Origin of the sequence: Desulfocurvibacter africanus subsp. africanus DSM 2603, assembly GCF_000422545.1 — a bacterium.
Taxonomy (GTDB): Bacteria; Desulfobacterota; Desulfovibrionia; order Desulfovibrionales; family Desulfovibrionaceae; genus Desulfocurvibacter; species Desulfocurvibacter africanus.
Genome location: NZ_AULZ01000020.1, coordinates 1 through 56363, shown reverse-complemented (window position 1 = coordinate 56363; position 56363 = coordinate 1). Strand labels below are relative to the sequence as shown.

The window sequence follows — 56363 nt, the reverse complement described above, 5'->3', positions numbered from 1 at the left end:
TGGAATACTTCTGTCTGGGTTGCGGTGCGCGCTATGGAATCGACCAGCTCCTGTACACTTGCCCCGAGTGCGGCGGCGTATTCCTGCTGGAAGACCTGGACTTCGATAAGCTGCGCGAAACTCCCGGCGAAGGGTGGCGTGAGATATTCGATGCCCGAGCGGGCGAGAAGCGCGCCTTCCTGCGCGGCATCTTCCGCTTTTACGAGATCACGGCTCCGGTGCTCGAATCCGAGGACATCATCTGCCTAGGCGAGGGCAACACGCCTATCGTGGAGGCCAGCCCAGCCCTGCAGCAACGCCTGGGCGGCCAGCGCATGGCCTATAAGAACGACGGCCAAAACCCGAGCGCGTCTTTCAAAGACCGCGGCATGGCCTGCGCCTACAGTTACCTCAAGGCGCTCATCCGCAAGCACAAGTGGGACAGCGTGCTGACCATCTGCGCCTCCACTGGCGACACCTCGGCCGCGGCCGCACTCTACGGCGCGTATGTGGGTGGAGCAATCCGCACTGTGGTGCTGCTGCCCCAGGGTAAGGTCACGCCCCAGCAGCTGGCCCAGCCGCTCGGCAGCGGCGCCGTGGTCATGGAGATTCCCGGCGTATTCGATGACTGCATGAAGGTGGTCGAGCACCTGGCCGACAACTACCGCGTGGCCCTGCTCAACTCCAAGAATGCCTGGCGCATCCTGGGACAGGAATCCTACGCATTCGAGGTTGCTCAGTGGTACGATTGGGACATGGCCGGCAAGTGCGTGTTCGTGCCTATCGGCAATGCCGGTAACGTCACGGCCATCATGGGCGGCTTCCTCAAGCTTCACCGCCTGGGCATTATAAACGAGCTGCCGCGCGTATTCGGCGTACAGTCGCACCATGCCGACCCGGTCTACCGCTATTACAACGAATCCGACCCGACCAAGCGCACATACCAGCCGGTCAAGGTAACGCCTTCGGTTGCTCAGGCAGCCATGATAGGCAATCCGGTTTCCTTTCCACGCGTGAAGCACTTCGTAGACCAGTACACGGCCATCGGCGGCCGGGACGCCTTCCAGGTGCTACAGGTCACTGAACAAGCCATCATGGAAGCCATGCTGCTGGCCAACCGCCATGGCCACATCGCCGACACCCAAGGCGGTGAATGCCTGGCCGGGCTCATGACCGCCATGGACCAGAAGCTCATATCCAAGGACGAACTGGCCGTGCTCGATGCTACGGCACACATGCTCAAGTTCATCGGCTTCCAGGAAATGTATTTCCAGAACACCTTCCCGCCCGAGTACGGCGTATCGCCCGACCCGGCCATGACCAATGCTCCCCTGCCCGTGCTGTCCATGCAGGACAAGCAAAGCCTGACGCCCGAGGAATTCACGCTCAAGGCCGCCGAGACCGTGGCCTCGCGGCTTGGCGTGGAACGCAAGCGCTAGGCCCGGCATGGCCAAAAGAATTCGCGCCGACCAGGCTCTGTACGAGCAGGGCTTGGTTAGTGATCGCGAGAAGGCCACGCGGCTCATCATGGCCGGACAGGTCCTGCTTGAACGCGGCGGCAGGTTCGAACTCGTGGCCAAGCCAGGCCAACAGGTTGCGCTTGACGACGTGCTCGTGCTCAAGGAGGGCGAACGCTTCGTAAGCCGCGGCGGCTATAAGCTGCTTACGGCCATCGAGGAGTTCGAGTTGGACTTCACCGATCTGGTGGTGCTCGATGCCGGGGCGTCCACGGGCGGATTTACGGACTGTGCCCTGCAGCATGGAGCGCGGCGTGTATATGCCGTGGACGTAGGCACGCACCAACTGCACGAAAAGCTGCGCCAAGATCCGCGCGTGGTAAGCCTGGAAGGCGTGAACCTGCGCCATGCGGGGCCGGAATTGATCCCCGAGGCTGTGGATGCCGTGGTTGCCGACGTGTCCTTCATCTCGTTAACCCTCGTGCTTCCGGCCTGCATGCGCTTCCTCAAGCCCGGCGGCCTTGTCGTCGCGCTGGTCAAACCCCAATTCGAGCTTGAGCCCCACGAGATCGGTAAGGGCGTGGTGCGCGATGAGTCCCTGCAGCGCAAAGCCGTGGATAAGATTATTGCCTTCGCCAACCAGGAGTTGGGTCTGAGTCTTTCCGGTGTCGCTCCTTCGCGCATCAAGGGACCGAAAGGCAATCAGGAATACCTGGCCTGCTTCCAAAAGCCTGCCTGAACTCTGAATATCCAACTATTTCGATTGTCTCGGCAATCCGTGAGTGCTAGAGACAGCACCCATGTGGCAAGGCACCTTCTTCAGTCTGCTCTCGGGCATTGCTTTCGGCTTGCTGGGCGTACTGGCCAAGCTTGGCTATGCCCAGAACATGCCCGTGGGCCTCGTGCTCCAATGCCGTTTTCTGTTCGGCGCGGCCTTCATGTTCCTGTTCCTCCTGGGCTGGCGCCGCCGGCTCCTGCGCCTTGACCTGCCCGGCCTGGCCATGGTGGCCGCCATCGGCATGGTGCTCTACTATGCCCAGAGTTCTTTCTTCTTTCACTCAGTGGAGCACATCCCGGTTTCTACCACGGTGCTCATCCTCTACGGCTATCCCGTGACAGTGACGCTCCTCTCGGTTGTCCTGTACAAGCTAAGGTTGACCAGGCTGCTCGTGCTCTCGCTCATCCTCGTCAGCGCCGGCTGCGGCCTTATCTGCTATGACGCCTTCCTGCGCGAACTCAATCCCACAGGTCTGCTTTACGCTTTCGGCGCCTTGGGATGCTTCACGATCTACCTTCTGCTGGTACAAAAGGTCATGCAGGGACGCCATCCACTCTCCGTGAGTTTCTACATGATCCTTTTCACGGGCCTGAGCTTCCTGCTCCTGCAAGGACCCGGCACCCTGGCCTCGTTGCGCATGTCGAACCTGCCCATAGCCCTTGGCCTGGGATTCATCCCGACGGCCTTGGCCATAACTCTGCTCTTCCTGGCCATTGAGCGCATCGGCAGCGCTCACGCCGCCATCTTCTCCTCTTCCGAGCCTGTTGCCGCGTTGGTGGCGGCACACCTCATCCTCGGTGAGCCCATAGTCACGCTACAGGTCATGGGCATGCTGCTGATCCTCGCGGGCGTCATCCTGCCCAATCTGAAGACTGCCGTCATTCTCAGAAGATCAAGAGCAGTCAGCAGGAGCAGCTAGTTGCAAAGGTCGTCTGCACCTAGTCCAAGCATAGCCATCTAGCCGCCTTGGCTATGTTAGCCGCTAAAGGACAGTTCGTCTTAGCCTAACGAATTCACGAATTCCCGCCCCCACTTCCGGCATTGCTCCCGGCCCTCTTCACCTGGTTGCCAGAGCAGCTTGAAGCCGTCGTTGACCAGTTCAAATCCGCCTTCCCGCAGACGCTGCGTGATGAGCTTCACTGACTCACCGCTCCAGCCATAGGAACCAAAGGCCGCCGCCTTCTTCTGCTTGAACTTCATGCCTCGAATTTCTTCAATGATTCCGGCTACAGAGGAGAGTATGCCGTTGTTGATGGTCGAAGAACCCACGAGCACGGCCTTGGAACGGAATACATCCGTAACCATAACGGTGCGGTCGCTCCTGGCTATATTGTACAGCTTCACTTCCGTACTCGGACTGGCGGCGCGAATGCCTTCGGCAATGGCTTCGGCCATGACCCGTGTGGCGTTCCACATGGTATCGTACAGCAACGTGATCTGATCTTCCTGGTAGTCGTCGGCCCATTCCTCATACTTCTCCACGATGTTCATGGGCCTGCTTCGCCAAATGACGCCATGACTCGGGCAGATGAGGTTCAGGGGCACGTTCATGCTCTTGAGTTCGTCGATTTTCTTGCGCACCGAGGGAGAGAACGGGGTTAGGATATTGGCGTAATACTTGAGAGCTTCATCAAACAGTTCGCAAGGATCCACCAGGTCATCGTACATGAACTCGGATGCGTAGTGCTGTCCGAAGGCATCATTGGAAAACAGAATGTTATCCTCGGTAAGATAGCAAAACATGCTGTCCGGCCAGTGCAGCATCGGAGCTTCAATGAAAACAAGATCCATGTTTCCCAGGCTGAACTTGTCTCCAGTGCGCACGACCTGGAAATTCCAGTCCTTATGATAGTAGCCTGTGAGCGATTTTACTGCATTCTTGCTGCAATAAAGGGGCACATCCGGGATGCGGCTCAACAACTCGGGCAACGCGCCGCTATGATCGACTTCCGCGTGGTTAACCACCACCGCATCGATTTTTTGGAGGTCCACGAGCCGCTCCAAATCCTGGACAAAAGCCCGATCATAAGGCGACCAGACCGTGTCCACGAGTACGGTCTTCTCCCCACGAACCAGATAGGAATTGTAGGATGAGCCACGAGCCGTAGTGTATTCCTCGCCATGGAATTTCCTCAACTCCCAGTCTATTTTGCCAACCCAGGTGACATTTCTGGTGACGGAAAAGCTCATGATTCCTCCTCGCTGCCGTACGTTAAGCCGGAGCAATCCCGACCTTATTAACTGCTTACAGCATTGCCGCCCAGAATCAAACGCCAGGATCATTCGCCGGCCAAGCTGCCCCGTGTGCCAGATCAAGGAAGTATGTCAGGGTGGCTTTACTTGCACCGTCCAGCGGGTGTGCTATGTTTCCCCTGATGCAAGTCGTTGGCAGACTTGTATTATTTTAAAGGATTACTAAAGCGAGGCGTGACATAATGGCAAAGAGATCACATCTGTACGCCGCTCTGATCATGCTGCTGTTGCTCGGCGTCCACTTGCCAGTGGCGCTTGCGGCCAAACAGGGCGACAAGGCATATCCCAATGGGCAGTTCCTTCTTTCGGCCACCAAGCTCCATGCACTACTCGAAAAGGATGGTGTGGTGGTCGTCGATGCCCGTGACGACAAGGACTTCGATGGCCGGCTGTTGCCGGGAGCAGTACGCATGCCCTGGACGCTCTTCACGCAGTCCGATCCTACCCGAAACATGGGGGGCGTGTTCGTAGGCACAGTCAGGGCACTGGATATCCTTGCTCAACATGGCATCAGCCGAAACGACATGGTCGTTCTTTATGATTCCGTAGCTAGGGACGGCGGGGCCACGGCCTCATATGTCTTTTGGGTCCTGGACCTGCTCGGCCATGAAAAAATGGCCCTGCTTGAGCGCGGCATCGATGGTTGGAAAGAGGCCGGGCTGCCTGTGACCAGCGAGTCAGCCAAGCCTACCCCGAAGCGATATGAAGCATCCTGGGAAGAGGTGCGTTTACGCAGGCTGACCGAGGAGCAGTTCATCATGAGCCGTTTGGGAGATCCTTATTACCAGATTCTCGATTCGCGCTCTCAAGACGAGTACATTGGCAAGAGGATCAATACCGCCCTGGACGGGACTCCACTCAAACCAGGGCATATACCGGGGGCGTTCAATGTAGACTACACGCTCAACTGGAGGGGCCAAGACAAGGCGATCAAGCCGTATGCGGAACTCCGCCGACTGTATGGTGAGCTTGATCCCACCAAGGCTGTGATCGCCTACTGCCATTCCGGCCGGCGAAGCTCTTTCAGCTATTTCATTCTTCGGCTGATGGGCTTTGAGGACGTCATTCTTTATGATCACTCTTGGCAAGGCTGGGGCCAGCCCCAATTGTTCTATCCTGCGGCAAACAAATGACCGGCTGATACCCGAGTTGTCGATGTTAAAGATTTCCAAGGCACTTAGAGCAGATTGCTTTTAAGACGCCCGCTCCGGCGTTGACGGCGCAAGTGAATTGCGCCTACGCCAAAGCTAGCGGTAAGCCATGCCAACGCATGGCTTGCAGAGCATTTTCAAAAGCAAAATGCTCTAACTCGAGAAGGAAATGAAACGTTCTTTTTACCTGATCTGACAGATCGGGTATGCTCGCACCAGGCCGTCACACTCAGAACCTCACTTGAATAGAGCGGAGGCGATCATGACCGACATTCCCAAGCTTCTCGGCAGTGAAGCCGACTCCCTGCTCAACCATACATGCACGACCATCCCCAAGGAGGTCCTGCACGCGCCTGGGTCGGATTTCGTGGATCGGATCATGGCCAGTGGCGACCGCCCCGTGCCTGTGCTGCGCAACATGCAGCTCATTTTCAACACCGGCCGCCTGGCAGGCACGGGCTACCTGTCCGTCCTGCCCGTGGATCAAGGCATTGAGCATACGGCTGGCTCGTCATTCGCCGCCAATCCGGCCTTTTTCGACCCTGAAAACATAGTCAAGCTGGCCCTGGAGGGCGGCTGCAATGCAGTGGCTTCAACACTGGGCGTGCTTGCTTCGGTGGCGCGCAAGTATGCGCACAAGATACCTTTCCTGCTCAAACTCAACCACAACGAGCTGCTGACCTATCCCAACAAGTGGGATCAGCACATGTTTGCCTCGGTGGAGCAAGCCTTCGAGATGGGCGCCGTGGCCGTCGGCGCGACAATCTATTTTGGTTCCGAGGAATCCAACCGCCAGATAGAGGAGGTCTCGGCCGCCTTCGAGGCTGCTCACGAGCTGGGCATGGTCACCGTACTGTGGTCCTATTTGCGCAACCCAGGCTTCAAAAAGGACGGCAAGGATTATCACACTTCGGCGGACATGACCGGCCAGGCCAACCATCTGGCTGCGACCATCAAGGCCGATATCGTCAAGCAGAAGCTGCCCACCCTCAACGGGGGCTTCAAGGCTATCGGCTTTTCCAAGACCGATCCGCGCATGTACTCGGATCTGGCCACGGACCATCCCATCGACCTGACTCGCTACCAGGTAGCCAACTGCTATATGGGACGGGCCGGGCTCATCAACTCCGGTGGTTCCTCGAGCGAAAACGACCTTGCCCAGGCTGTACGCACGGCGGTTATCAACAAGCGGGCCGGGGGCATGGGCCTCATCTCGGGCCGCAAGGCTTTCCAGAGATCCATGCCAGACGGCGTGGCGCTGCTACAGGCCATCCAGGACGTCTACCTGGACAAAAGCATAGGCTTGGCCTAGGCCGTTTTGTCGGAAGGCAACCCAGCGGATTCCGATCCGGCTTGACCAAGTTCCTGAGCAAGTAGCTTCATTTCCTTTAACGGAAAGCTGGGTTGGTTTTGCTCGCTCCGGAACTGCGGATGCCCCGGCAGTAGCGACAAGGAAGCACTGACTAATGCTTGAAGCAACCAGCGAATCCCTGTGGTTCGCCTTCGGACTGACCCTGTTTGCCGGGCTGGCCACAGGCATCGGCAGCGCCCTGGCCTTCCTCACCCGCCAGACCAGCACGCGCTTTCTGTCGACTTCGCTGGGATTTTCGGCCGGCGTCATGCTGTACGTCTCCTTCATGGAGATCATGCGCAAGGCACAGCTGTCATTGGCAGGAGAGTTGGGCGAGGTTGACGGAACCTGGGCCGCGGTCGGCGCGTTCTTCGCGGGCATTCTGCTCATCGGGATTATCGACAGGCTGGTGCCCTGCGAAGAAAATCCCCACGAAGTACACAAGGTGGAGGAACTCTGCGGGCCGGCAGCGTGTATCCCGAATGGAGCCCTGATGCGCATGGGCCTGTTCACGGCCCTGGCCATCGGCATCCACAACTTTCCGGAGGGCTTGGCCACCTTCGCCGCGGCCCTGCACGACCCGAACCTGGGCGTGCCGGTCGCCGTGGCAGTGGCCATCCACAACATTCCCGAGGGCATCGCCGTGTCCGTGCCCATCTACTACGCCACAGGCAGCCGCCAAAAGGCCTTTGCGTGGTCGTTCCTGTCGGGCTTGTCCGAGCCTTTGGGCGCTATCATCGGCTATGTCTTGCTTTTGCCCTTCTTCAACGGCTTGACCTTTGGCCTGCTCTTTGCCTCCGTGGCGGGCATTATGGTCTTCATCTCGCTGGATGAACTGCTGCCAACGGCTCAGGAGTACGGCCACCATCATCTATCCATCTATGGGCTTGTGGCCGGCATGCTTGTCATGGCCCTGAGCCTGCTCCTATTCATTTAAGTCTACTCTTGGAATAGGGGTAGCCTCACAGCGGCCCTCGGGTTTCTGACCTGCCCGGCTCTTTTCGGACCAGTTGAAACTTAAGAACGTGGCTCCCAGCCGAAAAGGAGGGAGTCATGAGAAATGCACGTTTTGCCGACGAGCAGATGGTGAACATCTTGCGCGAAGCGAATTGTAGTGCTCCCCAGAGATCAGGGAGGGCAGTCTCGTGTCAGACCAAATCTTACCGGAAAGAAGCTCCAGCACTGACTCCTTTTTTAGGGGCTCTCCGATATACTTGAAAGAATAAACCGATTAACAAGAACATAGAAATACGTTGGAGTACAATATCTTAAGCACTTCGAAATGGAGGAAACACTAATGGATGTTAATATTCTTAAAGGAAAATGGAAGCAAATGCGGGGTGAGGCTCAACGTCAATGGGGCAAACTCACAGGGGATGATCTAGATATGATAGAGGGAGATCGTGACAAGCTCATTGGGAAAATACAAGAACGTTACGGCAAACAGAAAGATGAGGCTGAGAAAGAAGTAAACAAGTGGATCTCTAGCACTCATTAATTTGGATTGATCTGTCGCAGATAAGGTGCAGGCAGAACTACTCACATGTTATGAAGTTTGCTCCTGGCTTTTGTTTAGCATTTATGATGTTTTATAACGGAAAGCCAAACGTTATCGCAACAAATCTATAACCACGCAAAGGTTAGTATGGACATTCTGCGCATCTTACTGGCGATACTAATTCCACCTTTGGGTGTTTTTTTACAAGTAGGAATAGGTGTTCAATTTTGGATCAATATTCTTTTAACGCTGCTTGGATACATTCCAGGCATTATCCATGCCATTTATGTTATTTTGAAGTACTAATGATAACCTTTACGAGAACCATATGCTCTCGGTGTTAAACACCTGAGAGTCGCTTATGCTCTTGCCCAAGGAAGCCAGAGGCGGTCCCCCCAAATTCAGACAGGCCTGTAAGGTGTAGCCGATGAACGAGAGGAGACAGCTTTAGAGCATTTTGCTTTTGAAAATGCTCTGCAAGCCATGCGTCGGCATGGCTTGCCGCCCCGCAGGCGTAGGCGGAATGTAATTCCGCCGTCAACGCCGAAGGGAGCGTCTGAAATGCAAAATGCTTAAGAGCAGAGGACACGGTATTCGGCAGAGTTCAAGGCCAAGGTCGCCAAAAGGCCATCAAGTGGGACGAGACGCTAGCCCAGCTTGCATTAAGATTTGGCGTGCATCCGAACCAGGTGCGCAGTGGAGAAAGCAGTCCATTGAAGGGCTGACGGTAGCTTTCGCCGGCAAGCCCGATATGGCGAGCAGCTTTCGGGAGGCCGAGGTCAAGGAACTGCATGCCAAGATCGGCCAGCTTGCGGTCGAACGAGATTTTTAGCCGAGATCTTCAACACCGACCAAGACAGCCAATTCACGAGCCTTGATTGACCCAAACGCTAAAGAATGCCGGAGTCAGGGTCTCCCATGGACGGGACAGGCCGGTGGATGGACAACGCCATAGTCGAGCGGCTGTGGCACTCGCTCACGTACAAGTGCGTTTACCTGCATGCCTTCAAAAGGGGCAGCCAGGCCCGGCTGGAAATCGGCAAGGGGCTTGTCTGCTAGAATTCCAATCATCCCAACTCCAGTCTGGATGGCGGAACTCCCGACGATGTATATGCGGAGGCGTTATTGCCTGGACCGGGGAATGCTCCGGGCATGTCACCATCCCGCCTGGCGGCGTGACAAGCAAACTGGCTACATCTTAGAGCAGCTTGCTTTTAAGACGCCCGCTCCGGCGTTGACGGCGCAAGTGAATTGCGCCTACGCCTACGCGGCGGCAAGCCATGCCGACGCATGGCTTGCAGAGCATTTTCAAAAGCAAAATGCTCTATTTCTGCCGCCGACCTGTCCAGACAATCGGGACCACCCCTGACTCTGATCTCTGTTCTATACCTGCATTCGGCTGATTATCCTTGCCAGAATTCTCCCGGGAGATGTAGAAATTTCAACATGGAAGTATCCTTAACCTGCTCTCTGCCCCGGAGATCTAAATATGCGCTCTCTCTCCCTACTTCTTGCTTTGTGTATTTTGATGGGTCAGTTTCAGGCTTGCGCCACTCGAAATATCAACCTTGTCGACCGAAACCATGAGGCTGCAGACGCACTGCTTCTCAAGGCCGGCGCTTCACTCGACAAGGGCAAACCCATTTTGGTTGCCACCATCATGGATGTCGCTGATTTGACCAAAACATCCCGTTTTGGCCTTATTACCGCGGACATGTTGGCCGGTCGCCTGGCCCAGCAAGGGTATACTGTTCTGGAGATCAAACTTGATCGAGAAAATCTGTACACTTTGACTGGTACCGGAGAGATGCTTCTCTCCAACGAGCTTCGCAACCTTTCAGCTAGCTTTGGAGCGCAGGCTGTACTTATTGGGACGTATGCGCCGGCAGGAGAGCAGGTCTACGTGTCCGCCAAGCTGGTGCGGGCCAAGGACAGCGTCATCATCGCCGCGGAGGATTACAGGCTGCAGGGGGACGATGTCGCCTCACTGATAGATCCCGACTTAGCCCTGAGGACTAGCTCATGGTACTGAGTAGCTCGCAAAAAGAATGTCTACCAGTCCTTGCCAATGCGTGTATGGGTATTATATTTCATTTTGAAGCGAATAAGTCGCTTCATATGTTCTTTGAAGGGGGCGCACTGGTTTCGACGGGGATAGTCGAAGCCTTGGTTGCAGGCCGAGGAGCCGCTGGCCTCGTAAAAAGCGGCAACTGAATAATCGCCAACGATTACAATTACTCCCTGGCAGCTTAGCTAGCCAGCGCTTCGCCGGCAGATGTCTGATACGCCGGGTCGAAGTGCCAAAACATCAGACTGGCGCAACGCGGTGTCCGTGACGCCGAGCGCGAGAACTTTTGCGGACTCACCAGAAGAAAAGCCCGTTCAGGGGCGTTCCTTCGGTTAAATAAAACCTGAACTAAGCCTGTAGATGCCATGAGCTAAGCGTTCTCGGACGCGGGTTCGATTCCCGCCGCCTCCACCAAATTTCTATCCCACCAAGTCCAATGGAATCAGAAAGGCCCGCAAATAGCGGGCTTTTCTGCTTTCTAGTGTCCGGCATAGTCCAGTCTCGTCTTTTGACATCCGGGGGTAACTGGGGGTAAGCATGGGGGTAGGCGAGCTTCGAAGCGCAAAAAAACGCTTGAGTTACCCCCACACGTCTTGGAGCCCCCGCTATGCCGCTATCCGATACGTCCGTCCGCAATGCCAAGCCCGAGTCCAAGCCCCGCAAGTTATCCGATGGTGGGGGTATGTTCCTGCTTGTTACCCCCAGCGGGGGGAAATGGTGGCGTTTCAAGTATCGCTTTAAGGGCAAGGAAAAACTTCTTTCCCTCGGCGTCTATCCCGATGTGAGCTTGAAGGAGGCCCGAGAGCGCCGCGACGAAGCCCGGAAGCTGCTCGCCAATGGCATTGACCCGAGCGAGACGCGCAAGGCGGAGAAGAACAGCCAAGCGGACAGCTTCGAGGAAGTGGCCCGTGAATGGTACGACAAGTTCAAGCCCTCCTGGTCCGACTCTCATGCTATGCGCATTCTTCGCCGCCTTGAACAGAATATCTTCCCCTGGCTGGGCTCCCGGCCGATCAAAACCATATCCGCACCTGACCTATTGGCGGTAATCCGCCGCATCGAGACACGCGGGGCTGTCGAGACTGCCCACCGTGCCCTGCAGAACTGCGGCCAAATCTTCCGCTATGCCGTCGCATGCGGCCGGGCCGAACGTGATCCGTCCGGCGATTTGCGCGGCGCCCTCCCCCCTTCCGAAGAAAAGCACCATGCCAGCCTGACGGACCCCAAAGCCGTTGCCGCTCTCCTGCGCGACATCGATGACTATGAGGGCTCTTTTGTCACGCGCTGCGCCTTGCGCCTAGCTCCGCTGGTCTTTGTCCGGCCCGGCGAGCTTCGCCATGCCGAGTGGTCCGAGATCGACCTTGACCATGCCGAATGGCGCATCCCTGCCGAGAAGATGAAAGCGCGCACGATGCATATCGTTCCCCTCTCCAAACAAGCCGTGGAGATCATGCGCGAACTTCATGCACTGACTGGCCAGGGCAAGTACCTCTTCCCGAGCGTGCGGACCAGCGCCCGGCCCATGAGCGAGAACACGGTTAACGCCGCTCTTCGCCGCCTGGGCTACTCCAAGGACGAAATGACCGGCCACGGCTTCCGCTCCATGGCGTCCACCATTCTGAATGAACAGGGCTGGAACCGTGACGCAATTGAGCGCCAGCTTGCCCATGCCGAGCGCAATTCAGTCCGCGCCGCCTACAACTATGCTGAGTTTCTGCCCGAGCGCCGGAGGATGATGCAGAGTTGGAGTGATTACTTGGACGCGCTACGCTCAGGGACGAAGATCATTCCCTTCCGCACCGGCCAAGTGGCTTAGATGGCGATCCGCCCGAATCAATCGGGCAGCGCATAGAAAGCGGTCCGGCCAGGTGTTACCAGCACCAAAGACCGGACCTAACCACAACCGTCCTGAACAGGAGGAACGGCCATGGCTGAGCAATCCCTTATCTACCGCGACCAGGCTTTGCAACCCGCTCCAGTTATTCCAGGCTTTCGAGATCTCTCCACGTTTTCCACCTGCCTAGAGGATATTATGTTTCAAGCCATCGGCCGTCTTGAAGGCTTCCTCGAGATGACTTCCGACTGTGCCGGTCCCGAAAAGATGATGATTGCCGACATTGGCCTTGAGCTTCTGAAAAATGCCAAGCGCGAGATGGTGGAGAATTTCAACCTGATTGAGCGACATTTCGGCACTATCAGAATTGATCGCTTCACCTGGGGTAAGGAATGCCGGAAGGCTCGTGTGGCTGGTGATTGCATCGGAGTGCAGGTGTTTCGCAATAAGGGCGGCAGACAGGAGCCCGTCCTCCTGCTGGAGAAAGAGGCCCACTATGTCTGAGATCCAAGCCGCCATCTCAGGCGAAATAAGCGACATGGCCGAAGCTGTCCGGGCCGTGAGCCTTCGCGAACTTATCGTCAGCTTGCTTAATGACAGCATAGACAATGCCCTGGGGCCAATCGATGACCTATTTTTGCTTGCCGGCCGCACCGCTGGTGAACATGGAGCAGACAATCCCGACCTTCATAGTGTCTGTCGAGTGGGCCAGGTGCTTCATGACTCAGCGCGCAAGGAACTGCTCGCCATGACAAGCATGGTTGAGGAGTTGATAGCGGGCAGGCGCAAGAAATAGCTTACGCGCAGCCTGCCAGGGAAGGCGCGCTGCGTGGCTGCCAGCCCAAAAGAATTGACGAGCTCTCACCTGTTCTGCAATTATTTACTACGTATTGGGCTTAATAAGTCATCCTCGGTCAACCGAGATGGCAAGATAACGCCCCTCCATCTCCCGGCCTAGATGTAGATTGCTACCTATGTCGAAAGGGCGGTACTCCCGCCGCCTTGGCTGGATAATCTTGGGAGCGCAGGCAGGGAACCTCATGCAATTACAGTTCACCGGCAAGGAGCTTGTGGCGCGATTGGGAATCAATGCAGAAACTCTTCGCGAGTTGATAATTAAGGAGGAGCTTCTTCCAATCAAAGAAGGGTTTAACAAGTTCAACTCATATAAAGAAGTCAAGAGATATGCCAAGCTTACTCGTAGTTGGAAGGAGAAGGAAATTGGCGGCTCTTGTCTTGAGCCAATATATGGAGAAGATACCTGCAAAGGCCTTATAGATGAAAGAATTACTTTAGCTTTTGCTTTGCATCTCCGATTTTCGAGAAAGGATGTTGAAGCTTTTGTACAATCCAATTTTGCCAATCAGCATGTCAATGAAACGGATGTACCACGAGAAGTGCAAGAAGAGATACCGCCAACGAGATCGACCACCCTAGCCGCTACTCCCCAAGTAAGCCTGGAGGAATTGGCGACCAGTTTGAGGGAAAATGGCTGTGGGTTGCCAGAACAAGCATGGGTCCTGAATAAGTCTTTTCCAAAGCAACAGAAGAAGATTGGCTGGTTGCTTCATGATGATAAGAGCATAGGACCCGAACGCGCTAGGCAATACACGCGCGAGCTCCGCAAGAAACATGAATCCATGTTGAGACCCGAGGCTGCCTAGCTAAAGTTTTACGCAACGCCTACCGTTTTTACCATTCGCACTACCAGAAGTACCAGCGACTACCACAGCCGGTAGTAACTACTCCTTGGTTAGTCCAGTAACGGCTAACCAAGGAGCCTTTATGTCCAACCTGCATTCCCTTCCCAAGGATGGCTTTGTCAGAGCCCGGCAGATCGTGGGTGATGCAAAGCGCGGCATCCCGCCGATCATTCCTGTTTCCAGATCCGCTTGGTGGGCTGGCGTTGCGTCCGGTCGCTACCCAAAGCCCGTAAAGCTCGGACCACGTACGACAGCCTGGCGCGCCGAAGACATCCGACGATTGGTCGAAAACCTGTCGGGGGGCGCAGATGAAAAGTAAGACCCCGGAAGCCTTGACGGACAACCGGGGCGTACAAATTGGCGGCACCAATTCTGTATATGCTTCCGGCCCCGAAGGCAAGGACGACAACTCTTCCGAAGCGCAGCGCACCCGCATTCTCGAACACCTGTATAGTGCGAGTTTGACCACCCTGGAGGCGCGCCGACTTCTGGACGTGCTGCACCCTGCAGCTCGCGTTATGGAGCTGCGTCGGGCGGGCTATCGGATCGTCACGCACTGGACAGAGGACATAACCCCTGAGGGAAAGCCACACCGCGTGGCTCGGTATGTTCTACATGGGGAGGGCGTGGCATGAAAAAACTATTGGCTTGCTACCGCTACCAGGCTCCGCTCGACCTCATGCCTTCTGAGGCAACCGAGTTGAACCGGTTTGTGCGGAGCCTCGATGACGCGCCATGCTCGAACTGCAATGGCCCGGCGCACGCGACAGTCCTTCTTGCTGTAGAGCCCACCGAAGAACAAGGACAGGTGACGATAGTCTTTGGGCGGTTCTGTCTGGTGTGCATGGCCCTAGCGAAAGATGAGGGGGTGATTTGATGCCCCTGCCCTTTCTCGTCAGAAATCAAGATAAACTCATCTTGGAGCATACAGCCCGGCGCCATGCCGATGCCGCAAGCGCGCAAACGATTCCTGCCAGCCCAAAGAGCCGCGGTTATAGGCGGGACATCGCAAACAATCTCGTGGACGCGCTCGCCGTGGCGGGCTGGCCCTGGAATCGTCGTCTGTCGCTCTATCTCGACTCTCTGGAGGCCGAGGAATGAGCGACATCACCACGGACTTCCGCCGTTGTATGGAGAACGCTGGCCTGGCGCCCGGCGAAGAGATCATCTCTGATGGCAACCTCCATCGCTGTGGGACCGCTGATAAACCCGTCTCGAAGAATGGCTGGTATGTGCTTCATGCTGATATCCCGGCATCTGGCGCCTATGGCGACTGGAGAACGGGAGAATCTGGAACGTGGACAGCTAAGGCGGACCGCGACCTATCGCCAGCCGAGCGGGAACGAATCAAGACCCGTATCAAGACGGATCGCAAGGCCCGGGAGGCCGAAGAGGTTCGACGCCACGCCGAAGCAGCGGAGCGGGCCAGATGCATCCTTGAGTCAGCCGAACCCGCAACGGATGGCCACCCATACTTGAAACGCAAGGGCGTTCCCGCTCATTCCGGTGCTAAGCTCGCCAGGGATGGCCGGCTTGTAATCCCGGTCCTCGGTCCGGACGGCAAACCGCAATCTGTTCAATTCATTGATGCTGATGGTGGCAAGATGTTCCTGGCCGGAGGCAAGACTGCCGGCGGCTACTTCGCCATCAGGGGAGCCGACGGACCGCTCTACATCTGCGAGGGCTACGCTACCGCTGCAAGCATCCACGTTGTCACTGACGGGACCGTCTTGGCTGCCTTCAACTGCGGTAATCTAAAAGCCGTGGCCCAGGTTGCGCGGAACCGCTACCCTGAGCGGCAAATCATCTTGTGCGCTGACGATGACCACGCCACGCAGGGCAATCCCGGCCTGACAAAGTCCCGCGAGGCAGCCAGTGCCGTGGGCGGGCTTATGGCCGTGCCCACCTTCTCCGAGTCGGCCAATCGCGGAACAGACTTCAATGACCTGCACCAGGCCGAAGGACCGGAAGTCGTGCGCCGTTGCCTTGTTGATGCAAAACCGTTGGACACGTCGGACATGTCGGACAACGCCTACTCTCCCAATGGAAAGGGGCTGTCCGACACTGGAAATGGGCAGCCGGACACGTCGGACAAAGCCGCGTCAGTGGCCGTTCCCAAGGGCTTTTTGAACAATGAGGCTGGCCTATTCCGCCTGGAGGAAGACCAGGAAGGCGCAGTGCAGCAAGTGTGGCTTGGCCCCTGTCTAGATGTGCTGGGCATGACCAGAGATACCGACGGCGCGGCCTGGGGGCTATATGTCCAATGGCGCGACCCTGATGGCCATGTCCACCGCTGGGCCATGCCCCTGTCCATGCTCTCGCGGGATGATTCTGGGTGGCACTCCTCTCTTGCTGATGGGGGATGGACTGGAGCGCCAGGCAAGAAGGCGCGCCAGGGTGTTGCAACCTACCTGGCCACGTCGAGGCCGAAAGACCGCGTGCGCTGTGTGAACCGGACAGGCTGGCAAAATGGCCTTTTCGTGCTGCCCGACAGCGCTGTCGGCAACTCAAGCGAATTGGTTGTCCTCCAGCGCGAAGGAGCTGAAGGCATATACCGCACAGGCGGAACGCTGGAGGGCTGGCAAACGACTATCGGCACATGGGCAACTGGCAATTCGCGTCTTGTGCTTGCGGTATGCACGGCCTTCGCCGCGGCTCTGCTTGAAATAGCCGGCCAGGAAAGCGGCGGCTTCAACTTTGTCGGCGGGAGCTCCACCGGCAAATCAACCGCGCTGCATGCGGCTGGCTCAGCTTGCGGGGGCGGAGGCATCGGCGGTTATGTCCGCAACTGGCGAGCCACGGCCAATGGCCTTGAAGGTCTGGCCGCTATGCATTGCGATTCGCTTTTGTGTCTGGATGAGCTGGGCCAAGCTGATGCCCGGGCAGTGAGCGAAGCAGCTTACATGCTTGCAAACGGGTCCGGCAAGTCTCGAGCGTCCCGCGACGGCTCGCACAGGATGCCGGCCACATGGCGAACGCTGGTGCTCTCGAGTGGAGAAATCGGGCTCGCCGCGAAGATTGCCGAAGAGACCGGGCGATCTATCAAAGCCGGCCAAGAGGTCCGCCTTGTGGACGTTCAGGCCGATGCGGGCAAGGGACTGGGACTCTTCGAGGATCTTCATGGTCATGCCTCACCTACCCTGTTTGCCGACAGCATCAAGCGGGCCGCTGTCACACATTATGGGCATGCCTTCAGGGCTTTTGTTGCGCGCATGGCCTCCGAGATGGACCAAGTCCGCACCGGTGTCTTGGAGGCAATCCCGGCCTTTGTAGACGGAGCCTGCCCAGCTGACGCCGATGGTCAGGTCCGTCGCGTGGCCGCTCGCTTTGCTCTGTGCGCCGTGGCCGGCGAAATGGCTGCTGAATGGGGCATCCTGCCCTGGCGGGCCGGCGAAGCCCTGGAGGCTGCTAAGCGCTGCCTTGACGAGTGGATAGCAGGAAGGGGCGGGGCCGGGGCTTCCGAGGATCGGGCGATCCTGACCGTTGTCCGCTTGTTCCTTGAGCAGCATGGCGCGGCCCGCTTCCAAGACCTTGATGAGGAAGGCAAAGCCAATGCGGAAAAATGCATCAACCGGGCCGGATTCCGACGCAAGACGCCGGGCGGGCATGAGTTCATTTTCTTGCCGAGCGTCTTTGATGCTGAAGTCCTACGCGGCCATGACGTAAACCGAGCCGCCAAGGTGTTGCAGCGAGCGGGATGGCTGCGGACCAATGAACGGGGCCTGCGCGCAAGGGTTCAACTCCCAGGTCTTGGGCGGCAGCGCTGCTATGTCGTGGCCCTGCCGGATGGGCAGGAGGGCTAAGCGCATGTCCTGGATAAATCTGTTCAAGCGCAAGCCCGTGTCCGACGTGTCCGACGTGTCTGAAATACCGTCGGACAGCCCGGAAGCAAGGAATGGCAATGGCCCGTCCGATGTGTCCGACGTGTCCAGCGCATTTTTGATGACCCGGACAATTTCGCAGGACAAGGCCGACGCTCACTATGACCTCGATCGCCTGCTGTGGTGCCTGGACGCATACCGAGCCGAAGGGCTCAAGCTGCACTTCTACGCCGTGAGCCCTGAACCGCAATTCACGTTGGTCTATCCCGAGCAATTCACGCCGTCCGAGCGGATCATGGTGCAAGGCTACTTCCTCAAGGCCGTGGACCTGATTGCCGAGCACGCGCACGAGCTGACCAAGGGGCGCGTCCTGCACAACAACTGGCGGCACACAGAATGAAAGTCGTTTACCCCCTGCGGTGGCCCATATGCCCCAAATGCGCCGTTGACGCCGTTGCTCTGGATGGCGAGCGCGTCTTGCCCACTGGAGAAACCCTGTTCCTCTTCACCTGCCAGAACTGCACTCACGCTTTCGAGTGGACCAAGGCCATTCCAAAATGGGCGGCCGTGGAGTGGCTGGAACCGAAACAGGCGGGGGCCGCATGCTGATCCTCGTGGACTCCCGAGAGCAAGCCCCCTTCTCCTTCGACCGCTACGAGTGCGAGACGGCCAGTGCTGGACTTGCAACTGGCGACTACTCACTTGCCGGTCTGGAAGACCGCGTGGCCGTCGAGCGCAAGAGCCTGGATGACTTAATCGGCTGCCTCATGGGGGCGGGTCGGGAACGATTCGAGCGCGAGCTTGCCCGAGCTGCTGCCTTGGATCGCTTCGCCGTGGTCGTGGAGGCCTCATTCCAGGATCTGGCCGAAAGCCGTTACCGCTCACGCATGAAGCCCCATGCTGCCTTGCAAAGTGTCCTGGCCTTCCAGGTGCGGCATGGCTCGCCTTTCTTTTGGGCAGGCAATCGGGCCGGGGCCGAGTATGCCGTCTTTCACTTCCTGCGCCACTACCTGAGGGAAGCTCAGGAACGCCTACGGTCCATCATCAAAGCCCATGGTGGATCTCCAGTTGGCATATGTGAGCACTCTCAAGACGCGAAAACCAGCCCACGGGCTGACGGTTCACTTCAACCTTCACAGGAGGAAAAAATCATGAGGGCGAAGGCGCATGGCTGACAACTCGCTGACACCTGAAAAACGAGAACAATTCCTGACTTATTTGGCCAACTGCGGGAACGTGACTCGGGCGGCGGAACAAGCTGGCTTGAGCCGCGTCTACCTCTATCAGGTGAGGAGCGAGGAGCCAGAGTTTGCCGCCCGGTGGGAAGAGGCCGCAAAGATCGGTGCCTTCCGCCTCGAAGATGAGGCCCGCCGCCGCGGCGCCGAGGGCGTAGATGAGCCCGTATGGCACCGCGGCGAGATGTGCGGGACCGTGCGCAAGTACAGCGACACGCTCCTAATCTGCCTGCTCAATGCCACTTCCCCAAAAAGTACAAGCAGCGCCATGCACAAGAACTCACTGGCAGGGACGGTGCCCCGCTCCTGCCTCTGGGCCTCACCATCGTGATCGACGGCAAGCAGGAACAAGACAATGAGTAGTACGACGGCACGAAAAACATTTGCGCTCAGCTCCAGCCTGAGCCAGCTTGGAGGACTCTTCTAATGGTACCACGCCCCACAGCTCGCGTATTCAACCCGACTTCCAACCGTTCCGCCCAGGGCAGCGCAACGACTGGCCGCTATGTTGAAACGCCTGGCGCGGCCAAGATCTATTCGCCCTACAGCGACCCGTACACATACGACGACTCATCCCCCGTGCAGGTCGCCCCCGTGCAGACCCAGCCGCAGAGGCAGGCCACGCCGACGCAGGCCGTTGATCCGGTGGCCGACGTAGGCAGCACCTACAACCCGGCGAACGTGGACAAGGAAGCCATGCTGGACCCTGAGACGCAGCAGCAGGTGATTGATGCAGCCAAGGGCGCTGTCGTCGGGCGAGCCAAGGACGCAGCGCTGCAAGGCGGGATTACCGGCACGGCTGTCGGGGCTGCCGGCTATGGAACCAACGCCGCAATCGGTGCCGGATTGGGCACGGCAGGCAATGCCCTGGTGGGTCTCGGCAGCCTGACCAACCCGGTCGGCCTGGGCGTCATGGCCGCGCCGGCTCTCAACGAGTATGGCCCCAAGGCGCTGGCCGAACTCAACAAGATGTATGGCGTCAACCGGTTTGAAGACAGATACAGCGTTGACTATGACCCGATTGAGGGGTTCGATATATCCAGCATAGCGCCAGAGCTTCAAGAACAGGCCGCCATGGACAGCTTCAACATCAGCGCCGCATATGACAGACAACGCCGGCCCTTTACCGAGCAGCTTGCCGATACCACTGTTGGGCGGGCGGTAACTGGCTTCGTGGATGACTATGTCGTCGACCCGGCTAAGCGGTACCTGATCAACCCTGCCCTGGAGGCCGTCGGCCTGAGGGACTCTGACAGCGATGTCGCCCAGCGTGACAGGGACGCCAGGGCGGGCGCTCGGGCCAGACAGGATCTCAACACCATGCTTGGCATCGACCCCGGCATGAGCTTCGTGGATGATGGCCGCAGGATGAGCTTTGACGTTGCTTCGATGGATGCACCCCAAGATCAGCGCATGAGCTTTGACCGGCCCGCCGAGAGCATCGCCGAGACCGCCATGGACGAGCGCACCCCCGACATGGCCGTGTCGAACTACGACTACAATCCCCAGATGAGCCACGCGGAAAACCTGGAGCGCATGCAGACGCAGGAGAATAGGCAGAAGGAGCAGCAGGAGGAGAAGAAGCCGGAGCAGGCCGCCCCGACTAAGACCACCAGCAAATACCCGAACTCGTATCAACCTTCCGGCGTCGGCAGCAAGGGGCACATCAGCACGGGCGGGAATGGCGGGCTTCGGTCTAACGAGGCTAAAAACAGAAGCTACACCGGCAACACGACACCAGGAAGTTTCCGCAGCAGCGGAGGCGGAGGCAACACCGGAGCCGGCGGAAACGGCGGACGCGGCGGGGCCGGGAACAACTACTAGCGGGGGCGCTTCGGCGGCGGCATGAGCAACGGCAGAGGGCTTTAGTCGTCCGGGGTACGGTTGGCCTCAACAGAATAGGCTGCATGCATACGCTGCTCGACATCTTCTGCAAGGGGCTTCTGGGCTGGGGTAAGGGCCTGGAAGTCCCATTCCCCGCAAGCGGCTTCGTCGGGCATCTTAACGGAAAGCGTAACACGTACAGCGCGCTTGCTGCCCTCTACCCTGTAGGTGACAGTATAGCGGATTGAGCACCCATGAAGAAAGTTATGGTATGGGCCAGAAAAACCATTCAAGGCTTGCTTTGCAGCAACGCTTACGGGTATGTGCTCAATGTGCAGATAGTCTGGAGAAGATTTGTAACGGTAATCAAACCATTGGGATTCGTTGTCATAGGGGAGCGGTCCAGAAAAATCATAATGGTAGTAATCGGACACAGAGACAACAAGGATATTCTCTCCGCTCTTTCTGATTTCAACAGCGTTTCCCAGCCTGCGCGTGGACAGCCTTGGCTGCATCCCAGCGCACGCCGAGACAGTAACCATTAACACCAGAGCGAGCAGGACGAAGCGACTACGCATGGCTTTAGGCTCCTTTGCCGCACGCATACCATCAGAAAAATAGAATATCTAGAGGAAACCGCATGAAACAGGCAGCCCAGCGATACAACAAAAACTGCGGAAGCATGAATCAAATAAGATCGCCGGCTGCCCGAAGGCTCCATAGTGACGATGAGCGCCAGCATCCATGGGAAGTCTGCACGTCTGGGAGCTCGGGATGTCAAGCGGCGGGCAAGAAAAAAAGAAGGCCCGCATGGGCGGGCCTTGGCATGGCTGGGCGAGATCAAAGCTCTGGCTCAACTGCGAAATCCTTTAGCACCATTGATCGCGCGGTATTCCAAACAAATTCGTCGTAACTATGTACAAGAAGCGGGCGCTTAATCGCTATCCACTGAAATCCATTAAGCCCATGATCTATGCCTATTTCAGCAAGCGCGAGAGATATAAGGGCGTACCTTGATACATCCGGCAGAGACGCTAGAAATTTCCCGCTGCCGCACCTTCTCAATATATCCTCGGCTGCTAACGTGACCACTCTCTTGTCGTAATCAGAAAGGCGATTAAACACATGTTTTCCAATGAGTACCATTTTAACTTCTTCGATCTTCAGCGGAGCCGACAGAAAACTAAACAAGCCCATGTGTTTGCCTCCATAACGGGTTAGGAAAGCACGCAGGCGTTCTGTGCAGCCCATGGGTGCCAGAGCGCGATAAAGGCGACTTGGTTTCACGCCCCATACCACCGCCGTTCCCGTTTGACCAGCGGATAACCACATGAATGAGTACATCAACCAACTGAACCGCCCAGGCGACACCGTGCATAACACCCTGGGCCGCCACAGTCCCAGCCCGAACTGAATGCTCCGGTCGAGATCGCTGACATTGCATGGGCCGAGCGGGTTCGGCAGCAGGAGGGGGTGCAGAATCTGTCCGTTTAAATTGCGCGGTACGCAGTGCGCACCAGTACGCAGATGCATACGCGAAAGGAGGATAGTATTTTTTTCTGGGGGTAACTCTGGGGGTAACAGCAAAACCCTAATTGGGCAAAATTAAGCAACTACTTGAGTTACCTAGCTTCTATTCGATTGACGCCGCCCCACCAAATTTCCGTGAAAATGCCCCCAACTGGGGGCATTTTCATTTCTGGTTCAACTGGTAGCTCTCTGGATACCGCCAGGAATACCAAACGACTGGCATTCGTATACCGCTTCCTTACCTCTCCCGCTATTGTCAGCACCTCCATTTCCCGGTCCGAGTTCTCGATGACCTTAAGGCATGCCTCGGGGAAATGGAGTCTCGCTAGGCTTTGAAAACAGAACTTAAAATTTCCGGTCCAACGCCAAATGCGAGAAATAGCCGATCACGGCTGCGACATAGAAGGGAGTAAGGGGCCGTAGCGGAAGGCCGAAGAAGATGCTCGGCACGATAAGCATGGGTAAAGGGGTCACAAGCATGGCCCACCAGGTATGGGTCCAGCCCCGGTGTTGGCCCACAGCCGGGAACATGGCGAACAGTCCCAGCAGCGCGGCCCAGCGGTATTGGCCGAAAATGATGAGCAGCAGGTCCGCTGCCACAAGCATGCTGTAGTAGAGGCGCTGACCGTGGGAATCGGTGTCAACGTCCGGAAAAAGCGCAGCCATGATGGCCACGGCCACAAGCAATCCGGCAGTGACCAAGTCCGGCTGGTAAAAGCCTGACCAGTAGCCGGCGGCCACGCCTCCCACCGCGAAGGTCATGCCGCCAAGCAGATGTCCCGTATTACTTGGCATGGAAAGAAAAGTGGGACGCCGAAGCGCCCCACTCATCTAGAACATGTCTTTCTCTGTTTCTTGTATGGTCTGGTCCACGGCCTGCTTGAGCTTGGCCGGCAAGCCCATGATATCCACATTCAGGAAGCCCCTCACGATAGTCGAAGTGGCCTCTTCCTCGTCCATGCCGCGGGCCATAAGGTACTCGATCTCTTCCTGGGCTATCTTGCCCACAGCCGCTTCGTGGGATAGCTCCACGCCCTCCACGGATGCGTACAGTTCAGGAATGGCATGGATGATGCCGTCCCCAAGGATAAGCCCCTTGCATTCCAGATGTCCGCGGCCAGGCACGGCCCTGCCCTGGATGTCACCGCGGTTGATGATGGTGCCGCCGGTGGTGATGGTGCGGGCGATGATCTCGGCCTTGCAGTCGGGAGCGGCCATGATCACGCGGTTGCCCGAATCGATGTGAGAGCCCTTGGGCGCGACCATGACCGAGTTGAAACGGGCCACGGCTCCCCGGCCGGCCAGGGTGATGGACGGATACATCTGCACGGACTTGACGGGCTTGAGCAGGATGTAGTTGTTGAGGAACACGCCGCCCTCGTCCACGATACCCGCCGAGCGAGGCCGCACCTCGGTGTCTTCGCCCCAGTTGTGCACCATGGAGAAAGTCAGCTTGGCGTTCTTGCCCACGAAGAACTCAGAGATCCCCAGATGCAGGCCGGTCTTGGAGTGCTTGGACACGGCGCAGCCCGTGATCATGTGCAGCTCCGCGTCCTCCTCCAATATCACGACATTGTGCACGCTCTGTCCCGTGCGGTTGGCCTTTATGAACAGACAGGACTGCACGGGCTCGGGAACCTTGACGCCCTTCTTTACGCGCACGAAGTAGCCGCCTTGCAGGTGTTCGGCTGCCATGCGGGTGTATTCGTCCTTGTCCTTGTCCACGAGCTTCCAGAAATAATCCTTGAGCCCGTCGTACTTGGCCAGAGCATCCTTGATATCCAGGATCTCCACGCCAGGATGCGCGGTATGGCAATATGCGCTGGCATGATTTACATGCAAGAAGCTGCCGCTGCGGCCCTGCTCCTCCACGTCGATGCCGGACATGAGCAGCTGCTCGCGGTCGTCGGCATCCAGTGAGCGCAGATCGCCGAGCTTGGGGGCAGCGATGCCCTCGAACTCATATTTGGAAAGATCGATATCCTGAGCGCACATGGCTTATCTCAACTCCGTCAGGGTGGTTTCTGGTTTCTGCAGGCAGCGCACGCACTCCTTGTAGCCGTACTTGCGGATGTGCTCCAGGATGGTTCTCGGCCGATCCTCGCAGCACAAATTGCCGTTGTATAGCACCTGGGCGCGGTCGGCCGTGACGTAGTCGAGGATATAGCCCGTATGCGTGATGATAAGGCCGGACCTGCGGCGCCGACGTTTCTGCTCCTTGATGCTCATATCCACGCGGGGCTCTATACCCCCGCCAAGGAGCTTGGCCGCAGTGGAGCCTATGAGGACCATGTTTTCCAGGTCCACGCCGGACTCGGGCTCGTCGAAGAGGATGAAGTCCGGATCCTGGGCCATGAGCTGCAGGAGCTCACAGCGCTTGATCTCGCCGCCGGAGAAACCGTCGTTGATGTCTCGGTCCAAGAACTGCTCGGCATTGACCTGCTTGGCCAGGGAATCGGGATTCACCTCCCGGCCGCGGGCGCAAAGTTTGATGAGCGTGCGCGTGGGCAGGCCATGGATGGTGGGCGGCCGCTGAAAGGACATGCCCATGCCGAGGCGAGCGCGTTCGTAGGTGGGGGCTTCAGTGATGTCCTGCCCCTTGAAGTATATGCGGCCTTTAGTCACGGTATAGCCGTCGAAGCCCATGAGCGTCATGAGCAAGCTGGTCTTGCCCGAGCCGTTGGGGCCAAAGAGGATGAAGGTCTCCCCCTCGGCGATTTCCAGATTGATCCCCTTGAGGACCTCTTTATCGCCAATGCTGACGTGCAGATCGCTGATCCTAAGCATGCGTCTCCTCGATTGTCTCCTGGAATGATTGGCAGAGCAGGAGGATGGGGGAACCTCCCGCAGCGGTCGTTGTAAGCCTGTTCCGGTAGGGAATTCAAGGGAAAAGGGCTCGCTGCCCTACCCCTGCTCAATGCTGAGGACGGCCTGCCTTGATGTCGTAGCAGTAATAGCAACGGTCACGGCGCCGGAAAAGCGGCAAGAGCACAATACCGGCGACGAATCCACCCACGTGAGCCAGCCAGGCCACGCCGCCCTCCTGGCCTTGGGCTATTGTCGCCAAGCCCGTGACGATCTGGATGACGAACCAGACAGCCAGGAAAACCACGGCTGGAATCTCGATGAAATAGGGAATGAAAAAGATAGGAATGAATGTCAGCACCTTGCCATGGGGATACAGCACCATATAGGCGCCCATTATGCCTGCGATGGCACCGGATGCGCCAACGACCGGAATGTCCGATTGAGGATTGAAGAGAACGTGCGCGGCAAGGGCTGCCATGCCACACAAAAGATAAAATACAATGAAGCGCAGCGGACCCATGACGTCTTCAATATTGTCGGCGAAGATCCACAGTACCCACATGTTGAGCAGGAAGTGAGCCCAGCCGCTGTGCAGGAACATGTAAGTCAGGAAAGGCGCGGTGCTGCTCAGCAGCGCCGCCTCTTCAGTCCATCCAGGGCTGAAATGGCGGGCTGGGACCATGCCCCAAGTGAAAAAGAGATCCAACAGTTGATGCTGGCCAAGGCTCAATTCATAGAGGAAAACGCTGGCGTTGAGGATGATGAAGAGCCAAACCGCCTTGGGCCTGTGTACATTGGGAATGCTGTCACGTAAAGGAATCACGCGAAGATGTGCCCTCCTCTCGGCCTTGGGCCGATGCCGAGGCTCTCCAGAGCCTATCCAGCCTTTCCATGAGCTCGCGCACCTGCCTGGCCCTCCTCTGGCGCAAGTCAGCCAGCAATATGCCGGCTTCGGCCCGCAAGCCAGGCAGATCGCCAGGGTTGCGCACTATGAGATCACAACGACTGAGCTTACGCTCCTCGGGCCATTGCCAGCTTTCCAACGCGGCCGCAGCTTGTTCCGAAAGGCCCCGCTCCGTATGCAGCCATTCCTTTCTCTTATAAGCCGGGGCCGCGATACCCACAACCATATCAAATTCTTTTCCCTGCTCCCAGCCTGCTTCCACAAGCAGCGGAATCTCGGCGACCGCCAACCGTTCATGTTGGTGCGCCTGGAAAAAGAGCTCCATGCGATGCTTCACCAACGGGTGCACAAGCTCTTCCACCTCGCGGCGCAGAGCGGAATTTTCCAACATGGCTTGAAATAGCGCCCGCTTGTTCACGCCGCTGGCCTCGGTCATAAAACGCTCACCGAAGCGCCGGGCCAGGAGTGCGGTCCCGTCTCCGCCTGGCGCATACAGCTCGGCCACGGCCTTGTCCGCGCTGAAGGTCGGCACGTTTTTTTCGGCCAGGAGCCGCAGCAAAGTGGACTTGCCGCTGCCGGGCATGCCCGTGAGCCCTACGCGCTGCACCCGGCGGTCCAGCAATAGCGGCAAGCGGCGAAAATCCTTGGGTGGCGTGGAGACGAAGACCAGCTCGCGACCGTCGGCCGGATGAGCCAGGCGTAACCGGTGCGCATGGAGCATTTGGCGCTTCGCCAATAACCTTGCCCAAGGCAGGTCTTTATCCCAGCCGGCAAACGGACCGGGTCCATACACCGAGTCGCCGATGATGGGATGACCGATGGCGGCCAAGTGCACGCGGATCTGGTGCGTGCGGCCGGTGAAAATGCGCACACGCAGGAGAGAAAAACAGCCGTCACGCGAAGACCACAGCATCTCATATGCCGAGCGGGCCGGCCGTCCGCCCTTCTTCAGCACTGCCATGCGGGTTTTGTGCGTGGGATGGCGGCCCATGGGCAGGTCAATGTCCCCGCGATCCTGAGGACGGCCATGGACCAGAGCCAGGTACACCTTGTCCACCCGACGTTCGGCAAAATCCTCGGCGAGCGCCAGTCGCGCTCGCTCCGTCAAGGCCACCACCAGCAGGCCTGAAGTGTCCTTATCGAGGCGGTGCACGATGCCGGGCCGTTCGCTATCCAGTGCCGCCAATTCCGGGAAATGGTGCAGCAGGCGGTGCACCAGTGTGCCTTCAGGACAACTCGGCGCCGGATGTGTGGTCAGGCCCGCGGGCTTGTTCAGCACGAGCAGCCAGTCATCCCGATACAACACGGCGAGGTCGCCCTGCTCAGGGGTCAAGCAGTTCCCTTCGGCCCGGCCGAGCAGACACACGTTCTCGCCTCCACGCAGGCGGAGACTCGGCTTGGTCCAGGGCTTGCCGTCTACACTGGCCAGCCCGATCTTGATCCACTCCTGCACCCTGCCCCGGGAAAAACCGTCGCCAACCTGCTCGCCCAGGAATACATCCAGACGCTTGCCTGCGGCATTCGGCCCGGCTACACCTTCATAAAGCTTTGTGAGGCCCTCTCCCTCGCCCATATATCCCTCTGCCCGACAGCCGGCGACCGGCTAGCAATCGGCCTTTTACTTGCCCTTGACCCGTGCGACAGACATCTTTAGAAAGGTTCGATTTTGGCTGCGGGTCCCCCTCCTGCCAGCCCATTATCCCTAATGCATGTAGGGCCGTAGCCCAATCGCATACTCCGCGCAAGCTCGACACAGGCCTGCGGCCACCATGCGGCCGCGTCCAAAACCAAAAGAAACAGGAGGCAGGCGTGCCTGTACACGTCGTTGATCATCCCCTGGTCAGGCATAAGCTAGGCGTATTGCGCCAGCACGACATTTCCACTCAGAAGTTCAGGGACATCGCCTCCGAGATCGGCCGCCTGCTGACCTACGAAGCCACCAAGGACCTCGAGACTGAAAAAACAGTTGTTCAGGGCTGGGCCGGCGAGGTGGAGGTGGAACAGATCAAGGGCAAGAAGATCACCGTTGTCCCAATTCTGCGCGCGGGACTGGGAATGATGGACGGCGTGCTGGACATGATACCCGGGGCCAAGGTCAGCGTGGTCGGCTTTTACCGCAATGAGGAAACCCTTCAGCCTGTCGAATACTACGTCAAGCTGACCAAGAACCTTGAGGAGCGCATGGCACTCATCCTTGATCCCATGCTTGCCACCGGGGGCACGCTCATCGCCACCATCGAGCTGCTCAAGAAAGCCGGCTGTACCAAAATCAGAGGCCTGTTCCTCGTGGCCGCTCCCGAGGGACTCAAGCGTTTGGAGGCCACCCACCCGGACGTGGAGATATACACGGCCGCCATCGACTCGCACCTAAACGAGGTCGGTTACATCATCCCCGGCCTAGGCGATGCGGGCGACAAGATATTCGGAACCAAGTAGACACAGCGATTCCGCTACCGCGAACCACGTCACAGGAGACTTCATGAGCGCAGCCAACACCGAATACTCATTCCGCCTCCGGGACAGCCTGCTGGGCGCGCAGATGCTGTTCGTCGCCTTCGGCGCCCTGGTCCTCGTGCCTCTGCTTACCGGTCTGGACCCCAACGTGGGCCTGTTCACCGCCGGTGCCGGCACCCTGCTCTTTCAGATCCTCACCAAAGGTAAGGTTCCGGTATTTCTGGCCTCCTCCTTCGCCTTTATCGCGCCCATCATGTACGGCGTACAGACCTGGGGCATTCCGGCGACTATGTGCGGCTTGGCTTCGGCAGGCGTGGTCTACGTGCTCCTCAGCCTGCTCGTGCGCGTCTATGGCAGTGGTATCATCAGCCGCGTGCTACCGCCCGTGGTCACAGGGCCCGTCATCATGGTCATCGGTCTTATACTGGCTCCAGTGGCCGTGCACATGGCTTCGGGCCGCACCGGCGACGGCGCTGTGCAGCTTGTGCCCTATTCCACCGCGATTATCGTCGCGGGCCTATCCTTGGGTACAACGATTCTTGTCTCGCTGTTGGCCAAGGGCATGCTCAAACTCGTGCCCATCCTGTCCGGCATCGCCGTGGGATATGTTACGAGCCTCTTCTTTGGTCTGGTGGATTTCACCAAGATAGCCCAAGCCGAATGGATCGCCCTGCCCTCTTTCGTTTTTCCGCAGTGGAACCTCGAAGCTATCCTGTACATTCTGCCTGTGGCCATTGCCCCGGCCATCGAACACGTGGGCGATGTGCTGGCCATAAGCTCGGTGTCGCGCAAGAACTATCTGGAAGATCCCGGCTTGCATCGCACCCTGCTCGGCGACGGCCTGGCTACTTCCCTAGCCTCTTTCCTCGGCGGTCCGCCCAATACGACCTACTCCGAAGTCACCGGCGCCGTGGCCCTGACCAAAGTCTTCAATCCAGCCATCATGACCTGGGCTGCCCTCACGGCCATCCTGCTGGCCTTCGTGGGCAAGCTCGGCGCCGTATTGTCCACGATTCCCGTACCGGTCATGGGCGGCATCATGGTGCTCCTGTTCGGCGCTATCACCGTTGTTGGCATCAACACATTGGTGCGCGCGGGCGAGGACCTCATGAAACCCCGGAACTTGGCCATCGCAGCCATCATCCTGGTCACCGGCATCGGTGGCATGACCGTGGGCATCGGAAAGTTCAGCCTGGGCGGCATCGGCCTGGCCGGCGTGGCCGGTGTGCTGCTCAATCTTCTGCTGCCCGGCCGGCACGAGTAATTTCCTGCGCTTGGGGAGGAGCGCTGCTCCTCCCTTTCTTCCGATCCAGAACCGTTACGCCGCCGAAGCCTACCTCAAGGCTGTTCCACGAATAGACGCCCGCCAATCTCTATCCTTGTTCTCATCAGATAACGTTAGCTTGTTCTGCCTGAGATAATGAAATTTCTTTTCCGGCCATTAAAATTCCTATTTGCATGGTCCGATTCTTGTACGATCTCACTCAAGCAGTTAGAAAGATGATTCGGCGTTTCTCCAAAGAACGCCCGGCTCAGCCAGACGACTTTTTCTGAACTTTAATATTGGCCACAGGATGATTACGTTAGCTAGTAAAATACAAGAGGAGCTAGCATTTCCATGATATTCGGTCCTTTCAAACGCGGTCCCTTCCCCTCGGCTGATGAGGATGCCTTTGCTGCACAGCTGCGCAAGGAAACCCCCCAAACCCGCACCCCCTCATACAAGCTGGCTTTCCAGGATGACGATTTCCTACTCAGGGATGAACTGCGTCCTGTACGGCTCCAGTTGGAACTGCTCAAACCCGAGCTACTCATGCGCGAGCAGAATATTGACGCCACTGTCGTGATCTACGGCAGTGCGCGCGTTCCGGAGCCGGCAAAAGCGCAAGAGATGCTCTGCGCGGTCGAAGCCGAACTTGAAAAACAGCCGGATGATCCAAAGCTGCGGCAACGTGCAGCCGCCGCCCGATATGCCGTGAACTTCAGCCGCTACTACGAGGAAGCACGAACTCTCGGCCGGCTCATATCGACCAACTGTCAATTGGAGTGCGAGCAGAATCTGGTGGTCATGACTGGTGGCGGCCCAGGCATCATGGAGGCGGCCAATCGCGGAGCCTACGAGGTAGACGCCCAAACCATCGGTCTGAATATCGTCCTGCCCTTCGAACAGGCTCCCAATCCTTACATAACCCCGGATCTATCCTTTCAGTTCCACTACTTCGCCATTCGCAAGATGCACCTTCTCATGCGCGCCAAGGGACTGGTGGCCTTCCCCGGCGGATTCGGCACCATGGACGAGCTCTTCGAAACCTTGACTCTCATCCAGACCGGCAAGGTTGAACCCATTCCAGTGCTCCTTTTCGGCCGCGAGTTCTGGAACAAGGTCATAAACTTCGAGGCCCTAGTGGAAGCCGGCACTATTGCAGCTCGCGACCTTAAACTCTTCCAATATGTGGAAACGGCCGAAGAGGCCTGGACCATTTTGGCGAAGGAAATAGGCCGAAACGGTAAGCGTAATGGCAAGCAAGTCACAAAAGCTGAAATGTAAGCCATCATCCTCCAAAAACGAACGGCCGACTTCTTTAGGAAGTCGGCCGTTCGAATAGCGTTATTTCATGCCTTACGTGTTCACGACCTCGAAGCCCACGTCCGTGATGGCCTTGCGAACAGTCGCTTTATCCACGGGCTTGCCGGTTTCGTACATGACCATGCCGCTTTCTAAATCCACCTTGACTTTACCGATCCCGTCCAGAGCCTCTAAAGCCTGGGTGACGGATTTGACGCAATGCTGGCACCTCATGCCCTTGACGGTGATCTGCTCCATGGCCATGCGTTTCCTCCTTTTATTTGAATCGGCTTGAACTTGAAGCCAGTCTACCTGTTATCAAGCCATCGCACGGCAGCCGCGAAATCGAGACTGCCAGCGTAGATGGCTTTGCCGGTGATGATGCCTTCAAGGCCCTGGGTTTCCAGGGGAGCGAGTACTTGCACATCCTCAAGAGTGGCCACGCCGCCGGCGACGATAACCGGCAGTTCCGTGTGTGCGAGCAAGTGTCCCAACGCTTCCAGGTTGACTCCACTCTGCATGCCGTCGCGGCCGATGTCAGTATAGATAATGAAGGATGCGCCCTGGTCCGTGAGCCTGGGCAAAACATCGGAAACAGCCAGGCCAGCATCATGGACCCAGCCCTTGGTCTTGAGCCGGCCATCCACCGCATCCAGAGACACGCCGATGCGGCCGGGCAATTCGGCGCACAGACGGCCGAAACCCTGCTGATCTTCCAGCGCCATGGTGCCGATGATGAGCCGTTCCACGCCCGCATCGATATACGCCTTGGCGGTGTCCAGATCCCGAACGCCACCGCCAAGCTGTACCGGGATGGAGAGCGCGGAACAGATCGATGCCACGAGATCGAAGTTCTTGGGTCGACCGTCAAAGGCCCCGTCGAGATCAATTACATGCAACCAGCGGGCGCCTTGCGAAGCCCAATGGCTGGCCATGGAGAGCGGATCGGCTGAAAAGACGGTCACTTCATCCTTGCGCCCCTGGCGCAGGCGCACGCATTGGCCGTCCTTGATGTCCACTGCCGGAAAAAGAATCACAGTCCGAGCTCCTTTATGGCCTGCTCAATGCCTTCCTGGGTCAGTTCCTCGGCCGAGATCCATTTGCCGCCCCGGTTGACGAACTTGTCCACATCCAACAGGTTCTCACTAAGCGGCTGCTGGGTTTCCTCAAACCTATATCTACGCAGGATGGTCCCATTGCCCACATCCAGCAGGAAAAAATCCATGATCACGCTAGCCGGTTCTTCGGCTCCCCAGTCTCCGCCCCTGCGCTCGTGATAAAAGACGAGTTGGGGAACGAGCAGGTAATCCGCCGGAATGCACTTGCCAACTTGCAGCCAGTAGCGCAATGCGGCCATGCGCTGCTGCGCCTGGGGCTCGCGAGACACGACTTCCCGGCACCCGCTGACCCTGGACTGCGAGATGAAGTTCACGTCCTCATCGCGCAAGACCTCTTCGAACGCGAGATCAAGCTTGTTGAGCACGCGCTCCTCTACCAGCACGCACTGCTCCGGCAGGCAGCCGGCCAGAAGCTCCCACGTGTTTTGAGGATTGGTGAAGCCCGCCACCGCCAAGGTGGAGCCTTCGGGCCTTTCCAGGGCAGGGGCTCCGGCAGCGCAAGCCGCCGTCAGGCTTGCGCCGAGCAAGAGCAGGACAATCCTAAGGCGCACGCTGTGGGTCATGCGTCCAGCGCCCCCTTGGTGCTCGGCACTCCGCTGCGTCCACGGGACACTGCTCGACGTAACGACAATCCAAGAGCTTTAAAGGCCGCTTCCAGCAGGTGATGGCCATTTTGGCCATATTCCAGAGTGACGTGGAGATTCATGCCGGCCTTGGCGGCAAACGACTTGAAGAACTCGCGCCAGATGTCTTTTTCCTCGCCAGCGATAACCGGCGGCAGGACGGCATTCTCTCTGTAGACGAGCCAGGCCCGGCCCGAAAGGTCGACGACCGCTTCGGCCAAGGCCTCGTCCATGGGGACCTTGGCCCAACCCACGCGCTCGATGCCCGCACGGTCGCCCAAGGCTTCGGCCAGGCACTGGCCCAGGCACAAGCCCACATCCTCCAGGGTATGATGCGCATCAATATGCAGGTCGCCACGACAGGACAGGTTCAGATCAAAACCGGCCCAGAAAGCCATGAGCGTAAGCATATGATCGGCGAACCCGAAGCCTGTACTGACCTCTGTCTTGCCCGTGCCATCTAGGTCGAGGCGTACGTTAATGCACGTTTCCCTGGTTTCGCGGCTTACGGCCGCATTGCGCGGATTCATGCGATTCCCCTTGTGCTGAGCAATGCTACACGAAATGCCCCCCTGGGAACAACGACGCTCTCGGATGCTATGTCCGGGGAGCCGGGGATAAGCTATTCGGCCTCTGCGCTGTTTTCCTCGTCTTCATCCGCAGCCGGTTTCTTCTTTTCCTTCCCAAAGAGATGCGCCGCGATGATGCCAAACTCATAGAGAAGAATCATTGGTCCGGCCATGAGGGTCTGAGTGAACACATCGGGCGGAGTGAGGATGGCCGCCACGATGAAGATGACCAGGATGGCGTACTTGCGCACCCGGCGCAGACCCTGGGCCGTGACCAACCCCAATCGGGCCAGGAAGAAGATGACCAGCGGCAGCTCGAAGACAACGCCGAAGGCGAACAGGAGCTTGAGCGCGAAGCTCAAGTATTCACTGAGCTTGGGCGTAAAAACTATCTTGTCCGTGGAGTAGGAGGCGAAGAACTCGAAGCCGAAGGGGAATACCACGAAATAGCCGAATAACGCCCCGACAGTGAAGAAGACCGCAGAAAAAATAGCTATGGGCACCAAGTACTTGCGTTCATTCTGATACAACCCCGGAGCCACGAAAAGCCAAACTTGATAAAAAAGGTAGGGGCTGACGAGAAAGAAGCCGGCTACAAAGGAGACTTTGAGGTACGTGAAGAAGGCTTCTGGCGGGTAAGTGTAAATAAAGTTGCTGTTATGGAGCACCTGCACCATGGGCTCCATAAGGATGTCAAAAAGCTGCTCGGCAAATGCGTAGCAGGCCAGAAAACCCACGAATACGGCAATAAAGGAGCGTATAAGCCGCTTGCGCAACTCATTAAGGTGCTCGGTAAGGGTCATCTCGTCGGAGGCTTTCTCTTCGGGCTGATCTTCGGGCTGGCTGTCGGAGCTGGCGGAAACCGCGTCTCCTCCCTCAATCGCCTCGGAAGAATCTGCTAAGCCGACCTGATCACCGGATGAAGACTCCAGGCTGTCCTTGTCCTGGCTCATGCCTTGTCCCCTCCGGGCTTGTCCTTGTCAGCGGACGTGGGCGTCTTGGACACGGTTTCGGCCACGGGCCCACTGGATTGAACATCAACGACCGGACCGGACTGAGCTTCGGGACGAGTAGGCGCGGCATCGTCAACTGGCTTGGATAAATCGGCCTGACCAGCTTCGCCCCCCTGTTCGCCCAAGGATGCCTCGTCCTTCTCGGCCTTTTTGGCGGATTCCTCGCGGGCCTTGGCCTTTTTCTCGGCGAGTTCCTTTTCCTTGCGCCGCTCATCGCGCTCAGCACGCGAGACTTCGGCGTCCAAGGTCGATTTGACGTCCGTGCTTAAGCGCTTGAATTCCGCAAAACCTTTGCCCACGGTCTTCATGATCTCGGGCAACTTGCTCGGGCCGAGTACGACGAGCGCCACGAGAATAATGATCAGCAGCTCGGTGGTTCCAATGCCGAACATAGTCTCACATCCATGGACGGCCAGGACTCATTCCCAGCCGTCGTCTGCGGTTGTTCCTCTACTCCGCCGGGACTGCTATTCCCACTCTATGGTGCTGGGCGGCTTGGAGGAGATATCCAGTACCACACGGTTGACGCCCTTTACCTCGTTGATAATACGATTGGACATGCGCGCCAGTATCTCCGAGGGCACTCGCGTCCAATCCGCGGTCATGGCGTCCAGGCTGTCCACGATGCGCAAGGCGATGACGCTCTCGTAGGAACGCTCGTCACCCATGACGCCCACGGTCTTGAGCGGCAGGAGCACTGCGAAGCCCTGCCAAACCTTTCTGTACCAGCCTGAAGCTTGCAGCTCGTGCTGCACGATCTTGTCCGCCTGGCGCAGGATTTCCAGACGTTCGCGGGTGATTTCGCCTATGACGCGGATGGCCAATCCAGGGCCAGGGAAGGGATGGCGCCAGATGATGTTGTCAGGCAGCCCCAACTCGTAGGCGACCTTGCGCACTTCGTCCTTGAACAGTTCACGCAAGGGCTCCACGAGCTTTAGGTTCATCTTCTCAGGCAGGCCGCCCACGTTATGGTGGCTTTTGATGACCGCCGAAGGTCCCTTGAAGGATATGGACTCGATGACATCCGGGTAGAGCGTGCCCTGAGCGAGCCATTTTACGCCCTGCAGCTTGTGCGCCTCGGCGTCGAAAACCTCGATGAAGTTATGACCGATGATTTTCCGCTTGCGCTCGGGGTCGGTGACGCCCTCAAGAGGGGAGAGGAATAGCTCCTGGGCCTCCACGTACTTAAGGTTCAGGTCGAAAGACTCAGTGAGAAAGTCGATGACCTCCTCGCGCTCATTGATGCGCAGGAGCCCATTATCCACGAAAATACAGTGCAGCCGCTTACCGATGGCCTTGTGCAGGAGCACTGCGACCACCGTGGAATCGATGCCTCCCGACAAGCCGCAGACCACATGGTCGTCACCAAGCGTATCGCGCAGATCCTTGATCGTGGACTCCACGAAGGAAGCCATTGACCAACCCGGCTTGAGGCCGGCGATCTTGAACAGGAAATTGCGCAGGACAAGGTCGCCATCATCGGTGTGGGCCACCTCGGGATGGAACTGGATTGCGTACAGGCGCCTGCTGGCATCGGCCATTGCCGCAACCTTGAGCGACCCGGTACGCGCCAGGATCTCGAATCCTTGCGGCGGAGTGTCCACATGGTCGCCATGTGACATCCAGACCTTGTGCTTGCCGGCCGTGCCGGACAAACCTTCGAACAAAGAGCAAGGGCTCACTACCTCGAGATCGGCGCGGCCATACTCGCGATCCTTGGCCGCATGAACCTTTCCGCCGAGGTAATGGGCCAGAAGCTGCATGCCATAACAGATGCCAAGCACCGGCAAGCCCCAATCCAGGATACTGGCATCCAGGCCTGGCGACTCTGGAGCAAGCACGCTGGCCGGGCCTCCGGAAAGTATCAAAGCGGCAGGCTTCAGCGCCTTGAGTTCGGCCGCAGGGATGGTGCAGGGGTGAATTTCCGAATAGACGCCCGCCTCGCGCACTCTACGGGCGATGAGCTGAGTGTACTGCGAACCGTAGTCCAGTATTACGACCTTATCCATGCTATCTCCTCGGCATCGTTTCCGGCGCGTCACTCTGGTCTGCGCATTGCCAGCCGCGAGTTTCCTTGCCTGACGCCTTCAGGCCATTAGTAAAAAAAAGCTTTCCTGTCGAGGACGTGGCTTACGGCTTGTCCATGTTATAGTTGGGCGATTCCTTGGTGATAATCACGTCATGCACGTGACTCTCACGCAGCCCCGCTGCGGATATTTGGATGAAACTCGTTTTTTCCCTAAGGTCGGCTATGGTGGCGCAGCCACAATAACCCATGCCCGACTTGAGACCGCCTACCATCTGGTAGATGTTCTCGGCTAGCGGGCCCTTATAGGGTACGCGACCCACGATGCCCTCGGGCACGAACTTGGAGGCTTTCTCTTGGAAGTAGCGGTCCTTGCTGCCTTCGCGCATGGCGTCGATGGAGCCCATGCCCCGATAGATCTTGTAGGTGCGACCCTGATAGAGGATGGTTTCGCCCGGACTCTCCTCGGTACCCGCCAACAGGCTGCCGATCATGACCGTATCCGCGCCCGAGGCAATGGCCTTGACGACGTCGCCCGAAAATTTGATGCCCCCATCAGCGATGCAGCAGCGGTCATACTCGCGACAGGCACGAACCGCTTCCATAATGGCCGTGACCTGGGGCACACCAACGCCAGCCACAATGCGCGTGGTGCAGATGGAGCCTGGGCCGATGCCCACCTTGACCGTATCGGCTCCGGCCTTGATTAGCGCTTTGGCGCCTTCATAGGTCGCCACATTGCCGGCCACGAGTTGCGTATTGGGGAATTGCGATTTGAGCGCCTCCACGGCGCGAAGAATATTCCTGGAATGGCCATGGGCCGAGTCGAGCACCAAAAAATCGGCACCGGCCCTGATGAGTGCCTCGGCCCGAGGATCGCGGTCCGCGCCCACACCCACCGCGCCTCCCACACGCAGCCTGCCCTTTTCATCCTTGCATGAATTCGGGTATTTGCCCTTTTTCTCAATGTCCTTAATGGTGATGAGGCCCTTAAGCTTATTATTCTCGTCAACCACGAGAAGCTTCTCGATGCGCGCCTCATGCAGGTGCATCTTGGCTTCTTCGAGCGTAGTGCCCTCGGGCACGGTGACGAGCCGCTTGCTGGTCATGACGTCCGCGACCTTGGAGGACATATCCGTCACGAATCGCACGTCACGGTTGGTCAAGATACCCACCAGTCGGTCGCCCTCTACCACTGGCAGTCCGGAGATGCGGTACTCGCCCATGAGGTCCAAAGCCTGCCCCACGGTCAACTCGGGGCTGATGGTCACGGGGTCGTGGATCATGCCGCTCTCGGACTTCTTGACCTTGCCGATCTCGTACACATGATCTTCAATGGATAAATTCTTGTGGATTACGCCCACTCCGCCTTGACGGGCCATGGCAATGGCCATGCCCGATTCGGTGACCGTGTCCATGGCGGCGCTGATGATGGGAATGTTCAGCCTGATGGTGGGCGTAAGTTGCGTCGATACATCCGCCAAGTCCGGTGTAACTTCGGAATAGGCGGGTACGAGGAGCACATCATCGAATGTCAGCGCCTGGCCCCTAATCTTGTCCATGCAAACCTCCCTCAGGTATGGCTCACGTAGCCGCCGGTATCGGTTCCCTATAGGTCCGCGCGGGACAATGGCGGCCATGATCATGTATTGCTTTTATGCTCGTGCTGGGCAGAGGGATGTCGCATCCCCATCAAATGAATATCTACACAGAATATACCTTGGGAAGGCTTCTGGCAACCATCCAGTCGAAGGTTACCAGACAAGGCAGACGCTGACGTGCGAACGACTCAGCGGCCGAGATAGGCCTCCACGACCCTGGGATCCTCTCGCACATCACGGGGATCACCGTCGGCAATCTTGATTCCGTGGTCCAGCACGGCCAGACGCTGGCACAGGCTCATGACCAGGCGCATGTCATGTTCAATGAGCACCACGGTCACCCCCGAGTCCGCAACCTGTCCGATAAGTTCCACCAAGCCAGCGGTTTCGCGAGGATTCATGCCCGCGGCCGGCTCATCCAGAAGCAGCAGTCTCGGTTCGCAGGCAAGCGCCCTGGCTATTTCCAGCCTACGCTGATCCCCATAAGACAAACTGCCGGCGGGAACTTCGGTCTTGGCCTCCAGACCTACGAAGGCCAGTTGGCGACGGGCGGCCTCTTCGATCTCGCGCTCCTCACGCCTCTGAACAGGCAGGCGTAAAGCCGCGCCCCAGAAACCTTGGCGCGAGCGGACGTGTCGTCCCACGCGCACGTTATCCAGTACGCTTAATTCTGCGAAGAGCCGAATATTCTGGAAGGTGCGGGCAATCCCCAGGCTCGCCAATCGGTCGGGGCGAAGGCCGTCAATCCTGCAGCCTTCGCCGCTATTGCGTCCCGAGAACCAACGCTGAGCTTGGAGCCCATGAAGGGTGATACGCCCGGAGCTTGGCTTGATCGCGCCGGCTATACAGTTGAACAGAGTCGTTTTGCCCGCGCCGTTTGGGCCGATAATGCCGAAAATGGTCCCGGCTTCCACGACTAGGCTGACATCGGTCAGTGCCATGAGCCCGCCAAAACGCTTGTTGAGCGCTTCGATGGTCAGGATCATTCCCAAACCCGACTATTCCGGAGGGCAGGACAAAATGATGTCAAAAGTTGAGGACCGCGCTACAGACCAAGGTAAGCTTTCTTCACGTCCTCATTCTCCAGAAGATGCGCCGCTACGTCACTCATGGTGATGCGGCCGTTCTCCATGACGTAGCCCCGATGTGCGACCTTGAGGGCCTGGTTGGCATTCTGCTCCACCAGGAAGATGGTCGTATTGCTCTCCTTGTTGATCTTCTCGATGATCTCGAAAATCTGGCGGATGATGAGCGGGGCCAAGCCCAGCGACGGCTCGTCAAGCAGGAGCAGGCGCGGCCGGGCCATAAGGGCGCGCGAAATGGCCAGCATCTGCTGCTCCCCGCCGGAAAGCGTCCCGCCGAACTGGCGGCGTCGGCTCGACAGGATGGGGAAGAGTTCGTAGATATATTCCTGATCGCGTTTGATGCCTGCTCGGTCGCGACGCAGGAAGGCACCCATGTCCAGGTTTTCGGTGACCGTGAGGCCCGGGAAGATGAGCCTCCCTTCTGGTACCTGGGAAATACCCAGAGCCACGATCTGATCCGTGGACAATTCTTGGATCGGCTTGCCTTCGAATAGAATCTCGCCGCTACGGGGAGGCACTACCCCGCAGATGGACATGAGCGTAGTTGTCTTGCCTGCGCCGTTAGCGCCGATAAGCGAGATGATCTCCCCCTGCTCCACGCGCATGCTCACGTCGCGCAGGGCCTGGATGCTGCCGTAAAACGAATCGACATGCCTCAGCTCAAGCATTCTCTTCCTCTCCGAGGTAGGCCTGGATGACCCGTGGGTTGGCGCGAACTTCCTTGGGCGTGCCCTCGGCGATCTTCTTGCCGTATTCCATGACATAGATGCGGTCAGACAGGCTCATGACCATCTTCATGTCATGCTCGATAAGCAGGATGGACAGTTTATCCTCCTCGCGAATACGCACAACCAGACGCTTAAGGTCCTCGGTTTCATGAGGGTTCATGCCTGCGGCGGGCTCATCCAGCAGGAGCAGGAAAGGATCCGTGGCCATAGCCCGAGCGATTTCCAACCTGCGTTGAGCGCCATAAGGCAAATTGCTGGACAACTCACTATAGTACTTGCCCAACCCCACGCGCTTGAGCAGCGCGTAACTGCGGTCCACCACCTCTTCCTCCTCGCGGCGGGCGCGTGGCGTGCGCAGCACCGCGCCAAAAACCGAGGTCTTGGTGCGGCAATGCCGGCCGATCATGACATTTTCCAGCACTGTCATGGAAGGGAAGAGCCGAATGTTCTGGAAAGTGCGCGCCATCCCCAACTCAGTGACCTGATTGGGCTTTAGGCCATTGATACGCTTACTCTCCTTGCCAGGCGGCGTGATCATCACGCTGCCTTCGGTTGGCTCGTAAATGCCCGTGACGCAGTTAAAAAAGGTCGTCTTGCCCGCGCCGTTGGGGCCGATCAGGGCCACGATCTCGCCCTGGTTGATGACCAGGTCGACTTCGTTCAGCGCCCGCAGGCCGCCAAAGTCCATGCTTATCTTTTGTACGTCGAGAACCGGTTTCATGACTTAGCTCGCTCAGGCCTGCTCGCCTGCTTCCTTGATGGCGGGACGCTCGCCTTCGGACTCTCCCGTCTCCTTTACCTCGTAGTGCCTGCGTTGGAACTTCACGAGCCCTTGTGGCCTGAAGACCATGACCAGGACCATGATCGCGCCGAAAAGCAGCATGCGGTATTCGGAGAAGGCGCGCATATATTCGGGCAAGAGGATGAGGATGAACGCGCCCAGGATGACGCCCAAAATGGAGCCCATGCCTCCCAAGACAACGATGGAAAGAATAAATGCCGATTCAAGGAACGTGAAGCTGGCCGGGTTGATGAAAGTGGTCTTGGCGGCGAAAACGACTCCGGCGATGCCGGCCCAGGTGGCTCCCAGGGCGAAGGCCAGGAGCTTGGTCTTCATCTTGTCGATGCCCATGGCTTGGCAGGCGATCTCGTCTTCACGTAGGGCCATCCAGGCTCGCCCTATGCGTGATTCCTTGAGACGGTTAACCACCAGAATGGTCACGAGCACCAAGCCGAGCATGATATAGTAGAGGTACGTAACCGACTCGCTCACCGTAAAGTTCATGCCGAAGAAGCCAGGTCGCGCTATGTTGGAGATGCCGCTAGGACCTTTGGAGAATTCGTTCCAGTTCTCCAGCACGAGCCGGATAATCGAACCGAAGCCCAGGGTAACGATGGCGAGATAGTCACCGCGCAACCGCAAAACAGGAAAGCCGAGCATCAGGCCGAACAAGGCGCCCAAGAGAGCGCCAACCGGCAACACCGTCCAGAAGCCCAGCCCGAAGTGGTAATTGAGCAATGCATAGGCGTAGGCGCCCACCGCATAGAAAGCGACATAACCCAAATCCAGCAGTCCGGCTAAACCAACGACGATGTTCAGGCCCAGGCCGAGGACCACGTATAACATTGTCGAGGTCATGATGTTGGTTTGGTAAGTGGAGAACACCAAAGGAAAAACAACGGCGACAGTAGCCAATATGGCTAAGGCTGCCACCCTGAAATGACGATGCCCCGCGAGTCGCTTGGCCAAAGGCAAGCTCGCAGTCTGGTCGGAGCCTTTCTTTGCGCGTCCGAGTTCGCGGCGCTGGAGAAGGTAGCGCCAGACGAAGGACAAGATGAAGGCGCCCAAGCCGACCCACAAAAGGTTCATCCAGCGCCATTCGATGGTTTTGTAGATGGTGTTCACGCGGATGACCATGAGGGGGAAGGTCAAAAACATGAACCACGCGCTGATGATGAGCGATTTCTTCAGACCGTGCATACCTAAAAGCCCTGTCGCTAGATATTTCGTGCTGTTCTCTCGTGCAAACGGCCGGCCTGGGCCAGCATACCTGCGCCTCCGGTTAGACCTTCTGCGTGGGCGGCTTGCCCAAGAGGCCAGAGGGCCTGAAGATGAGGATAATGACCAGCAGCGCGAATGCGAACACATCCTCGTAGTCGCTGGAGATATATCCGGTAGCGAAACTCTCGGTCCAGCCCAGGATAAGCCCACCGAGCACGGCCCCGGGGATACTGCCGATACCGCCCAGCACTGCGGCGGAGAAGGCCTTGATGCCCGCGATGAAGCCGATAAAGAAGTTGATCTGGCCAATGTGCGAGGCAATGAGCACGCCGCCGATGGCCGCCAGGGTCGAGCCGATGATGAACGTGGCGGAGATGACGCGGTCAACATTGACACCCACGAGTTGCGCCATCTTACGATTCTGGGCCGTGGCGCGCATGGCCTTGCCCAGTCGCGTGTACTTGATGAACAAGGTCAGGCCGACCATGACCAGGGCCGACACGGCAACAATGACAAAGTCACTGGAGCCCATGACCATGGAATATGGCTCCATGAACCCGAAGTTCGGGATGAGCCTCGGGAAGGGCAGGAAGTCGGAGGTTTGGGCGAGCAGCACGTAGTTCTGCAGAAAGATGGACATGCCGATGGCGGAGATGAGCGGGGAAAGGCGCGGCGCATTGCGCAACGGCCTATATGCAATCTTCTCCACCGTATACCCGTAAGCTCCGGCCCAGATGACCGCCGCGACAAGGGCAATGGCCAAGATGGCCAGACCGGGGAAACCGAGCACTCCGAGCACACCGGCCACGATCAGCCCGGTGAATGCGCCGATCATGTATATTTCGCCATGGGCGAAGTTGATGAGCTCGATGATGCCATAGACCATGGTGTAGCCCAGAGCGATGAGCGCGTAGATGCTCCCTCTGGTCAAGCCACCGAAGAAATATTCCCAGAAGAATTCCATTACTACCTGCCGAGTGTTCCCGAGTCCGCCATTGTGAAGGCCGTTCCGTCGCAGGCGCGCATGCGCCGGCAGTCCAAAGGCCCGGCTTAAGCCGGCGCCCGTTCCAAATCGGAGGGCCGAGGCGTGGGTTTCGCGGAGCATACCCGCGGACGCCACCGGTTTAACGGGATATGGATCGTTTAGCAACAATTAGGGGGCGGACTCATTGTCCGCCCCCTCGATGATCACGTCAGGCCATGGTAGCTACTTGAGCTCCACGAACTTACCGTCCTGAACCTGATACATGGAGAAGCCCACGCCGATAGCGTCACCCTTCTCGTCGAAGGAGATCTTGCCGACCGGGGTTTCCACGTACTCACTGCGCAGGGCCTTGATTACGGCATCGTATTCGGTGGAGCCGGCTTTCTCGATGGCGTTCAGGAGGGCGAGGCTTGCGGAATAGGCCTCGGGGAAGAACGCGCCGGGCTCGGAGCCGAACGCAGCCTTATGCTGCTCAATGGCCTGCTGGTAGATCGGGTTGCTCGAAATGTCGCGCGGGCCGGAGGCGTAGACGCCTTCGGCGTCGGCACCCGCAACCTTGATAAAGGTGTCGTCCTTCACGCCGTCGTCGGACAGGAAAGGCGTCTTCATTTGCTTCTTACGCATCTGCGAGACGATCTTGGAAGCTTCAGGATGGTAGCCGCCGAAGATAACGGCGTCGGCGCCGGACTGACGAACCTTGTTCACCACGGCGGAGTAGTCCACGGCACCGGGAGTTACGCCCTCGAAGAGCACAACCTGAGCCTGGCCGCCCTGCTCAATGAAGGACTTGGCGAATTCGGCGTAGCCCTTGCCGTAATCGCCCTTGTCATGAAGCACGGCGATCTTCTTGGCTCCGAGAGTCTGGATAGCATAGTCCACGCCCATCTTGGCCTGAGCGTCGTCGGAAGCAATGGTGCGGAAGAAGTTGGGGTAATCGCCGCTTTGGGTCAGGGGCGGGTTGGTGGCCGAGGGCGACATGCAGATAAGCTTGGCGTCCCTGTAGATGGGCATAGCGGCCTTCGTAGCGCCGGAGCAAATGTGGCCCATGACGATCGTCACCTTGTCGGAAACGAGCTTGGTGGCTACGTTGGTGGCCAGTTCAGGCTTGCACTGCTCGTCTTCAGCCTGAATGACGACCTGACGACCGAGCACGCCACCCTTGTCATTGTACATCTTGGCCACCAGCTTGGCGGCATTCACAGAGGGCAGACCGTAGGAGGCTAAGTCGCCGCTATGGGCGCCGGCCACGCCGAGAACGATCGAGCCACCAGCCGGAGCAGCTTCAGGAGCGGCCTCGGTCTTGGCCTCTTCCTTCGTCGGCTCGTTACCACAACCGGCCAGGGCGATAAGTCCCACGCATGCCAGGATCAGCATAGAAAAAACGCGTTTCATAATCCTCTCCTTGAACGAATGTTGAACGACCGACCATCGCTGAAGTCGGCTTTTCCCTTGAAAGCTCCAATATTACTAAATATCGCATTTTAAAGAATGCTGCAGTCCTGTCAATATGCCTACCTGAACGTAGCCAGGTCAGTAACTATTGCGTTTTAGGAGGGCTTGAGCCCTGCTCAATGCGCTAGTTGCCGTGGGCTTTCGCTTCACGTTCGATCATCTCCAAAAGCTGGGGATCGCCTTCGGCATGCTCTCTGGCCTTGCGCATGTGAAAATCTGCTTTCTGCGCATCATTAAGATAATGGCTATAGAGCACTGCCAAATTAAAGTGCGCGCCGGCATCATCGGGACGCTTGGCCAGCAGTCGCATGAGCGTCTGGGCGGCCTGCTCGTGTTGCTGCGCCTGAAAAGCGGCCATGGCCAGCAGCCGTAAGGCTTCGATATTGTTCGGATCTGCCTCAAGGGCTCGCTGCAGAAAGACCTCGGCCCGTTCGGCTTCCTGCATGCGCATGAAAGCCTTGGCGATGTCCAGATTCGCCTGCGGGTCATCGGGTTTCTCACGCAACGCAGCCATGAGCTTACCCATTTCGCTCATATCCTGCTGACCAGGCATGCCTTGGGAAGCAGATTGCCGCGGCTGACCCAGGAATTCCTTGCGCGAGGGGCTCTCCAGCCTATGAAAGACGGACGAGGCAAACATAACCACGAGCCCAATGGCGGCCAGAGCCACCATCAGTTTTGTCCCCTGGTTTACCTTGCCCTCGGGTGCGGTCTCAACCATGATTCCTCCTAGACCTTGCCTTCGCCGCGCTCTTGCAGAACTTCAAGCTGCGAAATACGCCGGTCGATCTCAGCGGCCTTGCGTGACATCCAAAACACATACATCCCTATAAAGACCCAGACCACGCAATTGGCGGTCAAAACATATTCGGTCGCAGTCATCGGCGCCCTCCTTTGCTCAGGCTTCCCACCCAAGCTCAGAATCGGTTTCATAAATCCTGCGGACACTGGGCAGGTTGGATTCGGTAAGCTCTTCCTGATTAGCTATAATTATAAAAGCACTTACAGCCGTCTTCTCAAAGCCGCTTCCTGTAGAAATGAGATGGACACGGCGGCTTCCAGCAGAACCTTGTGGAATCAGAACATGCGTCCAAGAGTGCAATTGTAGCATTTAATCCCATTGGCTGGCAGCGGCTAAGCCTTCGATACGACGTAATGCGCTGAGTTGGCGATAACGCAGCAGTAGCAACGCTATCCACAGTAAGCCCATGGCGCCGAGGTTGGCCAGAACGGCATGCCACATAGCCGGCTCCATGCCTCCGCCCTGGCTGCCAAGAACCGCCGGGTGGATGGAGCGCCACATGCGCGCCGAATAGAAAACCAGCGGGACGTCCAAAAATCCCACGATGCCCAGCACGGCGCAGGCCATGGCCCGACGTTCGCCGCCTAATGGCGCGCCACGCAGCACCAGATAAGCCGCGTAAATGAACCACATGATCAGCGTGGTGGTCAGCCGCGGGTCCCAGGTCCACCAGACGTTCCAGGCAGCACGACCCCAGATGGAGCCCGTGGCCAGGGCCAAGCCTGAGAAAAGCACGCCGAGTTCCGCAGCGGCGCCGGCCAGCAGGTCAAAGACTTCCTTGCGTCGCAACAAGTACAAACCACTGCACGCAAAGACCAGAAAGAAGCTCAACATGGCCCACCAAGCCAGGGGCAGATGCGTGTAGAAAATTTTCTGCACCATCCCCATGCTCTGCTCCATGGGGGCATAAACCCAGATTAGCCACTGGCTGGCCAGCAGGGCCGGAATGGAGGCCAGGGCGAAAATTCCAGCGCGCGACACGTTTTACTCCTCTCCGGTGAATACGAAGGGAAACAACACTACGGCCGCGGCCGTGAACATGGCGTCAAAGCCAAGCACCAAACCCAGCCAGCCCGAAGTCTCGCTATCCGCTGCCGGGGCAAACAACCCGGCCCCGATGCGGATTCCAGCCAGGAGCACAGGCACCAACAAAGGAAACAAGGCTACGGACAGAAGCGATTCGCGGCCGGCTTGGCCTTGGGACAGCGCACCCAACAGCGAGCCCAGCACCGCCAGGCCCCAGTCGACTGCGAGCACCGTTGCGAACACGGGCAACGGAGAGCCCAGCACATCCTGACCCAAAAAAACCACCACGGCAGGCCCGAATACAATCTGGATCATCAACAGCAAGGCTAGACCGGCCACGGCCTTGCCCAACCAGACGGCATGCACGGGCACCGGCGCGAGCAACAGTCCGATGCGCGCACCGCCACTCTCTTCGAGCCCATACAAGGTGTTGAAAATCAGCACCAGTCCGAAGGCGCTGGAGAGCCAGAATACGGCTGCCGCCCCCTGGGCAGGCATTATCTGGCCCACCGGGGTAGCCAGACTGAAGACGAAAATAAGTAGAAGACCGAGCAGCGCCGCCTGGGACAGGCCCTGCCCTCCCGCGAGCACCAGGCGCAAGTCCTTGGCGGCAATGGTCCATGCGCGGCTCAGCACAGCATGCTCTCAGTGGGCTCAAAGTCGGAAGCCAGTCCCGCGTAGCGCATCCGGCTTTCGCCTATGGCCAAGACATGATCGGCCAGAGGCAGATCCGCGGAAACCTGATGGCTGACCCAGACCAGAGCTACGCCTCGATCGCGGGCGGCGGCAATTTCATGTCGAAGTGTCTGCATGGAGCGAGCGTCAAGCCCCGTGCCTGGCTCGTCCAGGAATATAAGGCTAGGCTCCACAAGAAAAACCCGCGCCAATGACAGACGCTGAGCCATGCCGCGCGAAAAGCGCCCGGCCTGCTCCTCGGCCGCCGCAGCAAGCCCGGCACGCTCCAGAGCCGCGTCGATCTGCGCGGCCTGAGGCTTGTGGCCGTACATGCGCGCCCAAAAGACCAAGTTCTCGCGAGCCGTGAGCCGCGGATAAAGGAACGTTTGGTGCCCCAGGTAGGCCAGCTTCTCCTGCCCCACACGCAGCTCGCGGCTGCCGGCCGTTGGACGCACGAGTCCAGCCATGATGCCCAACAGCGTGGACTTGCCCGCGCCATTTGGGCCGACAACGAGCCAGACCTCGCCGGCACGCACATCCAGGTTCACGCCCTTGACCACGAGCTTGCGTCCGTACAGCTTGCCCACGCCGCGCAGAGCGAGCAGCACCTGATCCTCGCCGCTCATGCAGGCTCCGATCTCAAAGCTGGGTTCACATTTGCTCCCGCTGCGTCGGGGCGTCGTCAGGGCGTCCGGATCTGCTGCGCAGAGCCAGGAATCCGGCCAGGCACATGAGCGTGCCGCCAATCCAGATCCAGTTGACCAGCGGATGCAAACTGAACTTGAGGCTGGCCGCGCCCTGCTGAGTCACGCCCAGCAGAGTGGCATAGACTTCCGTGCCAAGAGAGAAAACCGTTGAGACCTCGGCGAAGGGCTGATCGAAACTCTGGTACAGACGGCGCTGGGGCCTGAGCATGCCCACTAGCTCACCGCCCTGCTCGACCCGAACCTTGGCTTCCACCAGGATCATGGCCTCGCTGCTGCGTTCCTCGAATCCTTCGTAGATCATTGTATAGCCGCCCATGTCCATGGAGGCGCCGGGCTGAAGCACGGCTTCCCGGCTGAACTGGTACGGTCCCGACACAGCCACTCCCAACACGACGAGTCCCAGGCCGAAATGCACGCCCCAAGCGCCCAAGGAAGAGCGGCGTCTCCGCACGCTGGCATCAAGGGCCACGACCAGTACCACGCCAGCCAGACATGCCGCTGCCAGTCCAGTACCTGCCATGGCCAGGGGCTTGGTCATGCCTCCCAGCGCTAATGCCACGATGGCCGCAACGAACACGCCGACGGCGATACCCAGGCCGCGCCTGTCGCGGAGCCCTTCTCTCCACTGCAGCCAGGGGCAGACGAGCAACAGGGCGGCGATACCCAGGAAGAGCGGCAAGGTCACGCGGTTGTAGAAGTGCGCATCGAGACCTATGGGCTGGGAGCTCCACAGTGAGCTGATGACCGGCCACATGGTGCCCATGAGGATGACGCCGCCAATGGCCAGCAGAAGCCAAGCCGTGAGCACCAGGAAGCCGGGCCTGCTGTATAGGCCGGAAAGCTCCCGTCCCATCTCGCCACGGCCGACAGCAACCACCAGCGCAGTCATGATCAGCCCGGAGGCGATGAACGCGAGCAACGGCCCACCGATACCTCCGGCTCCGAAGGCGTGCAGGGACTGCACGACGCCGCTACGCACGAGGTAGGTGGCGAAGTAGCATAGCACCAGAGTGACCGTGACCAGGACTACGTTGGTGCGCCTGAGCGCCCCGCGGCGTTCCTCGATGAGCGCGGTATGCAGGAAGGCCGTGGCCGACAACCATGGAATGAGAGAGGCGTTTTCAACCGGATCCCAAGCCCAGTATCCTCCCCAACCCAGCTCCATATAGGACCACCAGGCACCTAGCACGATGCCCGCCGTGAGAAATATCCAGGACAGAATGGCCCAGTTGCGGCCCATGTCCAACCAGGAGCGGCGCTCACCCGTGAGCCAAGCCGCCAAGGCAAGACATGCGGGAATCGTGAAGCCGCCGTAGCCCAGGAAGAGCAGCGGGGGGTGGAAGATCATTCCTGGATTCTGCAATAAAGGATTCAGTCCGCGACCGTCGGCCGGCGCAGGAGAGAACTCGATGAACGGGTTGTTCCAGTTGGTGAGAGCCAACATAAAGAAGCCTTGCACCAGGAAGAAGAACAGCCAGTACAATACGCGCGTCTGCCCGGCCAGTTCACGATAGTTCTTGGTAAGCGGGAAGACCGAGCCCATGAGCGCCACGGTCCAGGCCCAGAAGAGCAGCGAACCCTCTTGTCCGGCCCAGAAGGCGGTCACGGAGTAGAACAGGGGTAACACCGAGTTCGAGTATTCGGCCACGTACTTGAAGGAAAAATCCTTGCCCACGAAGGCGGCAAACAGGATTGCCGAGGCCACGGTCAGCACGGCGGCCACGGCATGGTGGGCATACTCCAGAACGACAAGGCCTTCTCCCTTACCCTGCCAAGCCTGGTAGGCCGCGGCAGCGCCAGCGAACAGACTTAGCAGCAGGCAGAACAGCAGGCTCCAGTAGGCTACGAGAATCATGCGCGCTCCATCGGAAAGATTTCAGGGCGTGGGGAAGATAGACTGCTCCGAGGATAAACTCAACCAGGCCGTTTGGTCCCGGTGGAGTTCGGTATCAGACACAGCATGAAACGCAAACGTGGAATGCCGTAACAGGGCTTGCAATAGATTGAGGAAGGATCTGCATTCCCCATACTTGTCCGTCAGGTTCAATATGCCCTGACTCCACGCAATCCGTGGGTGCAAAGCCCCGTAGCGAGAACATCGAAAACCGTCTGGGCGCGGGCTAGCCCCGGTTCTCTTTCTCGTACTTGGAGGGACACTTGGTCATCAGCATCGAGGCCGAAAACACTTGCGACTGAGGATCGAGGCCGCCTTCGACAATGACCTCCACTCCCGGCTTGAACGTATCCGGCACGGCTCCTCCGTAATCAACCCGGATGCGCTTGCTCGCGTCATCCTTGTCCACAAGCTGGAAAACCACGCCCAGACTGCCGTCCTTGGAGTGCAAACCATCGGCGGCCACGGTGCCGAAAAGCCTGGCTTGAGACAGTTTTCCAGTCTCCATGGCCAAGGCCTCGGATACATTCAGGAAGTACACGCTGCCTCCGGACAGACCGGAGTACAGCAAATAGCCGAGTCCACCAAGAAACAATAAGAGGGCCGCGATGTAGATGCCCTTGCCGCCCTTGGCGTTATTCATGGAACCTCCATAGAGGGGGGTGTCTCTTCTCGTTGCGCCGAGCGCCCATCAGGCTCGCGGCCGGTACCGCGCACCAGGCTTTCCTTGCGCGACCGCGCCAACTCTCTCATGTCGACGACCTGATCGGTCTCGTCCACAATCTCTTTGCCTAGTATCTCTTCAAGCACGTCCTCCAGGGAGATTACTCCCGAAAGGCCGCCATACTCGTCCAAAACCACCAAAAGATGGTTTCTGGATTCTAAGAACTTATTGAGTACTTTGTCCAGGGTCGTGGTTTCCTGGACGAACTCCACGGGTTTCATCATCTGCTCCAGGCGCAGGTCGTCCTGGTCGTTGGCCAAGGCTTCCAGCAGCTCTCGCCGATACACCAGGCCGACAATGTCCTCGCGGTCCTCACCTTCATATACCGGGATGCGGCTGTGCGGCCAGAGCTTGGTAGTCGCCCGGGCCTGGGCCACCGTCAATTCCGCAGGCAGGGAAAAGACCACAGTGCGCGGAGTCATGGTCTGCTCGACGCTCTTCTGATCCAGGGACAGAATGTTGCGGATGGACAACTCCTCGTAAGGCTTGATGAGTCCGGCCTTGCGCACCAGGCTGACCGTGGCCCGGATGTCGTCCTCCGTGGTCTGTGGCCCACGCTTCCTGCGCTTGCCGAGCCGTGCCGGCAAACCAAGGGCCCAGATGAGCGGAGCAGTGGTCAGGATCATGATACTTATAGGGCCGGTAAGCAGCGGCGCAACGGTCCGCGTATAACTGACCCCCAGCGTCTTGGGGATGATTTCGGAAAAAATAAGGATGATCACGGTGAAGACAACCACGAACAGAGGCAGCGATTCGGCTCCGAAGACCTCGGCCGCGGCTGCTCCGGCTATGGAGGCCCCTGCGGTATTGGCGATGGTGTTCAGGGTCAAAATGGCGGTTATGGGGCGCTCGATGTGCTCGCGGAACTGGAATAGAATCTCGCCCGATTTTTTTTTCTGTCTGCGCAGATCCTCTATCCTGCTCCAAGGCACGGAATACAGGGCCGCCTCGCTTAATGAACATACGAACGATATGCCTGCGGCCAGGCCCATGGCCATAATAAGCTCAAACATGATGCTGTGTGGAACCGCCTTGGCGGTTGGTGGTTAGAAACGCTTCGCCCCGTGTGGGGTAATCTTGATCTTACTACCAAATGGCCTTGCCCATCGCAAGTCGCCCTTGGGTGGACGCGCTTGACTCGCCAGGCCATCTGCCGCATTGATTTGCCCTGGACATGATGACCAATACCACTTTCCAGACCATCGGCGTGTGGCAGACCGCCTACCTGGGGGACAGCGTGTTGACGCTGCCGCTCCTGCAGGCCCTTGCCGAAGCATATCCCGTCGCGCGCATCCATTTCTTCGTGCGCCGGGGATTCGGCGCGCTTTATGCCGGCTTGCCCTACTTGGCCGGTGTGCATGAATTCGATAAGCGCGGCACGCAGGGCGGGCTGCCCGGAGCCTGGCGCTACGGCAAGGCCTTACGGCCCATGGGTTTCGACCTGTGGATCTCGAGCCATCGCAGCCTGCGTAGCGCGCTTGTGGCCAAGGCCGTGGGGGCGCCCGTGCGCATCGGCTATTCCACGCCTTGGTTCAATCGTCTGTCCTACACCAAAGTAATCGATCGCCGCTTCGGGCAGGCCCATGAAATCGAGCGCCTGAACCGATTGCTTATCCCCCTGGGCATTACAGCCGGTGAGAATTGGCCGCATTTCACCCCACCGGCCAAGGCCGTGGAGGACGCGGCTCGCTTTTGGCGGGAGCATGGCTTGGATAGCCAGGCAACGCATGTGATCGGACTGCATCCCGGCAGCGTCTGGCCCACCAAGCGTTGGCCGGCCACGCATTACGCCCGTCTGCTTGACCTGGCCGTAGAGCATGGCCTGCGCGTCATTGTCTTTGCCGGGCCGGGCGAGGAAGCCATGGCCGCCCAGGTCGTGACGGAAGCGCGACACGGCACGGACAAGGCGGTAATCAACCTCTCCGGCAAGCTCAATTTGCCCGCCCTGGCTGCCTATCTGGCGCGCTTATCGGTGTACGTGAGCAACGATTCGGGTCCCATGCACCTGGCCTGGATCCAGCACGTTCCGGTCGTTGCTTTGTTCGGCCCGACAGTGGAGCGCTTCGGTTTCTACCCCATGGGTCCGCGCTCGCGAGTGCTGGAGGTCGATCTGGATTGTCGCCCCTGTGGCCTGCACGGTCATCAGCAATGCCCGAAAAGCCATCACGAGTGCATGGCACGCATAACGCCTGAAAATGCTTGGCAGGCCGTGCGCCAAGTCCTGGCCGAGGAGACAACGTGAGCGTGCCAGGACGCGTTACCGTGCACGAAGCCGATTCAGAGGCCGGGCATGTGATCGAGTCAACGCAAGCCGCCGTGTTCCGCCTGAGCGCCCTGGGCGACGTGGTGCTCACCACGGGCGTGCTCGATTGGTGGCACAGAAGGCACAATCTGCGTTTCACGGTCATCACCCGCGAGGCTTTTGCCAAGCTCTTCAAGCATCATCCGGCCGTGGAACGCGTGGTGGGCATTACCCCCCAAGGACTTGAATGCTGGTTCAGGACCGCCAACGAGCTAGCGAAGACCTACGGCGACCGCATGCTCGTGGATCTGCACGGCACCGGCCGTTCGCTGCTCTTGGCCTCCTTGTGGAAGGGTCAGGTCAGGCGTTACCCCAAGCACTCCCTGCTGCGCAGACTCTACCGCCTGGGCCGATTTGACTGGGCCGGCGGCAAACTTGCCCGGAACAGTGTGCCCCAGCGCTATGCCATGGCCCTGGACACTCCGCCGCCGTCCGCCGAACAACTGCGACCCAAGATATTCCTGCAGGAGCGCGAGTTGGCGCAGGCGCGCATATTCCTTCTGGAACGAGGCGTGAGTAACGGCGAACGCCCACTAGCGGCCCTGCATCCCTACGCCACCCACGCGGCAAAGGCTTGGCCCCACGAGAATTGGTTCCGCCTAGTGGATCTGCTGGAGGACGGCGGTTGGGATTGGATCGTAATCGGCCAAGACCGAGCGCCTTTTCTGCGCGATCGCGCCGGAGCCAGAGACCTTACTGGGGGCTCGGACCTGCGCGGAAGCTGCGCCTTGCTTGCAGCCTGCAGCGTGTGCGTCACGGGCGATTCAGGCCCCATGCACATGGCCACGGCCGTGGGAACGCCGGTAACGGCCCTATTCGGTCCCACCACGCGAGCTTGGGGTTTTTTTCCCTCTGGTGAGCATGACGTGGTCCTTGAACGCGCCCTGCCGTGCCGCCCCTGCTCCCTGCATGGCGACAGCGGTTGCGTGCGAGGCCGCGAATGCCTGGCCGCGATCACTCCCGAAGAGGTCTACCGAGCCCTCATACAGGCGGCCAGTCCCTTACGCAGGTAACAACGGGGAACAGCGCAAGAGCCGGGAAGGGCTTTGCCCTCCCGCTGCCATGCTGTCCTCTCCCAGCGCACACCAGCTTCCCTTACCCGCGCCAACCCTGCCTTAGAGCATTTTGCTTTTGAAAATGCTCTGCGAGCCATGCTTCGGCATGGCTCGCCGCCGCGTAGGCGTAGGCGCAATTCACTTGCGCCGTCAACGCTGGAGCGGGCGTCTTAAAAGCAATCCGCACTAGTTCTCTTTAAGATCAGATTGCGTTCACTCTCTGCCATCAAGCCCAAAAGTGAGATTTGGACCTTTGTACTCATTTCCTTATTTCCATAAAGCCGGTGACCTGCCCAGCACTTTTCGGACCAGCTTTATCAATTATCCTCCGGGGGATTGGGCAATCCTGTCCGCCGTAAAGCATTTTGCTTTAAGGTCCTCGGCGTCAGGTTCCAGCTTGTCGAACGATGGGGCTGGAGCCAGATGTCTATTCCCATAGCCAGGATAACCGGTTGCAATTATTTGCCATGCGCTTTAAGAGTGTGACAAATCAATTCTCCATACCGGCAACTGAGGTGGATATGTACTGTGGAAACTGCGGAGCAAAGCTGTTTGAAGAGGACAACTACTGCCGTAGTTGCGGAAGTACGATAGACAAGGCAATGGAGCCGCCTTCCACTTCACGGGCAGTCCGAGACATCGACTCCACAGCGGACAAGACTGACTATGCCCTCTCTGCATTGCAGACTCCCAATCACGATGACGTACCTCCGACACCGCCAGATTCATTCGCCTTTGCCGGAGCGACCGTCCCCACCACTTACCTGGAGGCTAAAAGCGAATTCAAGGAAGAACAGAAGGGATTCGAGAAAACCATTGGTTCCCTCAAACTTAAATACGATGCACAGGGTAAGGTCAAGTTTGGCGGCCTCCTGTATCTTTTTTCAATCTTTATTTTTTTTCCTCCCTTTGGTGCATTTGCCAATCTTATTCACATTAATGAAATCAAAGCTAACTGGTCAGCAGTTCTTACAAATGCAGATCTAATTATCTTCTATGTGCCAGCATTTGCCTATTTATTTTTAACTTTATATATAGTTTTCTTGTACTACAGAAGAGACAAGGGGTTATCATCGTGGTGGATCGGAAGCTGGTCCGCTTTACTAGCCGCTGATGCGCTTAGAGCTTTATATTTTGATCGGCATGGATTACCCAATCACTTGTTTCAAGAGCAAATCGAATCATTGGTCGGAAGATTATTTTGGGTCGGCTTATGGTCTATATATCTTCTTTGCTCGAAACGCGTGAAGCACACATTCGTGAATTGAGCTCCTTGGCTAGCGCGCGTGAACATGGCGTAGGACATCCAATGAACGTCTGGCTACCAGATGGAAGCATAGCCATATTCAAACACTTATTTAGCTATGACCAAAATGCAATGCTTCCAAGATAGACAACACGGAAGCTCCATCGACATAATACTTAATGCTAACCTTGCTGTAGTAGGATTGAATGTAGAGGAACCTCTCTTTTGCTATCTTCCCACCAGATTGATACGTTAGTTATAGCGGGATGTTAAGGCCCTTCCTCAACTTCTGGTGTTACAATCCTTCAAAACTCTTAAGTTTTTCAATTGTATTTTCAGCCTGAAAGCAACCTCTTCAGGTCCGCCCTTTTCTTCCGATAAGACAAAATGCCGACCTTTCTTCCATTGTAGACCACAAGAGGTCCTCCCAGGAACCACATGCACGACCAGACGCATTCCGCCGCCCCTTTCATCCAGGTCACCTACCGCTACAAAAGCCACGTCCTTAGGCTCACTGTGCCCCAAGGCGAGGCCTTTCTGGTGGGGGACATCTTCCTTCGCGAGGAATACCCGCTGACCAAACTCAAAGGGGTTTTCGGCCGGGTCGTTGTTCTCGACATCGGGGCCAACGTGGGGCTTTTCTCCATCTACGCAAAACTGAATATCCCCAACGCCACGATCCACTGTTTCGAGCCTTCAGGACTGATGCGCAAAGCCCTGGAGATCAATACGGCACCCTTTGCGAATATCCACCTGCATCCGGTCGCCCTGTCCGATCATGATGGGGAGCAGACTCTTTTCCTCAACCCGGTGAAGACGGGGCAAAGCTCCCTCAAGCCGAACCAGGAACCCACCCGAGAGCCTTTCGGCCCGACTCTGGTCGAGGAAACAGTTCAGGTGTGCGATGCGGGCAAGGCTTTTGACGACCTGCAACTGGACTGCGTGGACATCCTCAAGGTTGACACCGAAGGCTCGGAAATCGAAATACTGAAGAGCCTTGGGTCCCGTCTGGAGCGCATCAAGCATGTGTATCTCGAATATCACAGCCAGGCGGACAAAAAGGAAATGCACGAACTGCTTGCGGACTTCGTCTTGCTTGAGCACTTTGAACGCGGGGAGAACGTGGGCATCCTCAAGTACATGAACAGTCGCCTGTAAGACTGCGCTGAAGATACTGAGAGTCTTGTCTGACGCCTTTTTGCGAGTGAAGAGGGGCTTCCAATAGAGCATTTTGCTTTTGAAAATGCTCTGCAAGCCATGCGTCGGCATGGCTTGCCGCCGCGCAGGCGTAGGCGCAATTCACTTGCGCCGTCAACGCCGGAGCGGGCGTCTTAAAAGCAATCTGCTCTAGTCTACATGCCATTATGCCTTTTCATTCTCCCGCCAGCTTGCCTTGAGATAAACGAGACCCCCACCAGACTACATCTGGTGGGGGTCTTTTCATGCCCGACTCTTCAGAACCGATAGAGGAACTTCGCAAGCCCGAGGCTTGCAACGAGTTACCCTACAAATTGGC

General features: G+C 58.1%; 61 protein-coding genes and 1 other RNA gene (1 of these 62 running past the window's edge). 32 read left to right on the top strand and 30 right to left on the bottom strand.

The genetic code is table 11. The features are described 5' to 3' along the window. The 3 genes from thrC to H585_RS0114095 form a co-directional block, all read left to right on the top strand. On the top strand, positions 1-1418 hold the 3' portion of the coding sequence (thrC, locus tag H585_RS0114105) for a threonine synthase (RefSeq protein ID WP_027368280.1). It extends 34 nt beyond the left edge of the window; 1418 of the gene's 1452 nt are visible here — the last part of the coding sequence; the start codon falls outside the window, past its left edge; it ends in the stop codon at positions 1416-1418. A gap of 7 nt (positions 1419-1425) precedes the next feature. Further along, a complete protein-coding gene (locus tag H585_RS0114100) occupies positions 1426-2175 on the top strand; it encodes a TlyA family RNA methyltransferase (protein WP_027368279.1) in 750 nt (249 codons plus the stop codon). A 61-nt stretch (positions 2176-2236) separates the two neighbouring features. Further along, a complete protein-coding gene (locus H585_RS0114095) occupies positions 2237-3133 on the top strand; it encodes a DMT family transporter (RefSeq protein ID WP_027368278.1) in 897 nt (298 codons plus the stop codon). 80 nt (positions 3134-3213) lie between these two features. On the opposite strand, the gene H585_RS0114090 is transcribed toward H585_RS0114095, so the two are convergent. Then, positions 3214-4404 carry an anaerobic nitric oxide reductase flavorubredoxin gene (locus H585_RS0114090; protein ID WP_027368277.1) on the bottom strand — a complete coding sequence of 397 codons (1191 nt, stop codon included), beginning with the start codon at positions 4402-4404 and terminating at the stop codon, positions 3214-3216. Positions 4405-4649: 245 nt separating this feature from the next. Between H585_RS0114090 and H585_RS0114085 the strand changes: the two genes are divergently transcribed. The 22 genes from H585_RS0114085 to H585_RS0113990 all read left to right on the top strand — a co-directional run bounded on the left by H585_RS0114085 (position 4650) and on the right by H585_RS0113990 (position 20952). Further along, complete coding sequence (locus tag H585_RS0114085; protein ID WP_027368276.1) at positions 4650-5600, top strand: sulfurtransferase; 951 nt, start codon at positions 4650-4652, stop codon at positions 5598-5600. A gap of 280 nt (positions 5601-5880) precedes the next feature. Continuing rightward, positions 5881-6930, top strand: coding sequence for a class I fructose-bisphosphate aldolase (locus tag H585_RS0114080; RefSeq protein WP_027368275.1), 1050 nt, complete (start codon positions 5881-5883; stop codon positions 6928-6930). Between the two features lie 154 nt (positions 6931-7084). Continuing rightward, entirely contained in the window at positions 7085-7906 is an 822-nt protein-coding gene (gene zupT, locus H585_RS0114075) for a zinc transporter ZupT (protein ID WP_014261143.1), read from the top strand. 360 nt (positions 7907-8266) lie between these two features. Beyond that, positions 8267-8467, top strand: coding sequence for a CsbD family protein (locus H585_RS0114070; protein WP_027368274.1), 201 nt, complete (start codon positions 8267-8269; stop codon positions 8465-8467). A 147-nt stretch (positions 8468-8614) separates the two neighbouring features. After that, complete coding sequence (locus tag H585_RS22635; RefSeq protein ID WP_081473849.1) at positions 8615-8773, top strand: YqaE/Pmp3 family membrane protein; 159 nt, start codon at positions 8615-8617, stop codon at positions 8771-8773. Between the two features lie 612 nt (positions 8774-9385). Next, the gene (locus H585_RS23955; protein ID WP_138708199.1) at positions 9386-9526 is read left to right on the top strand and encodes a transposase; all 141 of its coding nucleotides are present in this window, start codon (positions 9386-9388) and stop codon (positions 9524-9526) included. A gap of 430 nt (positions 9527-9956) precedes the next feature. Continuing rightward, entirely contained in the window at positions 9957-10499 is a 543-nt protein-coding gene (locus H585_RS0114055) for a FlgO family outer membrane protein (RefSeq protein WP_027368273.1), read from the top strand. A gap of 98 nt (positions 10500-10597) precedes the next feature. After that, positions 10598-10949: a transfer-messenger RNA gene (ssrA, locus tag H585_RS22625) on the top strand. Between the two features lie 193 nt (positions 10950-11142). Beyond that, the gene (locus tag H585_RS0114050) at positions 11143-12351 is read left to right on the top strand and encodes a tyrosine-type recombinase/integrase (RefSeq protein WP_027368272.1); all 1209 of its coding nucleotides are present in this window, start codon (positions 11143-11145) and stop codon (positions 12349-12351) included. Between the two features lie 111 nt (positions 12352-12462). Then, positions 12463-12873 carry a hypothetical protein gene (locus H585_RS0114045; RefSeq protein WP_027368271.1) on the top strand — a complete coding sequence of 137 codons (411 nt, stop codon included), beginning with the start codon at positions 12463-12465 and terminating at the stop codon, positions 12871-12873. Between the two features lie 34 nt (positions 12874-12907). Then, complete coding sequence (locus H585_RS0114040) at positions 12908-13165, top strand: hypothetical protein (RefSeq protein ID WP_138708198.1); 258 nt, start codon at positions 12908-12910, stop codon at positions 13163-13165. A 244-nt stretch (positions 13166-13409) separates the two neighbouring features. After that, positions 13410-14033, top strand: a complete 624-nt coding sequence (locus H585_RS0114035; RefSeq protein WP_027368269.1) for a hypothetical protein — start codon at positions 13410-13412, stop codon at positions 14031-14033. A 121-nt stretch (positions 14034-14154) separates the two neighbouring features. Continuing rightward, entirely contained in the window at positions 14155-14391 is a 237-nt protein-coding gene (locus tag H585_RS22620) for a helix-turn-helix transcriptional regulator (RefSeq protein ID WP_081678683.1), read from the top strand. Further along, positions 14381-14707: a helix-turn-helix domain-containing protein gene (locus H585_RS0114030; protein ID WP_081678682.1), complete on the top strand. Its 327-nt coding sequence runs from the start codon at positions 14381-14383 to the stop codon at positions 14705-14707. Before H585_RS22620 ends, H585_RS0114030 begins: the two co-directional genes overlap by 11 nt. Beyond that, the gene (locus tag H585_RS23560; protein ID WP_027368267.1) at positions 14704-14949 is read left to right on the top strand and encodes a hypothetical protein; all 246 of its coding nucleotides are present in this window, start codon (positions 14704-14706) and stop codon (positions 14947-14949) included. Before H585_RS0114030 ends, H585_RS23560 begins: the two co-directional genes overlap by 4 nt. Continuing rightward, positions 14949-15173 (top strand): hypothetical protein, encoded by a 225-nt coding sequence (locus H585_RS0114020; protein WP_027368266.1) that lies wholly within the window; start codon positions 14949-14951, stop codon positions 15171-15173. The genes H585_RS23560 and H585_RS0114020 overlap by 1 nt, the downstream gene beginning before the upstream one ends. Further along, the gene (locus tag H585_RS0114015; protein ID WP_027368265.1) at positions 15170-17875 is read left to right on the top strand and encodes a DUF927 domain-containing protein; all 2706 of its coding nucleotides are present in this window, start codon (positions 15170-15172) and stop codon (positions 17873-17875) included. The genes H585_RS0114020 and H585_RS0114015 overlap by 4 nt, the downstream gene beginning before the upstream one ends. 4 nt (positions 17876-17879) lie before the next feature. Next, positions 17880-18293 carry a hypothetical protein gene (locus tag H585_RS0114010; RefSeq protein WP_027368264.1) on the top strand — a complete coding sequence of 138 codons (414 nt, stop codon included), beginning with the start codon at positions 17880-17882 and terminating at the stop codon, positions 18291-18293. Continuing rightward, on the top strand, positions 18290-18502 hold the full coding sequence (locus H585_RS0114005; RefSeq protein WP_027368263.1) for a hypothetical protein: 213 nt from the start codon (positions 18290-18292) through the stop codon (positions 18500-18502). The genes H585_RS0114010 and H585_RS0114005 overlap by 4 nt, the downstream gene beginning before the upstream one ends. Beyond that, positions 18496-19068: an ERCC4 domain-containing protein gene (locus H585_RS21575; protein ID WP_081678681.1), complete on the top strand. Its 573-nt coding sequence runs from the start codon at positions 18496-18498 to the stop codon at positions 19066-19068. Before H585_RS0114005 ends, H585_RS21575 begins: the two co-directional genes overlap by 7 nt. Then, a complete protein-coding gene (locus H585_RS21570) occupies positions 19061-19459 on the top strand; it encodes a hypothetical protein (protein ID WP_051183162.1) in 399 nt (132 codons plus the stop codon). Before H585_RS21575 ends, H585_RS21570 begins: the two co-directional genes overlap by 8 nt. Positions 19460-19554: 95 nt before the next feature. Further along, on the top strand, positions 19555-20952 hold the full coding sequence (locus H585_RS0113990) for a glycine zipper family protein (protein ID WP_027368262.1): 1398 nt from the start codon (positions 19555-19557) through the stop codon (positions 20950-20952). Positions 20953-20993: 41 nt separating this feature from the next. On the opposite strand, the gene H585_RS0113985 is transcribed toward H585_RS0113990, so the two are convergent. From H585_RS0113985 to coaE, 7 genes are all read right to left on the bottom strand, one after another. Then, positions 20994-21530, bottom strand: a complete 537-nt coding sequence (locus H585_RS0113985) for a hypothetical protein (protein ID WP_027368261.1) — start codon at positions 21528-21530, stop codon at positions 20994-20996. A gap of 262 nt (positions 21531-21792) precedes the next feature. Continuing rightward, complete coding sequence (locus tag H585_RS0113980) at positions 21793-22149, bottom strand: hypothetical protein (protein WP_027368260.1); 357 nt, start codon at positions 22147-22149, stop codon at positions 21793-21795. A 678-nt stretch (positions 22150-22827) separates the two neighbouring features. Then, a complete protein-coding gene (locus H585_RS0113975) occupies positions 22828-23277 on the bottom strand; it encodes a metal-dependent hydrolase (RefSeq protein WP_034628125.1) in 450 nt (149 codons plus the stop codon). A 36-nt stretch (positions 23278-23313) separates the two neighbouring features. Then, positions 23314-24477: a SufB/SufD family protein gene (locus H585_RS0113970; protein ID WP_005985916.1), complete on the bottom strand. Its 1164-nt coding sequence runs from the start codon at positions 24475-24477 to the stop codon at positions 23314-23316. Positions 24478-24480: 3 nt separating this feature from the next. Then, on the bottom strand, positions 24481-25269 hold the full coding sequence (locus tag H585_RS0113965) for an ABC transporter ATP-binding protein (RefSeq protein WP_014261146.1): 789 nt from the start codon (positions 25267-25269) through the stop codon (positions 24481-24483). A 127-nt stretch (positions 25270-25396) separates the two neighbouring features. Then, a complete protein-coding gene (locus H585_RS0113960; protein ID WP_014261147.1) occupies positions 25397-26113 on the bottom strand; it encodes a rhomboid family intramembrane serine protease in 717 nt (238 codons plus the stop codon). After that, on the bottom strand, positions 26097-27767 hold the full coding sequence (coaE, locus tag H585_RS0113955) for a dephospho-CoA kinase (RefSeq protein ID WP_027368259.1): 1671 nt from the start codon (positions 27765-27767) through the stop codon (positions 26097-26099). The genes H585_RS0113960 and coaE overlap by 17 nt, the downstream gene beginning before the upstream one ends. A 236-nt stretch (positions 27768-28003) precedes the next feature. On the opposite strand from coaE, the gene upp reads away from it, so the two are divergent. From upp to H585_RS0113940, 3 genes are all read left to right on the top strand, one after another. Then, the gene (upp, locus tag H585_RS0113950) at positions 28004-28630 is read left to right on the top strand and encodes a uracil phosphoribosyltransferase (RefSeq protein ID WP_005985909.1); all 627 of its coding nucleotides are present in this window, start codon (positions 28004-28006) and stop codon (positions 28628-28630) included. A 43-nt stretch (positions 28631-28673) separates the two neighbouring features. Further along, positions 28674-29912 (top strand): uracil-xanthine permease family protein, encoded by a 1239-nt coding sequence (locus H585_RS0113945; protein ID WP_014261149.1) that lies wholly within the window; start codon positions 28674-28676, stop codon positions 29910-29912. Between the two features lie 354 nt (positions 29913-30266). Continuing rightward, positions 30267-31196: an LOG family protein gene (locus H585_RS0113940; protein ID WP_014261150.1), complete on the top strand. Its 930-nt coding sequence runs from the start codon at positions 30267-30269 to the stop codon at positions 31194-31196. A gap of 72 nt (positions 31197-31268) precedes the next feature. On the opposite strand, the gene H585_RS0113935 is transcribed toward H585_RS0113940, so the two are convergent. From H585_RS0113935 to H585_RS0113830, 22 genes are all read right to left on the bottom strand, one after another. After that, a complete protein-coding gene (locus H585_RS0113935; protein WP_034628121.1) occupies positions 31269-31478 on the bottom strand; it encodes a heavy-metal-associated domain-containing protein in 210 nt (69 codons plus the stop codon). Between the two features lie 44 nt (positions 31479-31522). Next, the gene (gene hisA / locus H585_RS0113930) at positions 31523-32251 is read right to left on the bottom strand and encodes a 1-(5-phosphoribosyl)-5-[(5-phosphoribosylamino)methylideneamino]imidazole-4-carboxamide isomerase (RefSeq protein WP_014261152.1); all 729 of its coding nucleotides are present in this window, start codon (positions 32249-32251) and stop codon (positions 31523-31525) included. Next, positions 32248-32895: a hypothetical protein gene (locus tag H585_RS0113925; protein ID WP_027368257.1), complete on the bottom strand. Its 648-nt coding sequence runs from the start codon at positions 32893-32895 to the stop codon at positions 32248-32250. Before H585_RS0113925 ends, hisA begins: the two co-directional genes overlap by 4 nt. Beyond that, positions 32892-33485, bottom strand: coding sequence for an imidazoleglycerol-phosphate dehydratase HisB (gene hisB / locus H585_RS0113920; protein WP_027368256.1), 594 nt, complete (start codon positions 33483-33485; stop codon positions 32892-32894). The genes H585_RS0113925 and hisB overlap by 4 nt, the downstream gene beginning before the upstream one ends. A gap of 92 nt (positions 33486-33577) precedes the next feature. Beyond that, positions 33578-34327: a twin-arginine translocase subunit TatC gene (tatC, locus tag H585_RS0113915; protein WP_420805613.1), complete on the bottom strand. Its 750-nt coding sequence runs from the start codon at positions 34325-34327 to the stop codon at positions 33578-33580. A 146-nt stretch (positions 34328-34473) separates the two neighbouring features. After that, positions 34474-34929, bottom strand: coding sequence for a Sec-independent protein translocase protein TatB (gene tatB / locus H585_RS0113910; RefSeq protein ID WP_027368255.1), 456 nt, complete (start codon positions 34927-34929; stop codon positions 34474-34476). A gap of 75 nt (positions 34930-35004) precedes the next feature. Further along, complete coding sequence (guaA, locus tag H585_RS0113905; RefSeq protein ID WP_014261157.1) at positions 35005-36546, bottom strand: glutamine-hydrolyzing GMP synthase; 1542 nt, start codon at positions 36544-36546, stop codon at positions 35005-35007. Between the two features lie 121 nt (positions 36547-36667). Further along, positions 36668-38125 carry an IMP dehydrogenase gene (guaB, locus tag H585_RS0113900; RefSeq protein WP_014261158.1) on the bottom strand — a complete coding sequence of 486 codons (1458 nt, stop codon included), beginning with the start codon at positions 38123-38125 and terminating at the stop codon, positions 36668-36670. A 227-nt stretch (positions 38126-38352) separates the two neighbouring features. Next, a complete protein-coding gene (locus H585_RS0113895; RefSeq protein ID WP_027368254.1) occupies positions 38353-39150 on the bottom strand; it encodes an ABC transporter ATP-binding protein in 798 nt (265 codons plus the stop codon). Positions 39151-39209: 59 nt separating this feature from the next. Beyond that, on the bottom strand, positions 39210-39917 hold the full coding sequence (locus H585_RS0113890; protein ID WP_005985886.1) for an ABC transporter ATP-binding protein: 708 nt from the start codon (positions 39915-39917) through the stop codon (positions 39210-39212). Further along, positions 39910-40698, bottom strand: a complete 789-nt coding sequence (locus H585_RS0113885) for an ABC transporter ATP-binding protein (protein WP_014261160.1) — start codon at positions 40696-40698, stop codon at positions 39910-39912. The genes H585_RS0113890 and H585_RS0113885 overlap by 8 nt, the downstream gene beginning before the upstream one ends. A gap of 12 nt (positions 40699-40710) precedes the next feature. Next, the gene (locus H585_RS0113880; RefSeq protein ID WP_014261161.1) at positions 40711-41958 is read right to left on the bottom strand and encodes an ABC transporter permease subunit; all 1248 of its coding nucleotides are present in this window, start codon (positions 41956-41958) and stop codon (positions 40711-40713) included. A gap of 82 nt (positions 41959-42040) precedes the next feature. Continuing rightward, entirely contained in the window at positions 42041-42943 is a 903-nt protein-coding gene (locus tag H585_RS0113875; protein ID WP_005985880.1) for a branched-chain amino acid ABC transporter permease, read from the bottom strand. A 243-nt stretch (positions 42944-43186) separates the two neighbouring features. Next, entirely contained in the window at positions 43187-44356 is a 1170-nt protein-coding gene (locus H585_RS0113870; protein ID WP_014261162.1) for a branched-chain amino acid ABC transporter substrate-binding protein, read from the bottom strand. A gap of 184 nt (positions 44357-44540) precedes the next feature. Then, positions 44541-45137: a tetratricopeptide repeat protein gene (locus H585_RS0113865; protein WP_014261163.1), complete on the bottom strand. Its 597-nt coding sequence runs from the start codon at positions 45135-45137 to the stop codon at positions 44541-44543. Between the two features lie 8 nt (positions 45138-45145). Beyond that, positions 45146-45298 (bottom strand): CcmD family protein, encoded by a 153-nt coding sequence (locus H585_RS22615; protein ID WP_014261164.1) that lies wholly within the window; start codon positions 45296-45298, stop codon positions 45146-45148. Positions 45299-45527: 229 nt separating this feature from the next. Beyond that, on the bottom strand, positions 45528-46199 hold the full coding sequence (locus H585_RS0113855; RefSeq protein ID WP_027368253.1) for a cytochrome c biogenesis protein: 672 nt from the start codon (positions 46197-46199) through the stop codon (positions 45528-45530). 3 nt (positions 46200-46202) lie between these two features. After that, the gene (locus tag H585_RS0113850; protein ID WP_014261166.1) at positions 46203-46880 is read right to left on the bottom strand and encodes a heme exporter protein CcmB; all 678 of its coding nucleotides are present in this window, start codon (positions 46878-46880) and stop codon (positions 46203-46205) included. Next, the gene (locus tag H585_RS0113845) at positions 46874-47545 is read right to left on the bottom strand and encodes an ABC transporter ATP-binding protein (protein ID WP_005985867.1); all 672 of its coding nucleotides are present in this window, start codon (positions 47543-47545) and stop codon (positions 46874-46876) included. The genes H585_RS0113850 and H585_RS0113845 overlap by 7 nt, the downstream gene beginning before the upstream one ends. 25 nt (positions 47546-47570) lie before the next feature. After that, positions 47571-49481, bottom strand: coding sequence for a heme lyase CcmF/NrfE family subunit (locus H585_RS0113840; RefSeq protein ID WP_027368252.1), 1911 nt, complete (start codon positions 49479-49481; stop codon positions 47571-47573). A 265-nt stretch (positions 49482-49746) separates the two neighbouring features. Then, the gene (locus H585_RS0113835; protein ID WP_014261169.1) at positions 49747-50163 is read right to left on the bottom strand and encodes a cytochrome c maturation protein CcmE; all 417 of its coding nucleotides are present in this window, start codon (positions 50161-50163) and stop codon (positions 49747-49749) included. Then, on the bottom strand, positions 50160-51257 hold the full coding sequence (locus H585_RS0113830; RefSeq protein WP_027368251.1) for a hemolysin family protein: 1098 nt from the start codon (positions 51255-51257) through the stop codon (positions 50160-50162). The genes H585_RS0113835 and H585_RS0113830 overlap by 4 nt, the downstream gene beginning before the upstream one ends. Positions 51258-51418: 161 nt before the next feature. Between H585_RS0113830 and waaF the strand changes: the two genes are divergently transcribed. From waaF to H585_RS0113810, 4 genes are all read left to right on the top strand, one after another. After that, positions 51419-52486, top strand: coding sequence for a lipopolysaccharide heptosyltransferase II (gene waaF / locus H585_RS0113825; RefSeq protein WP_027368250.1), 1068 nt, complete (start codon positions 51419-51421; stop codon positions 52484-52486). Further along, positions 52483-53559: a glycosyltransferase family 9 protein gene (locus H585_RS0113820; protein ID WP_027368249.1), complete on the top strand. Its 1077-nt coding sequence runs from the start codon at positions 52483-52485 to the stop codon at positions 53557-53559. Before waaF ends, H585_RS0113820 begins: the two co-directional genes overlap by 4 nt. Positions 53560-54053: 494 nt before the next feature. Beyond that, positions 54054-54869 (top strand): TFIIB-type zinc finger domain-containing protein, encoded by an 816-nt coding sequence (locus tag H585_RS0113815; RefSeq protein WP_027368248.1) that lies wholly within the window; start codon positions 54054-54056, stop codon positions 54867-54869. A 416-nt stretch (positions 54870-55285) separates the two neighbouring features. Beyond that, positions 55286-56005, top strand: coding sequence for an FkbM family methyltransferase (locus tag H585_RS0113810; RefSeq protein WP_027368247.1), 720 nt, complete (start codon positions 55286-55288; stop codon positions 56003-56005). Positions 56006-56363: the final 358 nt, after the last annotated feature.

Coding starts and splice junctions, on each gene's coding strand:
- guaB (WP_014261158.1), bottom strand. CDS start 38,125: ATGGACAAGATTAGGGGCCAGGCGCTGACATTCGATGATGTGCTCCTC.
- H585_RS0113830 (WP_027368251.1), bottom strand. CDS start 51,257: ATGTTTGAGCTTATTATGGCCATGGGCCTGGCCGCAGGCATATCGTTC.
- H585_RS23955 (WP_138708199.1), top strand. CDS start 9,386: ATGGACGGGACAGGCCGGTGGATGGACAACGCCATAGTCGAGCGGCTG.
- H585_RS0114095 (WP_027368278.1), top strand. CDS start 2,237: ATGTGGCAAGGCACCTTCTTCAGTCTGCTCTCGGGCATTGCTTTCGGC.
- H585_RS23560 (WP_027368267.1), top strand. CDS start 14,704: ATGAAAAAACTATTGGCTTGCTACCGCTACCAGGCTCCGCTCGACCTC.
- H585_RS21570 (WP_051183162.1), top strand. CDS start 19,061: ATGGCTGACAACTCGCTGACACCTGAAAAACGAGAACAATTCCTGACT.
- H585_RS21575 (WP_081678681.1), top strand. CDS start 18,496: ATGCTGATCCTCGTGGACTCCCGAGAGCAAGCCCCCTTCTCCTTCGAC.
- H585_RS0113985 (WP_027368261.1), bottom strand. CDS start 21,530: ATGCGTAGTCGCTTCGTCCTGCTCGCTCTGGTGTTAATGGTTACTGTC.
- H585_RS0113865 (WP_014261163.1), bottom strand. CDS start 45,137: ATGGTTGAGACCGCACCCGAGGGCAAGGTAAACCAGGGGACAAAACTG.
- waaF (WP_027368250.1), top strand. CDS start 51,419: ATGATGACCAATACCACTTTCCAGACCATCGGCGTGTGGCAGACCGCC.
- H585_RS0114035 (WP_027368269.1), top strand. CDS start 13,410: ATGCAATTACAGTTCACCGGCAAGGAGCTTGTGGCGCGATTGGGAATC.
- H585_RS22615 (WP_014261164.1), bottom strand. CDS start 45,298: ATGACTGCGACCGAATATGTTTTGACCGCCAATTGCGTGGTCTGGGTC.
- tatB (WP_027368255.1), bottom strand. CDS start 34,929: ATGTTCGGCATTGGAACCACCGAGCTGCTGATCATTATTCTCGTGGCG.
- tatC (WP_420805613.1), bottom strand. CDS start 34,327: ATGACCCTTACCGAGCACCTTAATGAGTTGCGCAAGCGGCTTATACGC.
- H585_RS0114010 (WP_027368264.1), top strand. CDS start 17,880: ATGTCCTGGATAAATCTGTTCAAGCGCAAGCCCGTGTCCGACGTGTCC.
- H585_RS0114030 (WP_081678682.1), top strand. CDS start 14,381: ATGAAAAGTAAGACCCCGGAAGCCTTGACGGACAACCGGGGCGTACAA.
- H585_RS0113835 (WP_014261169.1), bottom strand. CDS start 50,163: ATGAATAACGCCAAGGGCGGCAAGGGCATCTACATCGCGGCCCTCTTA.
- H585_RS0114045 (WP_027368271.1), top strand. CDS start 12,463: ATGGCTGAGCAATCCCTTATCTACCGCGACCAGGCTTTGCAACCCGCT.
- H585_RS0113980 (WP_027368260.1), bottom strand. CDS start 22,149: ATGGGCTTGTTTAGTTTTCTGTCGGCTCCGCTGAAGATCGAAGAAGTT.
- H585_RS0113845 (WP_005985867.1), bottom strand. CDS start 47,545: ATGAGCGGCGAGGATCAGGTGCTGCTCGCTCTGCGCGGCGTGGGCAAG.
- H585_RS0113925 (WP_027368257.1), bottom strand. CDS start 32,895: ATGACCCACAGCGTGCGCCTTAGGATTGTCCTGCTCTTGCTCGGCGCA.
- hisB (WP_027368256.1), bottom strand. CDS start 33,485: ATGAATCCGCGCAATGCGGCCGTAAGCCGCGAAACCAGGGAAACGTGC.
- H585_RS0113895 (WP_027368254.1), bottom strand. CDS start 39,150: ATGATCCTGACCATCGAAGCGCTCAACAAGCGTTTTGGCGGGCTCATG.
- H585_RS0113965 (WP_014261146.1), bottom strand. CDS start 25,269: ATGCTTAGGATCAGCGATCTGCACGTCAGCATTGGCGATAAAGAGGTC.
- guaA (WP_014261157.1), bottom strand. CDS start 36,546: ATGGATAAGGTCGTAATACTGGACTACGGTTCGCAGTACACTCAGCTC.
- H585_RS0114040 (WP_138708198.1), top strand. CDS start 12,908: ATGGCCGAAGCTGTCCGGGCCGTGAGCCTTCGCGAACTTATCGTCAGC.
- H585_RS0114080 (WP_027368275.1), top strand. CDS start 5,881: ATGACCGACATTCCCAAGCTTCTCGGCAGTGAAGCCGACTCCCTGCTC.
- H585_RS0114005 (WP_027368263.1), top strand. CDS start 18,290: ATGAAAGTCGTTTACCCCCTGCGGTGGCCCATATGCCCCAAATGCGCC.
- H585_RS0113975 (WP_034628125.1), bottom strand. CDS start 23,277: ATGCCAAGTAATACGGGACATCTGCTTGGCGGCATGACCTTCGCGGTG.
- H585_RS0114070 (WP_027368274.1), top strand. CDS start 8,267: ATGGATGTTAATATTCTTAAAGGAAAATGGAAGCAAATGCGGGGTGAG.
- H585_RS0113870 (WP_014261162.1), bottom strand. CDS start 44,356: ATGAAACGCGTTTTTTCTATGCTGATCCTGGCATGCGTGGGACTTATC.
- H585_RS0113890 (WP_005985886.1), bottom strand. CDS start 39,917: ATGCTTGAGCTGAGGCATGTCGATTCGTTTTACGGCAGCATCCAGGCC.
- H585_RS0113935 (WP_034628121.1), bottom strand. CDS start 31,478: ATGGCCATGGAGCAGATCACCGTCAAGGGCATGAGGTGCCAGCATTGC.
- H585_RS0114090 (WP_027368277.1), bottom strand. CDS start 4,404: ATGAGCTTTTCCGTCACCAGAAATGTCACCTGGGTTGGCAAAATAGAC.
- H585_RS0114015 (WP_027368265.1), top strand. CDS start 15,170: ATGAGCGACATCACCACGGACTTCCGCCGTTGTATGGAGAACGCTGGC.
- H585_RS0114055 (WP_027368273.1), top strand. CDS start 9,957: ATGCGCTCTCTCTCCCTACTTCTTGCTTTGTGTATTTTGATGGGTCAG.
- H585_RS22635 (WP_081473849.1), top strand. CDS start 8,615: ATGGACATTCTGCGCATCTTACTGGCGATACTAATTCCACCTTTGGGT.
- zupT (WP_014261143.1), top strand. CDS start 7,085: ATGCTTGAAGCAACCAGCGAATCCCTGTGGTTCGCCTTCGGACTGACC.
- H585_RS0114100 (WP_027368279.1), top strand. CDS start 1,426: ATGGCCAAAAGAATTCGCGCCGACCAGGCTCTGTACGAGCAGGGCTTG.
- H585_RS22620 (WP_081678683.1), top strand. CDS start 14,155: ATGTCCAACCTGCATTCCCTTCCCAAGGATGGCTTTGTCAGAGCCCGG.
- H585_RS0113945 (WP_014261149.1), top strand. CDS start 28,674: ATGAGCGCAGCCAACACCGAATACTCATTCCGCCTCCGGGACAGCCTG.
- H585_RS0113940 (WP_014261150.1), top strand. CDS start 30,267: ATGATATTCGGTCCTTTCAAACGCGGTCCCTTCCCCTCGGCTGATGAG.
- H585_RS0114085 (WP_027368276.1), top strand. CDS start 4,650: ATGGCAAAGAGATCACATCTGTACGCCGCTCTGATCATGCTGCTGTTG.
- H585_RS0113810 (WP_027368247.1), top strand. CDS start 55,286: ATGCACGACCAGACGCATTCCGCCGCCCCTTTCATCCAGGTCACCTAC.
- H585_RS0113880 (WP_014261161.1), bottom strand. CDS start 41,958: ATGCACGGTCTGAAGAAATCGCTCATCATCAGCGCGTGGTTCATGTTT.
- H585_RS0113970 (WP_005985916.1), bottom strand. CDS start 24,477: ATGTGCGCTCAGGATATCGATCTTTCCAAATATGAGTTCGAGGGCATC.
- H585_RS0113990 (WP_027368262.1), top strand. CDS start 19,555: ATGGTACCACGCCCCACAGCTCGCGTATTCAACCCGACTTCCAACCGT.
- H585_RS0113840 (WP_027368252.1), bottom strand. CDS start 49,481: ATGATTCTCGTAGCCTACTGGAGCCTGCTGTTCTGCCTGCTGCTAAGT.
- H585_RS0113885 (WP_014261160.1), bottom strand. CDS start 40,698: ATGAAACCGGTTCTCGACGTACAAAAGATAAGCATGGACTTTGGCGGC.
- coaE (WP_027368259.1), bottom strand. CDS start 27,767: ATGGGCGAGGGAGAGGGCCTCACAAAGCTTTATGAAGGTGTAGCCGGG.
- H585_RS0114050 (WP_027368272.1), top strand. CDS start 11,143: ATGCCGCTATCCGATACGTCCGTCCGCAATGCCAAGCCCGAGTCCAAG.
- H585_RS0113875 (WP_005985880.1), bottom strand. CDS start 42,943: ATGGAATTCTTCTGGGAATATTTCTTCGGTGGCTTGACCAGAGGGAGC.
- H585_RS0114020 (WP_027368266.1), top strand. CDS start 14,949: ATGCCCCTGCCCTTTCTCGTCAGAAATCAAGATAAACTCATCTTGGAG.